Origin of the sequence: Paenibacillus sp. BC26, assembly GCF_900116125.1 — a bacterium.
GTDB lineage: Bacteria > Bacillota > Bacilli > Paenibacillales > Paenibacillaceae > Paenibacillus_Z > Paenibacillus_Z lignilyticus.
This window is the reverse complement of sequence record NZ_FPAD01000001.1, coordinates 1,326,443-1,384,113: the sequence shown is the minus strand read 5'-3', so window position 1 is coordinate 1,384,113 and position 57,671 is coordinate 1,326,443. Positions and strand designations below refer to the sequence as shown.

The following is a 57,671-nucleotide window of genomic DNA, read 5'->3' as shown; positions in this document are numbered from 1 at the left end:
ATCGCCATCGATGATGTATTTGCCGCTCTGCGCGAGCACAGACAGTTCTCGCTTCATTTCCTCTTCCATTTTGCCGGAGAAACCGTCGTAGATGGAATTAGAAAGCAGCACCATTGATACCGTAACCAAAGGGACAAACACGACCATTTGCTTGAGGAAAAACGAAATGCGCCGGCGCATGATATGGATGTACACAAGACGCGCCGATGCAGTCAGTACCAGCAAACCAGCTGCGGCAGCACTCCAGACAAGCCATTGCTGCGTTCGTTCTTGATTGCTGAAATGCAGCTGTGCAAAAGACGGCGTTACTGCCCCGTTGCTGCTCTGTTTCATCAATCGGTCAGCCAGCAGCAGCTCAATGCTCCCATCCGCATGCAGGGAATAGTCCGCAAGTTCCAAGCTTTCCGCTTCCGGGACAGCCGCTGACAGTGCAGGTTCTTCCAGCAGCAAAGTAATCGGGTTCGCTGTATTAGGCGAGAGTTTCGTTAATGCGTTTATGGATCGATCGATGAACATGATATTTCCGTTGCCGTCCAGCTTCAGACGCTCCGGGAAGTTTTTGCGCGTTTTCTCCATGCCTGCAACCGGATAGAGCGACTTGCTCGTCCCGTCAGCGGCCACTTCGTAAATCGCGCCTCGCTTCGTTGTGAAGTAAATGGAGCCCGGCTCTGTTCCATACACCTCAGAGAGGTATCGGTTCGGCGGGAGCTTAAATGCGAAGGGCTGTGTCCACTTCCCGTTGTCCAGAGAAAGCTGCTTTTGCTGAACTTCATTTGCTTTGCTTATGTAGAAGGTTAATAAATTATCTTTGATTTGGAGCGCTCTTAGCTGGCCGATTCGTTTGCTCGTCTGGTCGCCTTTCCACATGAAGAGCTGTTTATCGAACTTGCCCTCTTCGGTATAGCGTACAATTTCCTCAGACTCTACATACAAGCCGTATTGATCGAGTACCGTATTGATGGTATAAACCCGGCCCTGCTCGTCCACGGCCAGCTCGCTGAAATTGCCGCGATTATTACTCGATTGTTTGATCCTGTACTTAAGTTTGCCATCGCTGTCAATGGCTTGAATTTGCTGCTTCGCATCGCTAATTACGTAGACATCGCCATTGTTTCCGGGTGCAATAGCCGACAAATTCGAAAGTGCGGTCGCATCCTTCGTCGGATTCCGGGTGAGCTCGTTTCGATGCAGAAACAAGTATACCGACAGTCCTAGTAAACCGCATAAAAGTATAGTCAACCATAGACGGGGATAGCTGCTTCTGTTCGAGGATTTAATAGGCTTTTGCTGATTCATCTGCAGGACGCTCCCTTTCAGAGAGAAAAATAGCGATTTACTACCATACTACTACAAAGTGCGCCAAGAGACATCAAAAAACTGCATAATTTCGCCAAAAACCGACATCTCTTATTGAAGCCGGGAAATGCTTTATAGTACTATTAACTAAAGAGAATATAGTTCGGAAGACATCATTGAAAGTCTATCAGACAAAGGGGAACGATTATGGGTCAGCTTGTTTGTCAAGGCGCAATGCTGCAGTGCTCATTTGGTGTAGCACCGAGTGCGCTCAACGTCTTGCCCGCGAATCGGGTCATGACTGCGATGCCGATTGCCAACATTATGGACAATAAGCCAATGGTCAATATTATGCCCTTCGGTATGTGCAGCTCGCTCGCGAATCCCCAGGTTGCGGCAGCTACTGCTGCGGCGCTCGGCGCATTGACGCCAATGCCTTGCATCCCGGTTACGGCGGCCCCTTGGGCGCCCGGTTCTCCGACTGTCTTAGTCGCTAATATGCCGGCTTTAAACAATTCTTCCAAATGTCTGTGCAACTGGGGCGGCATGATTCAAATTACTGTGCCCGGCCAGTTCACGATCCAGGTGCCCTGATGAAGATGCTGGAGCAATTCCTCAAACCGTTTATTAAACCATTCAAGAAACTCTTCATGATCCCCATGAAGTATGCGAAGCAGCTGCCCAAGTTTCTGCTCGTGTTCCTTGGCAAATGGGTCAAATCGATTCTTAATCCGGCGGAACAATCGGTCAAAAACTATATTCCGTTCGGCCGCTTCTTCATTGCGAAGAAGCTTGTAGTCATCATTGTGCTAGTCGGACTGGTCATCTTCTATTTCGGCTTTATCAAGCCGCCGAAGATACTGAATAAGCTGCTTGCGCGCACCCCTAAGATTGAAGCAACCGCAGCAAGCTTAGCCTCCTTCACGGGCACAGCCAAGATCGTTAATGCGGATGGTTCGCTGCTCTACCAGGGCGGAATTGCTGCCGGATTATTCGAAGGTACCGGCAAGTTGTATAGCAAGGATGGCAAACTGTTATACCAAGGCGACTTTGCCAAAGGGCTCAAGAACGGCATGGGCGAGCTGTTCGATCAAGACGGCAAGCTGCTCTACCGCGGAACGTTCACTCTTGATCAATACGGCGGTCCCGGAACCTTGTTCTTCAGCGATGGGAAGACGCATTATGAAGGTGACTTTGTCGGAGGTAAATTCGAAGGCAATGGCACGCTCTACAACGAGCTTGGCGGGATGCTGTATGCAGGTGGTTTCCTGCAAGGCGCTTACGGCGGCGTTGGCAAGTCATACGATACCGACGGTGCTGTCGTCTATGACGGCAACTGGGCTAACAATGCGTACGAAGGCGCCGGGAAGCTGATGAGGCCGGACCAGACGGTGCAGGTCGAAGGCGAATTCAAGAACGGAGCGCTCTCCGGTGAAGGCACCGAATATTATCCCAATGGGGTCGTGAAATACAAAGGCGCCTTCCAGCTTGGTTTATACAATGGTCTCGGCTCCTTCTTCACTGAGAAAGGAACCATTGCTTACACCGGCGGCTTCAGCAGCGGCGTGAAGCACGGAGACGGACAATCCTTCGATATTGCTACGGGAACCGTGCTTTATGCCGGCAAATATAAGAACGGTCGTTATGACGGCGTCGGCGCGCTCAACGACGCGGATGGCAATACCGTGTACAAAGGATTTTTCCAAGGCGGCAAGATCAACCTAGCCGGCTTCATCAGCCTCACACGCAAGAAGCTGCAAGATGTGCTCGGCGAAGCGGATGCCCCGGCTGAAGCATCAGCCACGGAAGGCACTGAAGAAGTAGGTGCAGCGGTTGATCCTCCTGTTGAAGATTTGGCCCCTGCAGAGGGCGGTGCCGATGCGGTTCAAGATCAAGCAAATGGAAGCACAGCAGGTAATGGTACTGATACTGGAGCTGGATCAGGCACGGGAGCTGAAGCTGATGGAGAAACAGGCGGAGATGCCGGTGGGAAAGCAAGCGCTAGTAATGAAGCAACCAGCCCCCCTCCTGTAAGTGATGATAAAGCTGCAGAGGGCGATAAATCAAAGCCGGTGAAGACGGCATCTGCCGAGAAGTCGACAACAACGGAACAAGCTGCGACTCCTAACGAGGCTTCCACTTTAGAGACTTCTACTACTGAGCAGCCTACCGCCTCTGAAGAGCTTCCTGCCGGCGATGCTGCGGCGACATTACCAGCCGGTCCATCGTTAATGACCTATGCCGCTTATCAGCTGTCTTTTATGCTGGAGCCGGACGAAGCGAATCCCGAAGAGGCCTACGTAGCCGAGGTTAACCTCTGGAACAAATTCATTATTGCCGAACTCCTGAAACAAGTCCAAGCGTTGAAGATAGAAGGCAAGAAAGAAATCATCGATGCCGACAAATCCATCATGGTTTATAAGCTTGGCGACTTCTATCTCACCTTTACTTATTATAAAGCGGAGAAAGTACCGGTCCGACTCAGCGTGACGAAATCGATGCTGCAAACCGAGTAATAGCTCCATGGCAAAAAGGCGGTGCAGAGTTCAACCTCTGCACCGTTTTTTTTATTGTCATTATTTGAAAGGCTTAAATGCTGCATGAAATGCAACAAAAGCAATTATTTACGGTTGAGAAATTAGATATGCTGCGTAATATGCAACATTTAGGCTCTGTATGGCATTTGGGGGCTCGTATTCTAAGAGAATGTTGCCTTTTCGGCAACATTAGTAGTGTATTGCTGTTGAGTAGGTGAATATGTTGCAGATTGTGCAGCATTTGGAGCACACTGTCCCATGCCAAACAAAAGCTGTCTCAAAAGTCACTACTACACTTTTGAGACAGCTCTTCACTTTGCATTCCATATCTATTTATCCGTTGATGCCGCTGCTTCCTTCATCCCCGCTTGGATCACCTTCGCAGCAGTCGTTGCTGCCGATTCGACCACCACAGCCGTTTCCGTTCCCGGCAGTTTCTTGAACGCCCACCAGCGCAGCTTGATCGCCGACGCTTCTGTCGCTTGTCCGAGTTTCATCCCGATGCGGAACGTCCCTTTGCTTGGATAAACCACCGTGCCGAACGTAACGTTAGGCAGCTGGGACTCGAATTCGCTTCCTTTGAACACATCCGAAGATCCATAATACACCTGATCGCTTGCTTGCAGCAGATCGGATGTAATATTCACATCTTTATCTTCGAGACCGACCATTACGTAAAGTTGACCTTCGCCAAGCCCGCTCTCAATTTCGCCTGTCACATAATTCTTCTGCCCGCGAGAGAAGAAATAAAGACCGCTCTTGGCATTCGGCTCCAACTCTACCGTTACCGTACCGGTAGCCATCTCGTCTTGCAAATGCTGCGGCTGCGGAACGCCGAGCTTGAAGGAGAATTCGCTTCGCTCCGGATTGTAATCCACATCCAGTCGAGGTTCTTCGCCGAACGGCACGGTAAAAGCTTCCGATGATGTGAAGAACTTAGACAGCTGTTCATTTGTTCCGAAAGCGCCTACTCGCTGCAACAGCGATGGATTGTACACATATTCGCCGAAAGGCACACGCTCAACGCCTTCGATCATATAAGTCGGTCCCATCTGAAGCAAGCTAATCTTCGCGAGACAGATGCTTTGCTCAGCAACGCCATCGACGGCTTGATCCAGCGTCCGATCAAAATAATCCCGCATGATGCGTTCAACCGCCGACTCGCTAATGATCTCCACTTCATGTGTCGGATTACTATCGATCGGAACGCGCAGGTCGCCGATATTTAGGACGAAACTCTGACTGTCGATGCGCAGCGATGCTTTCCGCCCATTCGTCCAATTGGCCGCTTTCACGGAATACGTATAGGTATATTCGGTTTCTTGTCCGTCACCGGGCTCTGAGAACGAAACCAAACCATCCGTCAGCCCTACCGGTGTCAGACCGTCCGCTTCCACTTGATACTCTAGCGAAATGCGCGGTGTTTGCAGCGTTTTCTCTACAACAAGCGTGACATCGACTACCGCTTCCTGCCCTGCATACTTCGGCATACGCTGATAGATGCGAACTTGTCCATCCTGATAGATCGGCGCAATGACCTCAGATAGACGAACATGCTCGAAGGAGGCCGGATCCGGCGCCTCCTCCTTGATAAATAAACGGTAGCTCTCCAGAACGCGATTATATTCGCTGACATCCTCGGAACGAACCGCGGAATTCGCAATCGCATGGACCGGCTCTTTGCCTTTCTCATCATAAGCCGCGTAGAGATAAACGTTCTTCTTATACTCGTTGTTCGTGAAACCCTCGATCATCGACAGCTTCAGCGTCGTCGGAGATGGAATTACGATCTCGCGGCCGGCATAATCGATTGCCACGCCCATCTCGACCGTAATGGATTTGTCGTCGACCGCCACGACATGCATGCCGGACACGACCCCGCTTCCAACAAGAAGCCGATTCAGCAGACGGCGCTTATCGCCGACATATTTTTGCTCGGATTCGAAATCCCGAACCGTTAGCAGCTTCCCATAGAAATAACGATTCCGTTCAAACGGGTAATACCTGCTTTTCTTCACTCCATCAGCTCCTAATCAATTAGTCCAGGATCATACGTCTGTTCATGCTCTATTCCATCTCTGAATCCAAGCCTAAGCGGGTATGCAGATCCAGCCGTCTGTCGCGGTCGACGTCGACGATGATCGTGTCGCTCGGCATCGAACGGTTCGGATCGATTCGCAGCAGCGACGGCTCCGATAACAGGGTGTTGACCTCCAGATACGTATGCATGTCGAGGTACATCCACGGCTGAAGCACAATCAGATGCGCATCCGTAAACGCCGGTTTATGCTCATTGAGCATACGTTCAAGCATGAGCCTCTGCTTCTCTGTATTCGCCTGCTCTGTCGTGACTAGTACGGAGAAGCTGCAAGGATGCATTCCGTATAATAAATCGGTCAGCTCGCGAAGCTCTGAGGATTCCCGCATCATTTTATATTGAAAATATTCCACGATAAACGGTTTGCTGCCCGTGTAAATCTCGACCATCTTCTCAATTCCCCGACGGGTACCTCTGTATCGATACAACTGCGGCGCCTCTCGGATGAACCGGCGAATTTGCTCATCGCTCCAATGCTCGTCCACCTCGATGCCAAGCCAGCTGCCCAGCCACTTCAAATACGGTCCTTCCGTCAGATCGCTGTCCAAGTGGCGCGGAATATCTTGAACCTGCGTCTCGATACTATCGAACATCGTGCCGAACAGGGCAAGGAATCGTTCTGTGAAACCCGTCGAATCTTCCTGATAAACGGCAGGCAGATGACTCAAATACGTACTGCGCGGAAACACAACCCGAAGCTTGGAAAGGCAAGGTGTTTTCCGCTCGCTGCCGATCCATTCGATCTTAAGCCACATGTACCGGCCTTTGGCATCGAAGAACAGCGCGTCCTTCGGGTTGGTAACCGGCGCCGACCAGAACGGTTCCAGCGTTCGCGATTTCTCCAGCATGTCACGGCTCGGATCCCGCAAGAAATCATCCATCGCCATGAATCTGCCGCCGATGATCATCTGCTTCTGATCGGAGCAGAAGTACGAGATACGCAGCTGCGTTTCGTCCGGGATATCCGCTTCCAGCACCATCTTGTGCCACACCGTCTCTGCTTCCGTGCTGTCTAATGCCGTTGTCAGGCAAATGCCTTCGAGAGCGCCTGTTTCCATCCGCTCCATCGTCCTTGGCTGAAGCTCGAGCACCGTGACCGTGCCTTCTTCGGCATTCAGAATATACATGCGGTCGCGTGCGTCGAACATCAGCTTATCCGCTTTGCCTCTGGAACCCGGTACCTTCGTAATGAATTCCCCGGTTTCGCCGAGGTTCAATACGAACCGATCGTCTTCCCCCTCATCAGCGATATGTCTGGAGTCGCCAATGTAGAGCTGATTCATCGAATCGACTGCCAGTCCGGCAAATTTCAAGGATGGCAGAAACATTCGCGAGAGCATCTCCCCTTCATAAGAGAAGCCGCGCAGCGTATGCGCCTCACTATCAAACACATACACGCTTCGTTCCTTAGAGACAGCAACGTAGAAGCGCTTATATAAGTAATGCAGCTTCACGGCTGTAGGCAGAACCCACTTTTCCTCCGAAACGATGCCTGCACAATGTCCGTTCCGATCGATCTTCACTATCCCAATTCCGGTGCCTGCCGGAACGATTAGGTCGCCATCCGGATTCCGCTCGACTGCCAGCGGCGTTACCACATAGAAATAATGATCATCGGAAGCCGCCGCGATGGGATAGAGCCCGACTCCATTACATTCGCTTAAGCTCCAATACGTCTGGGAGTTCCCGATGGCATAAGCCGAGCATTGCTGCCTCTCCGGATCCGCCACCAGAAGCGTGTCGCCGATGACTGCAAGCAACGATCGGATGCCAAACAGTCCATGGCCGCTCGGAAACAGCTTCTCGTGATGATGGTACTCCGAATCATATAGCCACACGTCACTGGCTGCATCCAGGACATATAGTCTGCCGTAAGGCCCGATGACGAACTCGTGCACTTCGCGTATGCCGTCTAATTCGTTCAGATGCAGTGTGCTGCGTATGCCGTATTTTTGCGTTTGAGTAATGCGAAGTCCGGCCTCTGTCCATTCCAAGTTGGCCTTACTGCTCGCAGCCCAGTCACTTTCCTTATTCAGTGAGAAAAACAGCGTCCCCTGCTCCAGCCCGTCTCCCCCCTTATGCTTTCTTATGTCCTACTCTGCTCCAATGCAAGGTTTCATTCTCACAGGTTCGTTCTGCTGATTAGTTCGATCTCATGACCGGCTGAGTACACCAATCCGTATGGAGGAAGCTCGATATCGCCACCGGACGTTTTGGTCCAGCCATGCCCTTCAGCATCCAGCCACAGTTCCTGAATATAGGCGACGCCTTTCATTTCATTCATGAGCCCGAACAAATCTCCTTTGTATACCGTTCTGCCAAATGGCCAGCCCGTCGACCCGTCACGGCCATCAAGCGGCCTCAGCAGCCGATTGAGCGCCATGACGATCTGTTTGCTTTCATCGACAAAATGAGGCTCGACGACGATAATTGCATGCACCGTAATCCCGATATATTCAGGTGCAATGACATGAACCTCAGTCGTAATCAATCTTCGTTCATCCAGATGTCGCTTCACGCTCTCCAGAAACCCCATGCTCGGAGTCGGTGTAACTGCAGGACTGTAAGGAACAACCGCTACCGTTAATTGTCCCGGCGCTTGGTTGCGAGGATAGTCCTTTAACCCTTTCATATAGAGCGGCAGCGCCTTGACTCTTGCTACCCGCAGTCCCGGCGTATGTCGAACGATATGCTCGACATCTTCTGCCGTAACCGCGCGAAACGGCTCATGGAGTTCTCTGCGGACACGCTCGATACACGCTTCAAGCGATTCCGCTTCAGTTCCGCCTACAGCAAACTGATAGTTCGTTACGGTTAGCTGTCCGAGCAGTTGTTCGCTTGCCTCATTAAGCGAGGTGATTTCTGTAATCAGATGGGGCTTTACGTTACCGCGGGTTCCGCCGCCCAGTAAGCAGGCAATAACCCAAATATTGGGCTCATCGCAGGCTTGAGGCACACTTCCTCGCTCATTATCGCCAAATTTAATCTCATGCTCCGCTGCGTCGAACAAGAAGTGCCGATCCGTGGAGGTCGAGTTGTCGAAGTTATCCACTTCGGTCCAATCCTCCCACAACCAACTTCCGTCTTGAAGCCTACGACCGATCTGGAGTGTAAATCGATCATTCTGCAACGGATAATCATAGACAACCAGCTTCTGCCCCGGTAAACCGTTGCTCTGTCCGATGATACACTGCTCACGGAAAGTCTCGGTCTGGGCGATCACCCGCAAGACCGTCTTCCTTTGCTCTGGAAGTGACGCCCGACTTGGGCTTCCATCTCCGGTTCTCAAAGTGACAACCGCTTCACCCGTTTCAATATTCTGTTGCAGCTCGTAGTCTGACGCTTCCAACAGATCGATCCAGCCGCCTGACTCGTGCATGGATTGCACGCGTATGAAGCCGTTAGCGGCAAGGTAGGACGAAGCAATCATTTCATCCTTGTCCCCGCCTGTCAGATCGGCGTGGAACAATTCACTGAATGTATACTGTTGGACGGCTTTCACCGTATTAAACGCAATATGTTCGATGCGCGGCGGATTCTCATAGCCCGATTGCTCAACCGTGCAGCAGAACCAGTAGCGCCCTCTGTCATTAGCCGGATGGACCATGACCGGTCTCATTCCATGAGGGACGCGGAATGTGATCATTCCGCTATACATCAGCTGAACGGTATCATCATGGACAAGCTCGAGCGGCATCCACGCGGAAGGTCCGCTGCCGGCAGCGCCGATCTCCCTTGCTTGTTGACCGTTCTCTGCACCTGTTAGTTCAGACGGTGAACCGTTATTTCCATAAAATTTCCACGATACCTTGGCAGAAGGTACGATTGCCTTGCTTGCGTCATCTACGGGGATAAGCGGAACCAGCCCATCGTCGAATAACGAGATCGCCATGGTCAGCTCATCCCCGGGCATCAGCTCAAGGTCAAAAGCGATGTACAGTCTGCTGCCTTGACGAGCTTCAGGGCCGAATGCGTAGAAGGAAACACCGACATGGTCGTTAGTGGAAGTGTAATCATTGGCCTCTTTATCCGTTCGAACGATAATCCGGTCGATTCGGGCCGGATGCAGCCGGATCGGTTCCGTCGTTTCGAATGGTTGATCCTGGGCCTGCAGCTTCGTGCCCTTCGGCAGCATAAGCGGCCGATTCGCGCCTTGGAAGCTGACCTTCGTGTGCGCGCGATGGGCAAGCTGCGGCTTAGCGCCAAGCAGCTTTAGAAACTTAAGCTGGTTGCGCTCCGGCACTCGATTGATATAGAACTGCTGCATTTCGCTTAACCATGCGAACAGTTCAATCATCGTAATACCGGGATCATGCGCATTCTCATCCGTCCACTCCGGCATAAACTTCGGAATCGCTTTACGCGCTTCTTCCACGATTTGCTGAAATCGACGATCGTCTAAATTGGGGACCGGCAGCAAGACGTGCACCTCCTTTCTTGTTCGGTGCCTGAAGGCACGCTCGTATCAGCTCGTTGTCACTTTCACGGTATGCGTGCCGCTGCAGAGCAAAGCATGCGGATACATAGATTGTTTGGACGGATCAATTTCGATCGAAGTGCCGTCCTCCACCTTTAACATGGAGATATAAAGCTTATCTATATTTTTGATCGTACGAACGGATTTGAGCAGGGAATAGAAGAGCGATTCGTGCAAGGTTTCGCCAATCTCCCAGCCATGTCCGTCCAGCTTGCCGCGAATCGGATCCAGAAATTGCGCAAGTCTTGTTTGGCATGCAGACTCCGTAGGCAGCACATCCTCAAGAGACTCAACTGTAACTGAAACCGTAACCGATACATACAGAAATGCCGGAGCAATGACTTGAACCGAAGGTTGATGAGAAACCGTGTTTGCCGCACGTTCAATCAAATAAGCTTCAATTTGACGTTTCAACGCGGGAAACAAGGCATACCCGGAATCGCCCGGCTCCGATAAGGCTACGAGCGTAATCGAGCCTAAGCTGCGTTCCAGATGCACGTTTCGATTAGGCAGACATTTTACTTTGGCCAGTCCGGGATATGCCTCTCTTGCGAGCCATTCGAAATCCTCTGCCGTTACCGCGCGGCCTTGATGCTTCAGTCGCTGCGGCCCGCGCAGCAAAGCTGCATCGAGGTTCTCTGTATGACAGCCGCCGCCGGCTGCGCTTGGGTTCGTTGCACCAGCGATGAACGCGATGGATTGCAGCAGTCCTGTAATCTCCCCGGCCCCAACATTACCTTCTGCTCCTGCCGTTACTTTGTAATTCACGCGAATGCTATCCGGACCGCCGCCTGGTACGGCGCGACCTCTTATTCCTTCACCAAAGGTAACGGTTCCTGCAGAACCATCAAGTACATAATGACGATCAAGCGCCGATGAAGTAAGGAAAGACTCTACCCCGCTCCATTTGACCCACACGCGCTGCACTTGCCCTTCGCTGTCATACAAAACCTCGATATCGGCGGGAGCTTGCAGCAACTGCTCGTCCAACTCATGCTTCGGTATCGTTTCGGTCTCATCGACCCAAACTTCCTCCGCAATGACCGGCGACCTGGATAGTCGATACACGCCGCGTGTGCGCTCCGGCGTCTCTCCGGTAATGGTTCGCTGCTGCAGCACTTGCACGGCGTTCATATCCAGCCGTTTGGCAGCAGGTTTTGATTGGTCTGCTAAGTCATAACAGCCATCACGATTGACCGCACGTAACCAATAACGTTCTCTGCCATAGAGCAGCGTCTCATGAAGCTCCGGCGGACCAGCAAATTGGACTAGGCCGCTTTCGGTAAACCCGTTCGTTTCATCTATGACAGATAGAGGCTTCCAATGCACCGTGGTACCTTCGCGGACGAGTGCCTCCCACTCGATCCATGGCCGCTTCGATGCATCCCGCTTCGAAGGCTGGAGCGTAACTTGCATCGTAATCGGCCCTTTGAGCGGAGGTGAATCAAAGCCAAATATAACGGCGGGATAGCTGCAATCAATAGGCTCAAACGGACGAAACGGCTTGCCGCCGCCGCTTGCCTCTCTCGTCACTTCCTTCATCGCTGCATTGTTGAACACGATGGCGGAAGCTGCCGGGAAAGTTCGGTCCTCGTAATGATATTGAAGCTTCAATTCGTCCAACCAGGGCGTGACATAGATCATTTCCGGCGCGTACATGTTATCCATCGCCACGACACGGACACGAATCCAATAGTCAAACTGTGCATTGACGAAGGTTTGCTCTAAATCCTGAGGGCAATGCAGGGAAACATTGCAGCGTAGATCTTCATGCTCGGGCAGCTCGCTAAACAAGGTTTCATAACGTTCGCTTCCGGGAATTCGCACCCATCCGCTGCCGTTCCAATATTCCCACAGGACGCGCTGAATCCGAATTTTCGGCGGATCCTTCTTCTCCAGCTCTGAACGGCGCATAATCATCCGCCAGCGGATTTCCGGATCCGGTGCCGTGCGCAGAGCACTCGGCAATGTTTTCATCCTGAAGCTCACATCAAGTCTGCCTTCTCTCTTGCAGAATGCTTCTTCGCTGCTGATATAAAACGTAGAATAAGGCGCAAAATGCTCACCGAACGGATAAAATCCGTCGCTGCTCAGCTCCATATCGTTGTGAATAAGCATCGTTGGCGGAATGCCGTCAACGCCCTGGTTCGGGTCGAACGCAGACGTTAACGATAGCTGATCCAATTCTATATCTTGAGCCAGCAGCGGATTGGCGCTTGCCTCCGCCACTTTGAGCCTGCACCGAATATAGCGGCCTCCGATGCCGCCGACTTCCACCGAATCGATCGGTCGAACTTTTGTTTTATGTAAGAAAACCGTGTTCCCGGTGCGCGTAATCTCGTCGAAAGGCACCCATTCGCCTTCGGAATGATACGTCCATTCGAGCAGCTCCGTATCTGCCATAGCAGCAGCTAACTGCGGCTGCTTGTATCGTTTGGCGGAATGGAATAGATTTACGCGGATGATCGCGGGATGTGTCGCTAAGAAGAGATCATCCTCGCGCAAGTAGATGGCGTGCTCCTGCAGGTTAAGGCCATAAGCTGCTTGGAAGAGCGGTACATCCCCTTTTCCTTCGGCAAGCTTCTCGTGATAGGATTCAGCAGCTAACGTAATCGCATCAAGTGCCGGACTAACGCTAATGACATCCGTCAGTTTGGCCGGCGTTACGAGCATCGCGCGTTCACTTTCGAAGAGCAGCTCTTCGCCGCCGCTGGGCGACGGAGCCGTTAATTGCGTGCCTCGCGGAATCCATACCGGCTCGGTGGCACCTTCATTGATGCGAAATACGACATGGGTACGTGCAGGACGTGCCGACTGAAGCTTCGTTTCCAGCATGTTTAGGAATGCGATAAAGTTCTTCTCAGGCGTCCGGTTAAGCCGTTTCGCATTCTCTTGCAGCATGTTCGCCGCCAAATAGAACAGCGCTGTACCGGGGTCCGGGTCTTCAGGCGAGAAACGCCACTCCGGGGTATAAAAGGGGGCCGTTTCCTTCATCCAGCGGGCAAGAGCAGCCAGATCGCGCTTATCAATTGCCTGCGGCGCGCCTGCCCCGCTTCGGGTATTGTTCATCATGGTCTCCTGCTCCACCCTTTGTCATCTACTTCGTGCCTTCCTCCAAATAGAAAGGATAGACCTGATTGAACAGATTGTTCGTGCTCCGGACGACATACGAAATATGGAGCAGCAGCTTGCCGGCCCCAGCACCGTCCTGCTCCGCGTGAACCTCGACCTCATGCACGCGAGGCTCCCAGATTCGGATCGCCTCTTGAATGTTGGTCTCCAATAATCGCAGCGTCGTTTCGTCCGTCGTCTCGAACACGAACTCGTGAATGCCGCAGCCGAAATCAGGGCGCATGACACGCTCCCCTTTATTCGTCCACAGAATAATGCGAATGGCCTCCGCGATGTCGTCTTCTTTCTCCGCCGTCTTGATTCGTCCCGTGGTGGAGTCGACTTCTATGGGGAATTTCCAGCCTCTACCCAGAAATGATGCCATAACCGCCATCCCCCTTCTGCCTGTCGCAGCCTAATTGATTTTGACCATCGCGCCTTTGATGTTGACGATGCCGTCCGATTTGATATCGACGGTTCCGCCGCCTTTAAGGTTAAGTGCCGCGCTGGCTTCAATCTTAATCTGCGTCGATTTAATCGTGACTTCCTTCGAACTCGAGATCGTCACATCACCGCCGCCGGTAATTTCGATCTTGGTGGATGAACTTGTTAACGTCAGCTTCCCTGTTCCGCTTCCCACGATGGTAAGATTGTTCTTACCGCTCTTGTCGGTCAGCTTGATTTCCTCGATGCTGTCGGTGAATTCGATCTTGCTGCCCTTCTTCGTCTGCAGCGTGACTTTCTCTTTGGAGGACGTATCGTCGAAAATAAACTCATGTCCCGCTTTGGATTTGATTTTGCGGATATTGTTGTTCTCATCGCCGGCCGGCGCCGGATTGCTCTTGTTCCACAAAGAACCGATGACATACGGCTGATTGAAATCGCCCATATGAAACGCAACCAACACCTCGTCGTTCACTTCGGGAACAAACAAGCTTCCTCGATCTTTGCCGCCCATAAAAGTAATGCAGCGCACCCAGTCCGTCTCTTGCGTGATTTCGCGATGCGGAAACTTCAGCTTCACGCGGCCGATTTTGTCAGGGTCCTTATTATTCGTGACGACTGCGAGCATAACCCCTTCTATACCGCCTGAACCGCCGGAGCCGCCGCCGTACATGCCGTTACTCATATTGCATTTCCCCCTACCTCAAAGCTTGTCGTATATCCGGATGCGGAGATGGAGTGGCTGACTTCAGTGAGATACATCGGTTGATTGAATTTCGCGCCAAGTCCATCCAGTTTGATATAGCGTCCGGCACGGATTTCCGGAATCCCGATGCTTTCGCCTGAGCCTGTGACCAGATCCATGGCCCGTTCATTCATCATCGCGTCTGCCAGATCCTGCGCTTCCTGCATCGTCGTCGCATTCGTGTAGACATATTCTTTGGTGTAATCCGCCAGCGAGCGCATAATGTCCTTCCCTGTGCGGGAATTCGAACCGATAATATCGACTTGACCGGATGTAGCTTCGATAGCCGTGGACGTTTTCGGATCAAACCCTCTGACGATAACTTGGCTCACCTGATTGGAGATATCAACGCTGGTGGAGTAGCTGCGCAGGTTTTTACCGTACATCAGCGTGATGACCGGAGTCTTGGCATTCTTCGATTCGCGAAAATATAGCGTCTTGCCGACGACGAAAAAATCATAATCGTTCGACTTGGCCAGCTGTTTCAGAAACTGATAGTCCGTCATCCGAATTTGCTCGATGATCGGCCTCATCACCGTCGTTGTATCGACGGAAAGCTTCGCACCGTATTTCGCTCCGATAACCTTGACCACGTCGCTGTCCTTCTTTTCCTTCCATGAATTCGAATGGGAGCCCTTCATCATGAGGAAAGAAATATCCATGCCCGATACGCTGACTGTCGGATTGCCGTCAGACGGATATTCCAGATCCACCGACGTAATGATGCCGTAGAACACGGTCTCGAGCTTATCGGTGTAGCCCATCTTAATTTCCACGTATTTGCCGACAGCAAGAAAGCTGTTGATCCATTGAAACTCACGGCGAACCGGGTCAAATGCGTTCTGTACCGTAAAATGAAAGGAATCCGCCTTCTGATTCACCGTCGTATTCACCTTTACCGACGAAATCGCGACACTTTGCCGAATCATGCTGTTGCCATCAATGACGATTTCAAAAGCCGGCGCAAAGAAATTGCGATACTTCTGCTCCAGCGAATCAAATTGATAGGTGCTGTTATCGAACTTTACGTCTGCCATAAGCTAGTCCAACCTCGGTACGATAATTTTGCGGCCTGTCCGCAGCTGTCTTGGATTGTCGATCCCATTCGCTTCCGCGATCGCCCGCCATTCCCCCGGATCCTCGTACTCCTCGGCAGCAATCATCCAGAGCTGGTCTCCTTGCTTCAGCGTCTTCTGCTTCGTCCGGTCAGCGGACTGGCGCGGAATGTTCTGGTACTGCTCCTTCATGCTTTGCAAGGCACGGAAGGTAACGTTTAATGTAGCTCGAACCGGAAGTCCCGAATCGAGAAACATCGTGAATTTCTGCGAAACGCGTTCCACTACGCCTTTAAAATCCAACGAACCCCATACGAAGCGGCAGCTCGGCGGTGCATGCAAATCCTTATCCACATCGAGCAGTCTGGATACCTTAGCCGTAAGTAATCGTACATCCGTTGCTTTCTCGTACGTGTCGAAGAACAGGTCCATACTGAGCGTAGTCGCTTCACCGCTAATAAATTGGGCAATCGGAGTTTGTAGCCCCGGTATGGTCTGCCAAGCAAAAGTATTCGCTGATTCCAGCGAATACTCGCTGGGATTGAACAGCACTTCAAGCTGCTCTTGACCTGTACCCTTGGTGACGATGATTTTCGCTTTCTTCAGTGCCATACCGTAATCGCTCCTCCTATCCCGTTATTGCTAGTAACCGCTTCTTCGCTGCTCGAATTTCATTTTCTTCTCGAATACTTTAAACACTTTATCCGCGATCGCATCCGGCTGGAGCTGCGGCATATTCATTAGCATCTGCTGCACTTGCTTCACATCGATGGTTGGCGCAGCCGGCGGCTTCATTGCGGCAAAACTCTGCCTCACCGTTTCGGCAGCAGCGGCCGCCGCAGCTGCCTTAGAAGCATGATGCTGCATTGCCGGCGAAGCGATGCTTCGCGTGAAATCGGGCTCTGCCTGATTCGAAGGCTTTGCAGCGTAATGAAGCGTAGGCTGAGCCGGTAGATTCATAGACTTGCTCAGTGGTTGTGAGTCCGCTTGTCGCTGGACGAACGGGGCTTGTGTCGATGCCATCGATTGCTGCGACGATGATTGATTCTTTACCAGCACACTAGCAGGCTTGAACGACATCGACGCTGCCTGCGGACGTGCAGCAATTTGTCGCTGGATCAAATTCCCGGCTTGTTGAGCTGCAATTGCCGGTGCAGGAATTGCCGGTATCGAAGCAACCGCCGGCAAGTTCGACGAAGCTGCGTTCCGCTGTGCAGCAGAAATTCGTGACGTCGCGGCTGCCCCCACTCCGATCGAACCGGGAGCTTGTGCAATTGCTCGATGCTGAAGCATTCTCCCCGGTAGCGCTAATACTGAACGCTGCGACGATACGTTAGGTGCAGCAGCTTGGTTAGACGATCTTTGTTGTCCAGCTTGGCTGGAGCCGGCAGTCGATAGAGCTTGTCCACGGACCATGGTGTCTCTAATTACGTCTGATTGCGCAACCGCACGTCGCTGTATTAGCTGACCGCTTGGCTGAAAACCACTTTGCGTTATCCCCGTTTTCGATTGATGGATAACCTGTGGAGCCAGACTCCCGTTGATTGCTTCCGTTGGAGCCGATTCTCTCGAAACTGGCATTGCTTGGCGTCGCTGTACAAGAATTGATCGAGACGTATCACCTGATTGTGGGTCGAAATTCCTCTGTCGACGCTGTACAAGTCTACCTGTGAATTTAGGTGCAGCGGATTGATTAGTATCGTTATGCTGCTGCGTAATGATAGATTGCATAAGCTTACCGGATCTATAGATGATTCTGCCTGAAGCTACAGAATCAATGTCAGTTCCACTTGCTGCATTTGCACGCCGTTGAACTAGTGTCACAGCCGGGTCCGAAGCCGATGGAATTGAAGCTGAGTCGGGCTTTAATTGTGCATTCGTTCGAACATCGCTGTTTTGCTGTCCCTGAACTCGATGCTCCAATCCTGATGCCTTGTTCGCTTCACTTGGTTGAACGATTCGTTGAATTTGCTGAATAGAATCGCCAGGTGAAGAAGCTATATTTCGTTGCTTCGTCGCAAGGACCGGTGTGATCGCATTTGCCTGCGTGGACAGACGGCGCTGTATCAAAGCCAGCGCTTTATCCCTCACGCTACGAGCGCGATTAACGAATGAGCCTCGCACAGATGCTGCTTTTATCTCCATACCATCATGGAACTTCTGTTTACTAGCAGAAGCAACCCGAGCCTGCAATTGCTTCAATTCCGAAATAGCTGTGCTATTCCTTGTTTGATTCCTCGCTGCTCGCTGACTAGATACACCTGCAGGCGGTGGAGCTTGGAGGCCGGAGCTCATAGCTGGTGCTTGCTCATTAGACGATGCGGCAGAACTCCGCCGTTGTACCAGGATTAAACCCTGATCACCAGCTTGTCTCACTCTTTCCGCAAGCGTACCGCGAGCGCGATCCAACACGATCTCCGGTTCTCTATGTTCCTGCTGTCCTTCAGCTTCCGAATCATTGGGTAGCATTCTACTTTGCTTCTTACCTGTGATAGCTAAGGGTGGAGCTTCCACGATCTGCTGTTTGTCTCTACGATCGAAATCTATTGTTTTGTTCTGCATCTTCTCATCATCTGAGCGTGCTGAATCTATATGTGTTGATTTCGGTGTCGTATTGTTGCCCGCTAATCGACGATTGACAATCCGTTCCGTACGAACGCCCCCCGGCGTTGTTGGAGTTGTCACTGTTAGTAAGCGAAGGCGATTGACAAACAGGATCGTGCCCCATTTTGCTCCGCCCGTTAATGCCCCTTTTGCCGAAGGCCCTGCGTTTATTTGTTTTGCAGCTGTCTCATCGGCAGCAAGAGTGCTGGTAATTTGATGTTTCGTGTTGTTCGGCAGAATGAATCTTTGTATAGCACCGGATCGGCTCGATTTTGCTCTAATTACTTGATTAGAAACACTAGATTCAGAACCGCTTGCCGAAGTATTATTCGCTGGTTGTTCAACTGGATCTGAATTCACAGCAGGCAACTTCGGGTTTTCGCGATTTACCGAAAAGGAACGGCTCCCCATAGGGCGATCACGATGAAGGATATGCGTTGGAGCGATTCTTCTCATTTCTGAAATGATCAGCTTGCCGTGAACCGTCCGTAGCTCGCGACGAACAGCTTCGTGAAGTACGGATACCGTAAGTAACGAATCCGTTCGAGCCGAAGCAGCCTGAAGAACTCGGATGTGCTTTCCGGACGCAGGCAGTATAACAGGACTGTCTAATCTAATTGCGGTTCTGCGCTGAATAAATTCAGATGCAGGATGAATTCTTCGTTCAGCAGTTCTATTGGTATTCGCTTGCTGAAAAGGAGAACGGTTTTGATTGGCTGCATTTGGAAGCATTGGGGCAGCGGCGCGATCAGCGCGATTAGCCTGGCCTTCATGAAGCTGTTTCAAAGACCTGCGAACCATCGACAGCCTCTCAGCCGCCAAATCGCGGTTGGTAGAGTCAGACTCCCCCAATCTTCTGCGGAGTGTCATCGTTACCGGTTTGCGATTTAGTCTTTGTTCACGCTTAGCAGTATTAAATGGCTGCAATTGCATCGCATCGGGAGGTGCTGTTCCATCAATTGGCACCACCTTGGATGTATCCGCTGCTGCTTGTCTATTGCCCGCCACTAAAACAGCATTACTAATCTCTCTTGTTTGCGGTTCTAAAGTTTGTTGAGCAGCTATAGGTATAGCGGCTGTTCGAGTAGTTCCGGAGGCAGCTTGTTGTCTATCTCGAACCAAAGGCCGTGCTTGCTTCGCTTTCTCGTCGCGCGCGGCCAGCGCTGCAGCTAAAGGCAATCCTGCATCTCCGATGCGCCCCAGCAATACGCGTACCGCGCCTTCCATCCAATTCGGCTGTTGATGTTGTTCGCCGATAGAAGACATCCGCCAAACCATGCCACCGGCATCACGCTGCCATAACGGCTTCTGCGTCTGCCAGTTCAGTTCTCCGCGAACTCTACCAACTTCAGCCTCTGATTGGTCATCGGATTTCAAGACTGGACTACGACTACCACTTATTCGGTTAAGAGGTGAGAGAGACGTTCCCGTTCCGCTGTATCGGTTAAGCAGAGCCCCGATTTGAAGCAAAAGTACAGCTGCTTTCCCTTCATCCTTCTGCGCCGATCGTTGACCGGTTACCGGAGAAGCTGCTAGTGCTCGGAGTCTGCCTGCCATCCTCTTCGTTTCCGTCCAGTCCAGCACATCACCGAACAAATCCGCTACGCGATGGTCCTGTCCAAACTCCGCTTGCTCATTCAACGTGCGACCGCGAACATCATCCCTGGCTCGATCAGAACCTCGAAGCTCAGTCCTCGCTGATCCAGCACGCTCTTTACTAGCAGCTTCGGTCCGCATTTCCTCAGCCAAATTCGTATCTGACCTCGCCTGTTCTGTTCGCGCTGCTTCCGTCCGCGCATGCTCAGTTCGCGCCTGTTCCGACTTTACCGCTTCTGACTTCGTCTGCTCAGCCCGCGACGCGTCCGGCCTCACTTGCTCCGCCCGTGCCGCTTCCTCCTTAGACAAATCGCTCCGCGACTGCGATGCATTAGCGCTGTTCGCACCTGTCCGTTCCGCTCGATCCCGTTCAGTCCTCGCACTAGCATCAGCACCGAAACCGGCACCACGAACTTCCGCACGCCTACGCTCAGATCTACGATCCTGATTGCGAGGATCCAATCTCGTCCCATCGGAACCTGCAATCTGCCGTTCACTCGCTTCATGATTGGCAATAGCCTTCCGCTCAGACTCCTGCCTAACTTGCACGGCAGCTTGACGAATGATCTTCTGCGCCAGCGTCAGCCATTCGCGCTCTTTGGCCTCCCACTGTACATGGAGGGGCATGAGCAGCTGCAGCTTCAAAGCAATTTGCTGCAGGATCGTCGGCGGCAATTGTGGGACGAAATCCCCGCCGAAATCAGGCTCGCGCAGCGTTAACGGTAATCGTCCCCACTGGTCTCGGCGCACGAAACGATACTTATCGCGGATCGATGCTCCGAAAGCCTGATGTGCTTCCGCACCATCTTGTCGCAATGGGAGTGGATTCCCTATTCCTCCGCGCTGTTCTCGTCTCATTCGCTCGCCTCCTTCCAGCCTGCACGCGCTGACTATCTTCTATCACGATTTACTTCTTATAAATGGTTTTCAACCCGTTATGTACGAGCTCTAAGGTTTCGATCGCGACATCGCTCTGCGACGCGTTCAATGTTGGCCCGCTCCATTTGACCGGATAGGCATCAAAGAAATTCCATCGGCATAGCTCTTCGCCCGACAAATGCTGCAATATAATTGAACCGCTCTTGCGCACCACTTTGCCGGCCATAACGCCCGCATACCAATCCCATAAACTGCTGGAGCTTGTAATGCCGCGTCTGAGCATGATAGGCGAGAATCGGGTCGACTTTGGCAGCTTATGTACGAAACTGTTCTGCCCGCCTTCGCGAAATTCTTCGATTTCGACCTCAGCCTCCAAGCCGCTAACTTCGGTGAAACCGCCTGCAAGAATTCCGTCCAGCTCTACCCAGAAGCGAAATACGCCTCCGACGACATTAACTCCATGCGCTGCAGCACTCAACCGTTATCGTCACCTCTTCTTAAACACATCAAATACGTTCGGTTTCTCGGAATCGTCATTAAGCTTCCGGTTAATCCGCGAAATTTCTTCACACCATCTGCGCCGCTCCCGATGTTCCATATTCATGATGTCATCATGCGGCCAATGGAAGTAATACGCGATAAAGCCGGATTCCTCATACAATTTCTCAATCGGATAGCCCGTTAAAGGCTTTCCGTTACGGACAAAAAATCCACATCCACCTCGAAATCATGCTCGCATTTCGGGCAAGCGGTATGCACCTTCGGTGCTTCCATATCATTGATTTGACGGTACACATGCTGTAGGTAAGCGAGATCGGCCGTGAACAGCCGCTCGATAATTTTCGTATCAATATGCTTCAAATCACCTAATCGCGTAATGACGCGGGCAAGCAAAATCACAGTCAAATAACCCGGGTTTTGCTGAACGCGCGGGTCGCGCATCGGTAAAATTTCATCAGCTGCTGTAGCAAGCCGAATGACGCCGCGCTTATGCAGCGTGCCATTATCATCTACATAGCCCCGAGGGAGCTCAAATTCATATTCCGTTTGAAACGCCATGCTTGGTTCCCTCCGTTATCCTTCATCAAAATACAAATTACCAAGATACACCATGAACGAGGCAGAAGCGGAAAACAAGAGATGCGCGGAGCTTCGATACGCCCGCAACCATCCCTTGTTCTCGTCAAAAAGCTTCTGTATTATCGTTGCTGTTACGCTGTGCGTGTCATGCCTTCATGCGCCAATTCCACGAATTCAATCGCAACTTCAGCGCCGGTACCGTTAAAGCTAGGAGCCGAATATTTGACCGGCCATGCTTCAATAACCTGCCATGTAGCAACGTCGCCGCCTTCTTCATCAATGGCGATAATCGTTACGGTTTTGCGCTCGATCGTGCCTTCGATGCACTCCTGCATCCAATCGTACAGATCCATCGAATCTGTTGCGCCCCATTTAAGCGAAATGTTTCCGTATTTCGCTAGGCCCGGAAGTTTGCGCGGAGTGATGACTTCATTGCCTTCACGGTATTCGATGACGTCAAGTGACGCCTCAAATCCGGATACTTCGCTGAAGCCGGCTTGTTGAATGCCTTCAATTTCAATTCGGAATCTAAAATTGCGGTATGGATCATTACGTTCGCCTGGCATGGTTATCCCCTTCCATCAAAATGAACTGAACTGCGCCAATTGTCTATTCGGAGCCGGTTTTCTGCGTGATGCGGAAAATAACGAACTCTGCCGGTTTCACGGGAGCGACGCCGATCACGCAAACAAGTCGGCCGTTGTCGATATCATCCTGTGTCATCGTTTCGCGGCCAATGTTGATGTAGAACGCTTCCGAAGCACTGTTACCCAGCAAAGCGCCGTCACGCCAAACGCGTGTCAAGAAAGCGTCGATCGTCCGTTGTACGCGTGCCCACAGCTGATCATTGTTCGGTTCGAAGACCACCCAGTTCGTGCCGTTCTTGATGGATTCCTCCAAGAAAATAAACAAGCGGCGTACGTTGACATATTTCCATAAGCCATTGGACGAACAAGTACGTGCACCCCATACGCGCGTGCCTTGACCGGTAAAGTGACGAATCAAGTTAACGCCGGCCGGGTTCAGAATATCCTGTTCCCCTTTGTTGTACTGCACTTCCAAGCCCACTACGCCGCGAAGCACTTCGTTGGCCGGAGCTTTCTGAACGCCGCGCGTCTGATCGGAACGGGAGTAAATCCCGGCAACCGTACCGGATGGCGGAATGAAGATATTGCGCTTGTCCAGCGGATCGAACACTTGCAGCCAAGGGTTGTACATCGCGCAATAGCTGGAATCGAAAATATTCCGGTGCGTCATGACGTCCGCTACTTTTGTCTTCTCGCGCGGGATATCAAGAATCGCAAAGCGGCTGCCAAGATTCTCGCAATGGGCAACAAGTGCCAACTGTACGTTCGGATCGGTTACACCCGGTACAGCCATGATGCTGACAACGTCGTTATCGATGAACGCCTGAATACCCGTTCTCTTACCCGGACCACGGTCTTCACCCATAAAGTCGCCTGCGCTGAGGTTAGCAAGGGAGCCGTCGCTGCCACCGCCGAAGATCACATCGTATTTGCCCGATTCTTCAGGCAAGCCGCTGATGACGGTGAAAGGAGCAATTGCTTCTCCTGCCGTACCTTGGCTCAAATCTTGCGCCGTGACGATTCCGGAACGAGCCAGGATTTTGTCTACATGGTTAGCGGCGGATACGTTCAGCGACAACTTCTCGAAGGTCTCGATCTCGTCGCCGGAGAAAATATGAATCGTAAACTCGCTTGTCGTCAGCACTTTGCTCGGAAGCAGCTGGTTGTCAACAACGTCTGCTTCGCCGGCAAGCGGCGACTCAAGCTCGATTAGGTTGTCTTGTGAGGAGAGGATGCGATTGTATTGCTTGCCTATGCCGTCATCGAATGCAACAACATCGCCGGGGTTAAAGCCAGCATTGTTCTTGACGCGGTAACGCTTCGACTCGCCCGGCGTACCGAGCACTTCATAAATTTGTGTCTTTGCTTTGCTTGACGGAACGATTCCGACGCGTATCTGATTGCCCCACGCACCCGGGTTCTTAGCCGTAAATGCAAGAACTGCCGATTCCGGTGTCGTGTTGCTGGCTGGCTTAGCATCCGAAGGTGCTACGCGCATGACATAACAACGTGAGCCCCCGTTCGTAAAGAACTGATCAACTGCGTAAGCTAGAAAACGATACGATCCGAAAGCATTCTCGGACAAGTAAGAGCCGAACACACGCTGGAATTCAGCGATACTTGTTACGAGCTGCGGCAAGCCTTCCACGGCACCGCGTTGCGCAAGACCAATAAATCCGGCCGTGCTTGTGCTTGCCCCTTCAAGCGGCTGAGCACCACTCTCAAACTCTTCGACATACACTCCAGGCGACAAATATTCTGCCATATGCCCCTCCCGCTTACTGTACTTTATTTAAGATAAACTGATACCCCGCACCCACGGGCACTGGACGGCATCAATGAACCTACACACATGTCAGATGCTGCTCTATGTAAGAATGAATGGATCTAGAACTTGATTTCGCCTTGCTTGAAGAATGTGCACGCTCTCATGTTTGAGCTGTTGACTGCTGGCGCGAACTTCAACCTTGAATGCGGAGCTGGCTATAGGAGGTCGAAAGACGATATGGAACTCTCCTGCAGCATCGCTGATCGCGGTTATTACCGGCAGCAGCACGCTTCCTCTGGGAACGGCAAATTGCAGCGGATTGGATAACTTCAACTTCCGTCTGTCCGTACCGAAGCCTACAATCTTGCATTCTTCTATCCATTGCCCGTCTCTGCTGCGAATCTCGTAACGATCCCCTTCGGCAACTTTCCCGAGTATAGGGGCTGTTTCAATTTCGGCTGAACCGGGTAATGCATCAGTAGTAAGTCTGGCCTTCGCGCCACGCTCGTCACAGAGAGCGGCCTGCACCGTAACGCCATCAAGGGGCTTTCCTGCTGCGCTAATTAAAATCCCTGATAACACAACGGCATCCGACGGCAGCGGATACGAACGTCCGGGAATTAGTGAGACCGTAACGGTTGGATCAAGCGGGTTAAGCTCTGCCAGATTAATCGTGAGCACTTGCTTGCTATAGATCGGCGAGTTAATTGTGATGATTGCCGGATCTTGCACCAAATCGGCAAATACCCATATTCCCTCTGCCATCTTCACAATCGGTTTGGCGGAATAAGCACCCTCCACTTGAAGAGAAACAGAAGATGGAGCAGGCTTCAAGCCTGTGTATGCATCCCGCAGCAGAAGCACTACAGAGCAGCGCGTCTTGTGTATTCCCAACGAAACGCCCTCCTTACCCTTTCTCTTCGAGCTTGATATGACGTTCCACGACACGTGTAGTCGATTTCAATCGGGTAGAATCAACGTTCACCGGTCCTACTCGTATAGGCAGTGACATCTTGTATGGCATATCGCCGAAGTTCCAAAGCCCTGTCAGAATATCTACGGGAAGCGATTCCACGACGACCCTCAATTCTTCATTGCTTTCGGCGAGCGACCCTTGCAAGTAGCCCCCGCGAACGATTGCATGATCATGCAGCACCTGCATGGCACGTCCGATTATGACATGCTCGTCAAGCGTTCTGGAATGTAAATCTGCGCTGGAGTAGGGAGTCAAGATATAGTGCAAATCTACTGCCATTGGCGGGAATTGCAGCATACCGCTTCCCCGGGCTTGCATCTCATTGCGCCTTGCCTCGCTGTTCTCCGTAATTCGGTAGAGATAAAGCGATAGAACAAGATCGCCTTTATCGGCAGGCGATGCCATTCCGATCAGTTCGGATTGCGCGACCGGCTCCGGTGTCATATTCTCTCGCAGCAGCTTAAGCAGCGATGCACCGGCATCTGCGATTGCGGAATAAGTCCCGATAACGATCCCTCCGTAGCAGACAATATGTAATTCGTCATAATTCAACAAAGTTCAGCAAAATATACCAAACTATTTTCCTATTATATCGCTTAAAATGTCGGATGACCACGGAAATTTACTAGATTGCTGGCAATTATTAAAAAAAGCTGTCCCATTCGCTGTTCACAAGAATTTTTCCTGTTTTTTTCAGTTCTTGGCGTGCGGAAGCGACCAATTCCCGCATACCGACGGGGCGACCAGCGGCTGCAGCCATGAAGGCTGCCGTAAGCACAATATTTTTGATATTACCGCCCGCAACCTCAATTCTGGCAGCTAAAGCAGCGAAATCCACATCGCTCGCAAGCGGCGTCGCTGCCGGGAACATCGTACGCCACAGCTTCTCCCGGTGCTCGGCGTCCGGAAACGGAAACTTAACGACAATGTTGATTCTTCGCAGGAAAGCGTCATCTATATTTTGTTGAAAATTCGTTGCCAGAATGGACACGCCCTCGTATTCTTCCATCTTTTGAAGCAGGTACGCGGTCTCCACATTGGCATATTTGTCATGTGCGTCTTTTACCTCGGATCGTTTGCCGAACAGGGCGTCAGACTCATCGAAGAATAGGATCGCATTCGTTCGCTGGGCCTCCTTGAAGATGTCATGCAGATTCTTCTCGGTCTCCCCGATATATTTGCTAATCACCTGCGAGAGATCGATTTTGTATGCTTCAAGTCCCAGTTCGTTGGCTGCAACTTCAGCAGCCATCGTTTTACCTGTTCCGGGCGGTCCGGCGAACATCATGCTGAGGCCTTTGCCATAGGACAGCTTCCGATCAAATCCCCAAGTCCCATACACATCGCGCCGGTACTTCATCATATTACAAGCCTGCCGCAGCAAATCGAGATGCTCATGCGGGAGAATGAGATCCTCGAACGTATAGCGCGGATTCAGCTTCTTCGCTTTCTTCTCGAGCTCGTGGTTCAACTGCACGGCAGCCCCCCGCTCGAAATGCACCTCTTCCGTATATTCGGCGCCTTCATGCTCGGCAAGCCGCTTCGCCTCAAGAACAGCACGCTTGATTTGACCCGGGGAGAGTCGAAACTTATCGGCCATCGCTTCCGCCGATTCGGATGCTGCCGCGCTTTCCTCTCCCCAGATCCGCCAGAGCATGCGCTGCTCTTCGATGGTCGGCGGCGTAAGCTCTACCTGGTAGATAACGGACCGGCTCGGCACGGGCAGCTCGCTGTAATGAGCCCGTTCCCTCGAAAGCCACAACAACAGCCCGCCGCTTCTACGGATCCACTGCTCGATTACGGTCCGGTACATCGTCAGCTTGCCGTCCGGTGCCATGAAGTGATCGCCTCCGGCAATGCCGACTATGGCATCCGTCAGCTTCGCTTCCCGGAATATTTGATGCAATACCGTAACCGACTTCATACGCTCGGCTTCCAGGCTATCCCCTTGCAGCAGAAGCAACGGACGGTTTAATGACGCGGCCAAATGCTTCGCATGCAATTGCTTCCCTGATCCGCCGGCACCATACAGATGAAGCACGGCAGCTTTGCCTGCTTCAAGATGCAGCTCCGCAAAGCGGCGCATTTCACCTTGCTTGGAAGCACCGATTAGAAGCGGCTGAAGCTCCTCTTCTTTGCCGCCATCTTCGCTTTCGTCGTCACCGTTGACTCCGCCTTCGAAGCGACTGACCCACCCTTCCAGGCGGCCATCGCTGCGCTCCGCCTCGAGCAAGAAGGAAACGATCCGTCCATCCAACCGCAGCGGCCGGGCTAGCGTCGATGCTCCATCTCCCTCGTCAGCTGCGAGAAGCCAGCGCTGCAGCGGCTGCTCCGCTTGGAAAGATGTCCGTGCCGCATATCGCTCCGATTCGTTATCGCATAACAGCCGCAGCGCCAAATCAACCGTCGGAAGCTTGCTTGTCACATCATCCTGCAAATAGCCGTACAGCTTCTCATATTTGCGGCTGTACTCCGGCGCAAGCGCCAATACAATAACTTCCCGTTCGAACCGATTGAGCTTAAACCGCTTCACAAGCCGCATTAATGCAGGCTGCCAGGCGCTCGTTGATTCTTCGGCTAAACTTAACCGCTCCACTATGACTTCGTTAAGCGCTGTAATTTCGTCTTGCATCCCGGCTAGTGTCGGCGGAAGCTCCCCTTTGCTCCCCGCTTCATCTTTGCCATTGGTCCGAAGCAGACGCATCACTTCATCGTCCGTAATGAGCAGTCCTCGCATGGGATCGAGCGGATTGTCATCGCCTTCCAGCTCTATCTTGCATTGCAGCTTAAAGGCAATCATGAGATCGAGCTTACGAAGCTCGTCACTCCAATGCTCAAAGCCGCTCGTATAAGGTTGTAGCTTCATCGCTCTTCTTCGACTCCATTCATATCCTTTGTCGCATTCCAACTCTAACGATTGTGACGGTGGTTATTGGGCATAAAATTACCCTTTTTATATTCTAACGGTTGCGAGTGGGCTTATTTGAACCTTTACCACCGGGAATCGGCCAATTTGGTGCAAATAACTTCTGTCACAACCGTTAGAAATTCAAAAAGACTTATCTTCAACAAATAGCCAGGGTGACAACCGATAACGCTCATGAAGCATAGAAAAAAAGGCTGTCGAGACGATCTCGGGCAGCCTGAGCGCACGCACTCTTAGTCATTGAAATTGACTCCGTTCATTCCCAGCCATCAGCTCAGCTTAAATCCGTTTAGAACGGCATGCAGATCATCAGCCAGCTTCGTCAGCTCCAGCGAAGCCGATGAAATCTCCTGCATCGTAGCCAGCTGCTCTTCGGTTGCCGCCGAATTGTTCTGACAAGATGCAGCTACTTCATTGCTTGCCGCGGCAACGGTCTCCGCCATCCGAACGATGCTGCGGCTCGATTCGGCCAGCTCGCCGGTCGTATCCGACGTATTCTGAACCCGGGTTGATACGGCTTCAATGCTTGTCTCGATGGATTGGAACAATCGGTCTACCTGCGTCGTTTTCACAAGTCCGCTGCCCGCTTTCTTCGAAACATTGTTCATGCTGGCAACAGCCTGATTCACGCGGCTTAATATCTCTTGAATCAGCTCTGTAATTTGCTGCGCCGACACTTTCGACTGCTCGGCCAGCTTCCGAATTTCAAGCGCAACTACCGCAAACCCTTTGCCATGCTCGCCGGCGCGCGAAGCCTCGATCGATGCATTAAGCGCAAGCAGATTCGTCCGGTTAGCGACTTCGGAGATCATGCTCGTTATGCCGCCAATCTCTTGGGACTGCTTCTCTAACGATAGAATAACACCGGAAGCATCCTGTACACGGTCATGGATTTCTTTCATCTCATGCAGCACTTCTTTGATCGAATGGGTCCCCTGCGTAGAAGATTCGGATGCGGCTGAGGCTAGCTTGGCTACTTCCTCATTCGCTTCCGATACTCGGCTAATGCCTTCGGACATTTGGGCAATTGCGCTAATAGCAGACGCCAGCTGCTCCTGCTCACGTTCCGCGCGGATCGCAATAAACTGCGTCGCCTCTACAATATTCTCCGTTGCCCGCGACGTCTGTTCCGCGCTCTCACTGAGCTGCTCGGAGGAGAATGACACTTGCTTGGCCGTCCCCATCGCCCGGGAAAGTATCGTCCTTAGATTGGCTATCATTAGATTGAAGGATATCGCCAGCTCCGCCAGCTCTCCTTGTGTGCGAATTTCGATATCCCGGCTTAAATCGCCGCGACCGTCGGCAATTTCACGGAGTTGCGTATTTATTAATTTAAGCGGTCTTGTAATGGAACGAGTGAGCAATAAGCCGAGAATAATTGCAGAGAGCAAAGCAGCTGCGAATAAACTCATGATCCATCCATTTTGTGTTTTCGCCTCGTGATCGCGGTCTACAACATCGGCTGTCATCTCGGAATCGAGGCTCGCGAGCAGCTCATCGTTGATCTTCTCGATTTCATTGCGTGTCGACCGTTCCTCGCCAAGATGAAGCGCCAGTGCCTCCTTGCTCTTACCCGCATTTATTAGCTCCAGCGTCTGAGTACTGGAATGTCCCAATTTCTCAAACGTCACTTTAATTTGTTCAATGACTTGCCTATTCTCATCATCTAAAGTCGGATTCGCGAGGATCTTCGCAAGCAAATCTTCTACTGCTTTGTTCTTATCCGCGATTTGGCTTTCAAACTGCTTATCCTGTGACAGTAAATAAGCCCGTTCATCGTTGGACATGCCGGTAATCGTATTTTGCAATGATTTAAGCTGATACCGAACTTCCCCATCCTGCAGCATCTCCGTATAAGCCGACTTCGTGTGAGTCATGTGCGTATAAGCAAGAAGACCCAGCGCAACCATCAGAACAATTACAATCGCAAAAGACCCAAGCAGCTTCGTACGAATATTCATACCCAATTACCCCCTAGTGTTGACTGACTGGTTTAGCCTTGTATTTCCTCGGGAATGGAATCTATGGTCTGCCGCAATACGCGTTGAACCTCCAGCAATTGCGTTTTGCAGCCGGCTGGGTTCTCGATCAATACCTCCTCGAAGAGCACAGCGGCTTGCGCGAGCTCATCCGCCATTAAGTTACGGGCAACCCCGATTAATGTATGTACATCGCGTTTCACTTTCGTTATGTTTCCTTCTTCCAAATCAACAAGTGCATGTCCGGTAAAATGTTCGTATTCCTTCTTAAACAGCTTCAGCACATGAACCATGATCGCTGTGTTGCCATCCAATCGCTCTCGCAATTTATCCAGTGGAATTCCCGCAGGAGCACTCTTCATCGGAAGCCATTTCTGAATTGCGGACAGCAGCTGGTTAATATCAAGCGGCTTAAGTATTACTTCATTCATCCCTGACGCGATGTACAGATCATGATCTTCTTTGAGCACATTAGCTGTCAGAGCCACGATCGGAATCTGTTTAAAGGCATCCTTGCAGCGAATTCGCGCGGTTGTCTCCACGCCATCCATGTCGGGCATGAAAATATCCATCAGAACCAGATCCACCTTGGTCGTATCCAGCAGCTCGATCGCTTCTTGCCCGGAACTGGCCACGGTTACTTGAAAACCATGCATAAGCAGTGTCTCGCGCGCTACCTGCTGATTAATATAGTTGTCTTCAACGAGCAGCAAATGGATCGACTTGCTCTTTACGATGAATGAATCGCTATGCTCTGAACGATGCTTCAGCGATGGATACAGCAGCGAGTTTAAAGTGCGGAACAGCTCCTTGCGGCTAATCGGCTTGATCAGCATATCGTCGGGGTAATCATCCTTCATCATGGACAGCAATTCTTCACGCGCATAGGCTGTCGATAACGTAATGATATGTATCCCTCGTTTTCGGGTGATGCGTATCAGCTCTTCCCAAGAATAATGGCCGTACATATCATCGATTTCCATATCCAGTACGATACATGAGACCGGTCCAAGCACCTCGTTCTTCTCTTCCAGCTTCTTGAACATGCTGCTCCAATTGCTTGCCGCGGTGACCAGACAAGAGAAGGACTCCAGCATCTGACTTAAACTCTCCTGCGCGACCTCATGGTCCTCGACTACAAGGACATGAAGTGGTCCGCCGATCAAGGTTAGATCCCAGCTGTCCGGGTTGCAATTTTGCACAATCGGGAACTCCAGCGTAAACGCAAACTTGCTCCCGACTCCCCACATACTTTCTACTTGCAGCTCACCGCCCATCAAGCTGACCAGCTGATAAGCAATCGACAAGCCAAGTCCTGTCCCGCTATGTTGATTCAAATAGTTACCCTGCCAGAAGGGTTCGAACAGTCTGCTGATCTGCACTTCCGATAAGCCGATTCCGGTATCCTCCACTAGGAAACGCAGTGACAGCGCACTGTCAGTCTGCTTCACAAGCTCCACTCGAATGCGAACATAACCATGCTCCGTAAACTTAATCGCATTGCTGCATAAGTTCAGCAGCGTTTGCTTCATTCGAAGCGGATCCCCCAGTACAAGGTCGGGAAGCTCCGCAGGGGTGTCCAAAATAATTTCGATATGCTTTTTGTCCATTAATACACTGAGCGTATTCGTAATTTCACTTAGCATGTCATCCATATTGAACGAGATCTGCTCCAGCATCATCTTGTTCGCTTCGAGCTTGGAAAGGTCCAAAATATCGTTAATCAATCCGAGCAGCAAATGCGAGGAAGTAATGATTTTATCCGTGTAATCCTTCTGTACAAAAGACAACTCCGTATTGAGCAGCAATCGTGATAGTCCGATAATGCCATTCAGCGGCGTGCGAATCTCATGGCTCACTTTGGCCATGATTTGGCTTTTGGCCTTATTGGCTTGATCGGCTTCCTGTCTTCGCTTTAACGCCGATAGGTCGTGCAGCGTCGCCGTAAGGCCGACAACAGCCAGATCAGCACCCAGAATCGGCGAGAGCGTGACATAGTAATCGATGGTTTGCCCGGTTTTCACGCTAAATTTTGTTTCAAACACTTCTACTTGTAAGTTGGAAAGCGCACTTGTAAATTTCGCGTTCCATCCCGCCCAATCCTCAATGTCGAGCACCTCATGCAGATTGCTGAACGGCGGCATTTCATCGCATTCGAACACGCTCATGCCTTTCGCATTAATGGAGATAATCTCTCCTTGCGGAGTTAAGCTTACGATGCAATCCTGGGAGCTCTCTACAATGACTTTGTAACGCTCCTCACTCTCTTTGATTCGATCTTGCGCTTCTTTCAGTTCCGTAATATCAGTTACAGAGCCTATCACGCTGGTAACGACTCCATTGGTATAGACAGGGCACAATCGTGTCATGAAAATGCCGCCTTGAATACTCAATTCATAGCTTTGCATGCTTCCATTCCAGGCATCGACATAACGCTCTTCGAGGAATCGGTTCGTTTCTTGAGAAAGGGCGGTTACTTCTTCTATCGATTTACCCAGAAAGTCGGACGGCTTTAATGCGATATGCGGCAGCAGCTGTCCCCCCATAACGGAGAAAACGAAGCTGTTTTGACTGCGGATCAACTTAAAGGAGAAGCCCGGCTGATTGTTCAGCATTTCGGATAAATCGGTTTTGACCCCTTGAAGCTCCGCTCGATAAGCATCTGAACGCAGCAGATAATGCAAGAACGACGCAACAAGAGCGCCTCCAAACAACACATAAAAAGCCCAAAACAACAAGCCGGATTCTGTCGTGATCGCATCAAAGAGCAAATCATAAATGAGAATAATCAGTAGTGGGGAAATAATCATCAGACACCAGCGCGTCCAATAATGTACAACATAGCGGAGGAGAAGAATACTGCTTAATAGGATGAAGAAACCGACGCTTACGATGTGGTAGAAGTAATTGGCGTTATTCACGGCTCGATACACCATCATCGAGGCGAAAGTGAGAATAGCCGCATACGGCCCGCCAAGCTCTGCGGCTGTGAAGACGGCAATCGTCTTCATGTCGACGGAAATGCCGCGTCCAATTTCATAACCGAATTGGCTTAACAATATACCAGCGAAGCCGTTGGCAATTCCCATGACGATGATGAGCCGTAAACGTGAGCCGGCCTTTAGTTTTACATATAACCTCGTAATGAGAAATACACATAGCCCCATTAAGGTAAAATTAAACAATAAATCCTGATACATGTAATTCCCTCCTCTTATTCGACGCGAAAGGAGATAGACTGACACGATTCGACATTATATAATAATACATACAACGATACTTAACCTGTCCGAAAAATACAAGACTATGTTTATGTGCAAGGGGATGTTATTGTTTGACGAATTTGTTGATTGTTGAAGACGATATCATTTTCGGCGATATGCTCTCTCTTTATTTAAGAGAAGAAGGCTATAACGTGACGCGGGTACCGACTGCCGCGAGTGGAATTGCTTCCCTACAGTCTGAGCCGCCGGATCTCATTGTGCTTGATTTGATTTTGCCGGACACCCAGGATGCGAATCCTTGTATTTTGTTTAGACAATTTACGCCAATCCCCATTATCGTCATATCCAGCGAAACGAAAGTTTCCATGAAGATCCATTCATTGACCGAAGGGGCTGACGATTTCATATGCAAGCCTTTCAGTTTGCAAGAATTGAAAGCTCGTATAGAAACCGTGCTGCGCCGGACTTCACCTAAGCCCGTTGAAGCCGACAATGAACGTCTGGCTAACGATGCCACCCAACGTATTAACTTGGATATGGACAGCAGACATATTCTCATCCATGGCGATATGATCGAAACCACCTTCTCCGAATTCGAAATCATGCGTCTGATGTTCCATTCACCCGGGAAAGTCTTCAGCAGAGAGGCCCTCGTGAACAGCCTGCGCGGATATGATTCCTTCATAAATGAACGCTCCATTGATTTCCATGTGACGAACCTGCGTAAGAAGATTGAAGAGAATCCGAAGCAACCCGCCATCATTAAGACGGTTTGGGGCGTCGGTTATAAACTAATCATGTAACAAGATGACCAACATTGCTGCTCTTATAAACAAAGAATCCAGTAACATACCGTTACTGGATTCTCGTGTACTACCGATTTCAAGCTTCACTGCTAGACCAGCTGTTCCAGAGCCAGCAGCTCCGATACAGCTCCGGACTCCATCGGATGGCCGAACATATAGCCTTGCATGGTCATGCAGCCGTATTGGAGCAGCAGCCCGCACTCTTCTTCCGTTTCGACCCCTTCGGCAATAACCTGCAGATTCAAGTTCTCCGCCATAGTAATAATGGTATTGACGATGGAAGCATTTACGTTATGCAGGTCCATCCCCTTCACGAACGACTGATCTATTTTCAGCTTGTCGATCGGCAATTCGCTAAGATAGCTCAGTGAGCTGTAGCCGGTTCCGAAATCGTCGATGGCAATCGACACGCCCAGCTTCTTTAAATTTCGCAAGAGCGTCAGGGCATGATGTTTATTCATCGTCATGCTCTCCGTGATTTCGATGACCAAATACTCCGCCGCCAAACCTGTCTCATTCAATATATTCTCGATGCGTTCGATGATTTTTCCGTCGTTAAATTGCTGTGTCGATAAGTTGACCGCGATCGGAATTTTCGGCAACCCTTCATTCTGCCACCGTTTGTTTTGCCGGCAAGCTTCCAGCAGCACCCATTCCCCAATCGAATGAATCAATCCCGTTTCTTCCGCAATCGGAATGAATTCAGCCGGCGATACCCTTCCGAGCTCCGGGCTTTGCCAGCGAATTAAACATTCGAGTCCCGTAATAATACGATCTCTGCCATTGAGGATCGGTTGAAAATGCAACAGAAATTCCTTGCGTTCTATCGCTTTGCGAAGCCGGTTTTCAATATCCATTTTACGATGGATTTGTTCATGGAAACGCGGCTCATAGAATTGCAGACGGTTGCCGCCATCGCCTTTCGCAATATTCATCGCCATATGGGCATACCGAATGAGCATCTCTTTGTCTCTGTGATCGCCCGGATATTGGCTGATCCCAATACTTGCCGTCATATGAATCTCTTGACCGTCAAGCATGACCGGCGTACGAATCGTATCCAATAAATTCTGTGCCTTCTGATAGGTAATTTCCGCGGAAGCGTCGGCTATAATGCAAATAAATTCGTCGGTGCCCGCCCGAATGATCATTGTTTTATCATCCGTAATCCGCTTCAGGCGTCTGGAGAACAGCTGCAACAACGAATCGCTCTTCAGATGTCCGATCGAATCATTGATCAGCTTAAAGTGATCGAAATTGAAATACATGACAGCAAAGCGATCATACAGCGTAATGACGCGATCCATTTCGTCATGAAGCTGATTCCGGTTAGGCAGACCCGTGAGCTGGTCGTGATTGAGCAGAAAATGAACCTTCTCTTCCATTCGCTTCTGATCCGTCACTTCGAAACAAACGCCGATAAGCTCCTTCACGACCCCATTCACCCGCAAGGGCCGCAACACGAGCAGAAAGCAGGCTTTCTTCCATTCCATCTCAAAGCTGATACACCGGTCGCTCTCCCATGCCCGTTGAAACTGCTCATTCAATAAGGAAGCATTCTCAGGCTGAAACACACGATCGATCGGTTGTCCGACGAAACTTTGACTGGATTTGCCAAAGCGGTACAACAATTCCCCTTTGAAGTCCATGAACGTAAATTGGCCATTCACTTTAATCACCGAAGCATAGATACCATTCAACAATCTCATCGTACGGTTTAATTCTTCATGAACCGTATTCTCACCCACCAGACAGCCCGTCATAAACTCCAGCAGCAGCTTAAATTCGCGATTGGTCAGTTCATCCTGCTCAAGTTTCTTCCAGAACGGTTTCGCCTCGATTGCCGCATGGCAGCGAAGCAGAAACTCTTCTTCTACCTGCTCGTTGTGAGGGAATTGAAACAGCGTATCTTTATGAAAAAAATCTGCGGCACCTTTCGAAAGTGCCGTGAGCGCAGGTGATGACCCTTCATCCGTATAGCTGCTAAGCATGATGACGGGGATCGGATAATGGATCATCAACTGGCTTAAGGTTGTAAGCCCATCTAGCACAGGCATTTCGATATCCATCGTCACGAGGTCAGGCTGGAGCTCAACCAATTGGTCGAGCGCCTCCTATCCGTTTGCCGCCGTACCCATGACCCACAATTTCGGATCTTTCTCGATTAACATCGTGATCATGCGCCGCATAACGGCGGAATCATCAACGACCAATACACCGTATTTCTCCGGTCGTTCCATCAGACCCAAAAATTTACGCATGGATTAGATCCCAGCCCCTCGACCTCAGCATTCTATCGAGTTTCAAGATGATAACAAGTTGGTCATCGGTTTTGCATATGCCACCAATATATTGTTCCGATATCATCGCGAAATCCTTCGGTGCTGATTCTATCTGGTTTTGCCTCACGTGCAGCACTTCCTTCACGCGATCAACCAAAATACCGATATCCCGCCCATCCTCGTTTAAGATAATAATGCGAGAATGCTGGTCGGGTTCGGTCGGATACATACCCAGGCAAGTTTTGATGTCTATAACCGGTAACAGCTCACCGCGTAAATTCATCAAGCCGAGCACTTCGGCAGGCGCATTAGCCATTCTTAGAATCGACGGTACCTTGATGATCTCTTTCGCGCGGTTAATATCAAGCGCATAATGCTCTTTCTCCAAATCGAAGGTAACCAGTTTAACTTTGCGGCCGGAAGCCTGCTGTTCACTGCTATCGCTCTTCCTGATCGTTGCGCCGGAATCGCGAATAACGGCATTTACATCCAGAATTAATGCAATTCGGCCGTCACCGAGAATCGTTGCACCTGAAACATAAGCGACTTGTCCCAAATATGAACCGAGCGATTTCATGACGATTTCTTGATTGGCGATCAGCTTATCCACATAGAGACATACTCGCTTCTCAGCCAGCCCGATCATAACGGCATACCCTTTGGCATTGCTGTCATTCTCCGTGGTGCCTAAGCGACGATGCATGCGAACGAGCGGCAATATTTCACCGCGAACGACGCAGACTTCCTCCCCATTCACAATCTGCACGTCATTTGGCGTTAAACGGAAGGTTTCCACTACGTTCGTTAGCGGAATCGCCAGCGTATGCTTGCCCATCTGCACAAGCAGGGAACGAGAGATGGCTAAGGTTAGCGGCAGCTTGATCGTAAATACGGTACCTTCACCGGGCGTTGTCTCGATATTGATAATCCCGTTCAGCTTCTCGATATGGGAACGAACGATATCCATACCGACTCCGCGTCCTGACAGCTCTGTTACTTGTTCCGCCGTCGACATGCCCGAGTGGAAAATCAGACTGATCGTTTCTTTATCCGACAGCCGCGCTGCTTCCTCTTCGGTAATAAATCCCTTCTGAATCGCTTTCTGCTTGATCCGATTCAGGTCGATTCCTCGTCCGTCATCCGCCAGCGTGATTACGATGGCATTCTCTTGATGACTGGCGCGAAGCAAGAGATTCCCTTTGCGGTTCTTGCCAAGCTTCTCGCGTATATCAGGCGTTTCCAAGCCGTGATCGATCGCATTGCGAATGATGTGAATGAGGGGATCGCCGATTTCTTCGATAAGCGTACGATCCAGCTCGGTTTCTTTTCCTTCCAGGACAAACGAAACTTCTTTGCCGGATTGATCGGCTACGTCACGTACCAGACGTGGGAATCGATTGAACAGCTGTTCAATCGGCATCATTCTTGTCTTCATCGTACCTTCTTGCAGCTCAGCGATCACGCGGCCCAGATGATCCGTAATTTCGCCTAATAACACCGTCTCCGGCTCTTGTTTGAACCGTTCCTCGAACCGTCTGCGCACTTCCCTGATGCGAGTGTTGTCGATAATCAGCTCTCCGACCAAATTGAGCAGATGCTCCAAACGATTGACATCTACACGTACCGTATGCTGAATTTGCACTTTGGCATCTGATTGCACAGCTCCGGCCGCTGACTGATCACCTAAAGAGGATACGCCTGGTGCTGCTGCAAATTGCTCCACGCTCAAAATAGGCTGATTCACAATCTTCGTTGGGCTTGCAGCCTGCGCACCTTCTACCATCATCGACTTGACGCTAAATTCAGAGATTTGCGATGCTTCTTCAACTTTACGAATAATGTCCGATTCCGAGGATACCGTGGCAAGCAGGAAATATATCGGTTCCGCGCGCAGCAGATCCTCTTGCTCCCACATGCCGATTGGCGGAGTAGTTCCTATCACTTCCCCAAGCTCGCCGAGATTTCGCAGAATAACCATAGCTTTCACCGTCGGCATGTCCACATGCTCCGCCAACGTAATACTTACCTCGTAAGATGGAATACCTTCACTCTGCTTCTCGTTACGAAGTGCGATCTCCGAGTCGCTCCACCCTTGAAAGAGCTTCACTTCGGTTCCGGTGTTGGTATTGCCGGCAGACACATGAACCGTTTCGGGCTGGTCGTTCATAATGCCGTCCAGCAGCTCGACAAGTGTTTCAATCGGTTCATCGTTGAAATCGCCTTTACGAAGCGTTTCTTTCTTTGCCTTCAAATAATCGATGCATTGGAATAACACATTGATTAACGGTTTGCTGACCAGAAGGCGATTCTGGCGCAGCAATTCGAACACACTTTCAACCTTGTGCGTCACTTCTTTCATGGAGTGGAAGCCCATCGCAGCGGATGAACCTTTCAATGTATGTGCTGCCCGGAAGATCGTTTGAATCGTCTCGGGTGAATTACCGCCATTCTCAAGCTCAAGGATCGACTCGTCCAGCACCTGCAGCTGTTCTTCCAATTCATCCAGGAATACACCAAGATAGGTCATTGCGAAAGTTTCGTTCATCCCAGTCCACCTCCGGTGTTAAGAATGGCCGGCAAGTGAAGGATGCTGACCAATTGATCGTTAATTTTTCCAATCCCGGACAAATAGCCGGCGTTAGCACCGCCTATACCGTCCGGCGTAGGCAATATTTCCGAGAAGAAAGCGACTTGCTCGACACGATCAACATAAAGTCCAACCGGTTCCCCATCCGGTGTCTGCACGATAACGATTCTCGAAGCAGCGGAAGGAGCGCTCTCCATCATACGGAATTTGGATCGAAGTCCGATGACCGGCACTATCGTCCCTCGCAGGTTAATGACCCCTCTGACATGCGCCCTCGCAGCCGGAATCTCAGTAACTGGCATATCCTTAATGATTTCTTGAATAGCTGTGATCGGAAGCGCAAACTTCTCTTCATTCAACCCTACTACGATATAATTCGACACCGTCTGGACCTCCTACTGGTTATAATGGAAGATTTATGGCATGTATCTCTCGGAATCTTTCATATGAGCAACGTCAACTGTCAATATTGCACAATCGAATATATTCATGATCTCGCTTCTGGCACGATGCACATAACCCAATATGGAATGCTCCATCTTACTGGTGCATAACGAGGCATTGACCCATATTTTCTGGTTCATGATCACGATCGACATCTCATTGTGAGTCGGATAGCGATATACCTCATCAAACACATTCGTTTCGGCGTACATATCGGGCAAAGCAACCGAGAACATGAGAATCGGAGGTTCGTCCCCCATATCCGTTATGCGAAACTGCTCATGAATCGGGTAATTTTCTTTGGTCCATCTGAACCCATGCGTATAATCTTCGTCGACTTGCCAAACAGGTTCAAATCGACTCGTAGCTTCATCAAACAGGTCTTTATAGAAATCAAGCAGCTTCATGACTGTTCACCTATACGCATGCTCTTTTGAGTCAACATTGCGTACCTCCTTCGAATGACCGCTACACTGATTATAGAACCTAAATATTTGGTAAGTTCTTAATCGTCGTTTGAATTGTGTGATATTCCGACGATTTTATTTGGAAAGTGTTAGTGTAAGGTCCGCAAATCAAAAAAAGCCCGAGCCTCTTCCGCGAGGTTCGGACTTACTCATTGAAAACGTTACATCTAGCCTAGCCTATCGTTGAAAACCTAGGTACCGGGTACCTTGAAATGTGAGCTTTCCGAAGTCGCCTTCAGCCAGCAGGCCGGATTCCTGGCCGCTCACTTCGAATTCCATGCGATCGCCGCTCTCGACTTGGAAAGTGATGTAATAGTCCGTGCTCGTGCGGGAAGAATGGTTGTGAATCCCATCGTTGTCGTGGTGATGATGCGTAGTGCTTCTCACATTCGTCCGCTTATTCACGATGTTCGCCTGAACAGTTAAGATCGGCTGCTTGTTATTGCGCTGCGACTGACGAATCGAAGCAATGATGCCGTAGATGATCAAACCAAACACAAGTAGAAACATCAGAGGAAAAACAATGCTCATGAAGCTGAACATGCGATCTCCCGCTGTAAAAGGATCCATCGAACCCATTTGATCACCTCTCCCTCATTTGTAAGAATATACCTCTATTACGAGCGATTCCCGCAGAAGGTTACAACTTCATCGTAAGACAAATTGCCGCCAAAAATATCGAGCGCACTGCCAATGGTAATATCAAGCTTACCCGACGTTAACGAACGGAACAGTTCCAAATCCTCAAACGACCTGGCCCCACCGGCATACGTCGTAGGAATCGTCACCCAGTCGGCAAGCTGCTGCGCCAAGTCTGCCAAAATACCGGTCCGTTTACCTTCGACATCCACGGCATGAACCAAGTACTCGTCGCAATATTGAGCCAGCTCGCGAAGATGCGCTTCATTGACGCGGAACTCGCTGAACGTTTTCCATTGATTGGTTACCACGAACCATTCGTCATCCCGCTTCTTGCAGCTTAAATCGATAACCAGCCGTTCTTTGCCTACTTCGGAGACGATCTTCTGCAAATGATTCATATCGAGCTCACCGTCTCGGAATATATACGAGGTTACGATGACGTGAGTAGCTCCTGCTTCCAAGTATTGCGCCGCATTCTCAGCGTGAATGCCGCCGCCAATCTGCAACCCGCCGGGATACGCGCGCAATGCGGATAAAGCCGCTTCCTCGTTGCCGCCGCCCAGCATGATGACATGACCGCCGGTCAGCTTATCGCGTTTAAACATCGATGCGTAATAGTCCGAATCATACTCCGATACAAAGTTCTCGACCACCTGCTTATTGCCCGCTCCAAGCGTTTCTCCGACAATTTGTTTTACTTTGCCGTGATGCAAATCAATACAAGGTCTGAATTTCATGGATGTCCTCTTCCTCTCTCTACTGCTCGTTCTTCTTCATCGCTAATAATGCATTCAACTCAGATAAGGAATGAATGATGAAAGTCGGTTGGATCGTCGGATCAACTGATCCTCTTTCGGGATTAAAGTAGCAGAAATCGATTCCCGCGTTCCGCGCGCCAGCGTAATCATCGGTTAAAGAATCCCCGACAAACAGCACCTGCCGCCGATTCACGCCAAGCGCTTGTATGGCCAGATCGAATATTTGCCGCTCCGGCTTCCGGCAGTCTACTTCATCCGAAATAAACAGATGATCAAAGTAATGCGACAGACCTCCCGCAAGAAGCCGTCTTCGCTGCGCCTCCCCAACTCCGTTAGAAATGACGCCAAGCGGATATCGGCCGTGCAGCGCGGAGAGCAGATCCTGCGTTCCATCCATAAGGTGGCAGTTGGAACAGAAGAATTCCCAATACGTCTCTGCTAAATCGATCGACAGGGTATCGTCATGCCCCATTTGTACGAGTGTATCACGAAAGGAGTAGTTCAGCACTTGCGAGATATGAAGCTTTCTCTCCGTTCGCTCGCTCCAATAGGTCCAATTAATCGGTGCATACAAGGAGCGAAATCGTTCTTCTTCAAAGCCGGCAAGTTCGATGAGCCGATGATGCATGATCGTGTTTTGCATCGACTCGAACTCGCTTGTATTATAGTCCAGCAGCGTTTGGTCCAAATCAAACAGAATCGCTTTATACATCGCTAGCTCACCCGCCTCCGAATCAAGCTGTAGAGTCCCGCTCCGACAAGCACTCCCACCGTGTTCAACAGAATATCATCAATATCGAAGCTGCCTCGGTGAAGAAGCAGCTGCAGCAGCTCGAGCATGAACAAAGCTGCGATGCTAAGCAGCGTTAGTCGTACGATTCGAATACGGTATAAATAAGGAATTGAAAGTCCGAATGGGACAAACACCGCCACGTTGCCTACGATATTAACGAGCCAGTGGGTAGGCGTAAAGCTGTCCGCATGATCGAAATACAGTCTGATCGTCCGCATCGGAACGAGATTATAGCGGTAGCCGGACCACTGCGTTCCCGAGCGGCCAAAGCCGATAAACATCCAATATAAAAGCAGCATTAAGTAGAGTATTGTAATAAGGCCGACCAGTTTCTTCGCCATAAAATCCGTCCTATTAATCGACATCGACAATTTTCCAGCCGGTATGATTCACATTCGAAAGAGCATAGGCATGCACCTGGTCATCCGCCTTATATGCAAAGACTCGCATAATTTGATTCGAAATACCAGGCTTCTTATAGGTTGTTTCTCCTTGATAGGTTAGCTTGGCATACGAGAGTTCCGGTTGTGAAAGGATGGTATCGATAAACCATTTCATTTGCTCATTATCGGCAAAATAGTCGTCCCATATTGGGGCTGAAGCTTCTGGTTTTGATTGAACCGTATGTAAATAATTAAAAAAGAACGCAATGACATCACCGGGAATTTCCTTATCAATGAGCGCCGCTTGCTCACTTTCCTTGGTAAGCTGCTCTTTCTCTGCCGTTAATGCCGCAACCTTACCTTCCGATTCCATCAGCCGGGCGGCGAGCTTGTCGCTTGCTGCCTGCAAATCCGTTAGCTGCTTCTGCTGAGAAATGAGCTGCTGTTCCAGCTGTTCCGACTTGTCGGTGCAGCCGGCAGCTGCTATCAGAATTACGGCTGCAATTACAAAGCTACTTGCGATGCTTTTTGGATTGCCTCGATTCATGCAGCATCCCGCCCATACAAGTCATTTTCGAATGCGCGTTACCTCAATAGCTTCTGAAAGGACGCCAAGTCAAGCCAGCGGTCGAATTTGTACGCAATTTCTTTATAGCATGCAACTTGTTCGTAGCCGAGCTTCTTGAACAACGCCATACTGCTGTCGTTCTCCGTGCAAATTAGGGCTACCAAGGAATGAAACTTCAATTCCCTCGCAACACCTTCAATAAACTCCATGGCTTCACGGCCAATTCCTTTACCGGTAAATTCCGGATTCAGATAGATGGTTACATCTGCCGTCACATTAAACGCCGGGCGCTTCTTATGCTGCGTCAGCAGTGCATACCCCGCATATTCCCCATTCAGCTTCACAATATAGGAACGATAGATATCGGCCGTCGGCTCGATTAACTGCTTCATCTGTTCCGAAGAATACGGAAACATATCGAACGAAACGGTCGTATTTTCCACAAAATAATTGTAGGTCCCGCGCACTTGTTCCAAATATTGGTCCGTATAGTTCTCAAACGCTAGTTCTCTCATGATAGTTGCACCTCGTAATTCGAATCTAATTTAGTTGCAAGGAAGGCAGGCAGACCGCTCCGTTGGAGCTGCCACCTGCCCGCCTATGTTTTATTCATTCTATTCCCAACGTTCAATGCTGTAAACCTTGAACGACTTATTGCTCGTATTCTCGGTAACCGTATAGATCCAATTGTACTCATTGATAGAGGAGCGGCCATCCGCATAATAGATGCCTATTTTTTCGATGATATAAAACTTGTATTCACCGTTGATTTTCTGGATGTTCATAATTTGATAGCGAATGAGCTTTTCTTTAATATTCTTATCGCTTAGCCGTCTAACCAGGCTTTCTTGCTGCTTGTAGAGGGGGCCGGCCGGATCCAGCAGTCCTTCCACCAGAGAGAATCGTTTCTTATTGATAGCCTCAACCATCGATTCTTCATAAGCGTTCATGACGCGATTGGCGCCCGTCTCTTGATAGTCGATTGGGTCCCCGGTAACCGGCCCTTGATCATTATCAGGTTTTTCTTTCGCTGTACAGGCGCTAAGCAGAAGAAGTAAGCTTAGCAGCAAGCAAAGCGTCGCCGTTCTGTACATGTCATGTATGCTCCCGTCTTCTAATTTCGTTGTCATCCATCTAAATCGACGGTTCGTTCATAAATCATAATGTCTTTACCATCAGGCAGCACGGCAGGTTTAACGGGTACACAGCCATTACGCTGCCAGAAAGCGTGAGCTGCCGCATTCGAAGCCAGTACACCGAGCCTGTGGGAGATTATGCCTCGTTCTCGCATTATGGTATCGTATAGTTCCAGCGCAGCTTTTCCGTAACCGCGGCCTTTGTAGGCCCCATGAATAACAAGCAGCCCAATCCACGGACAGGAGTCATTGGGGTTAATCATAACAAACTCGAGAATACCGACAGCGTTCCCTTGCTCGCGGATGATATATCGTTCAGCTCCGACATGCTCCGCATCTTTCAAATCAGCGGCAATGTCTTCTTCGTTCAGCTGCTCTTTATCTTTGGAAATGAAATTAAAATACGGATTGGAGTTCAGTACCTCAAGTTCACTTGCTATATGTTCATGCGTTGATTTCATCAGTGAGAGCATGTCAACATTACCTTCGCTTCCTGGTTATCAAACTAAGACACGTGATCTATTTTAACACGAAATTGGCTGCAACAGGAATGCCCTTAAGATGTATTCTCTCGCTCCATCGATCGTTATTACTCTTCCCAATAAGGATTCAGCAGCACCATATGTATATGGTCCTCCCATACTCCGTTTATTCGGAGGTAATCGCGCGCCAGCCCTTCTTGCTTGAAACCAAGCTTCTCCACCGCTCTGAGAGAAGCGGTATTTCGCGGCATAATATTCGCCTCGATGCGGTGCAAATTCAACTCTTCCCATGCATAAGCAATCGTATGGGCCAACGCTTCTTGCATATACCCTTTGCTGCGCTCCGCAATATCCATCCGATACCCCAGGTGACAGGATTGGAACGCCCCTCTGACGATATTGTTAAGGGTGATCGTCCCTATGAGATCCCCTCGCGGCTGATCGTTTTTGCAGATCCAGAACTTTACGCTTTGCCCGCTGTGAATGCTTTGCATATCGCTTTGTACAAGCTGTTTCTGAAACTCCATCGTATAATATTCGTCGCTTCTGGCCGGTTCCCATGGAATAAGCGCTTCTTTGTTCCGCATGACAAATTCATGCGCTTTCGAAATGTCGGATTCGTCAATCATCCGCAGCGTCAGATGTTTCGTTCGCAGCATGACATTTAATTTGTTCATTGGTCCATCATCCTTCATGTTGCTTTGTTGATTACATAGGGTGTCGTGATATTACGACGAGAATACCTGATAGAGTGAATATACCCCGAACGCCAGTAAGACGGACGCCGAGATTTGATTGATGACGCGCATGGCGCTGGCATTCAAGGTTTGCCTGATAGCTCCGATGATCACGCTCAAGAACAACCACCATATCATAGAGCCTATAAACACTCCGAGTACAAGTGATACCGACTCCGCGGTTGAAGACTGCATGATGTTAAGCCCTGCAAAAATACCAAGGAACGACAAGATCGTCATCGGATTTGTAATGGTCAGCAAGAAGGTCGTAATATAAGCCGCTGCAGCATTGCGACTCATTCGCGGTTCTGCGCTGGCATCTGCCGCGCTGGATCGGAAGGATTGATAGCCCAAATAACAGAGGAATAACCCGCCGATCAATCGAATCCACAGCTGCTGTGCGACTAACCCGCTCGTAATCGCATCGAATCCGAAAGCAGCAATCAGCCCATAGATGCCATCGGCTGTCGCTGCTCCCATACCGGCAATCGCGCCATACAGGCGGCCTTGATTAATCGTTCTCTTCATGCACAAAATGCCGATCGGTCCCACCGGTGCCGCAATCGATAATCCGATTATCATTCCTTTTATAACCATGCTCATTTCGTAAGACCCCTGTATCTATCTGGATGTATATATTTTTAAACTTATTCTTATTGTAACCGAAAATCATACCCATGAGCATCTACTTCCCATATATCTCATTCCACGACGATTAACTTCGGCCAGAGCGTGCGCCAAGCTTTCCGCCCAATACGCTCCAAATAATAGGCTTTATCTTCAAAATAGCGGCTTTGCCTCACCTGCATCCGGAATAGATCGGATAATCCATTCGGGCAGCACAGCTCCAATTGACCGAGGTTATCCAGGCGGGCACCGATTGAAGTGACCGTCTCCGGCCAGCGCATGAGTGCATCCTCCGTTGAGAGATACGGTAAACTGCCGTTACGAATATGCATTCTGGCTTGATTCTTGACTGACCATTTCACATTTCCGGTGCCGCTCACTAATTGATGCTCTATTTCCCGGTCCTTCTCTTCATCGAGATGCTCCGGATCAAAGTAAACGACATCAATATCATCATGCGTCGCCCGGTAAGGATAACCATGCAGATGATCCCAAACCATATTACGGATGTAACCCGCTGCAATGTAACATTGCGGAAGCCGTAAGCCGGATACGATCTGAAGATCATGCATGATGGATTCATTTTCCCGCAATATCCGCTTTAACTGTTCCGCGAGCTCAGCTTCATTGTCCAAGTCGAGTTCTTTATGCAGCTGAATATCACTGCTTGGGATGCTCCTACTATCACTCTTCATCTGTTGCCAGCTCCGCCCCTATTGGTGTCAGGTAGCCGTCCATGCTGGTGCTGTTCTTGTTAGCGCGATATTGCACCAGCTTCTCTTCTCCTTGGTTAGCCGCCCATTTGAGAAGCAAATCGCGTTCACCCTCATACGAATAATACGGGATACTGAAGCCGCAAGAAGTTTTCACAATATCGATATCAGCCACGATAATTTGCCTGTAACCGGGGTACAATTGGAACGGCGCCGCTGTCTCCTCCCACTCCGGGGAGCTTGGAAGCACAACGCGACCTGTGCCATACAGCCTTAGAATGAGCGGCTTCCCTTCAAAGGCTACGAACATAAACGTAATCCGGCCGGTAGCCGTCAGATGAGCGCTCGTCTCGTTCCCGCTTCCGGTCAAATCCAGGTAAGCCACTTGATTAGGAGACAAAATGCGGAAGGCATCATGGCCTTTCGGAGACAGATTGACATGACCTTCAGCAGCGGCCGTACCGACAAAGAACATTTTCTGATTCGAAACAAACTCGGCATGCTCTGGCAGAATGGATGAATAGGCAGTTCCCACATGATCACCTCTATGAATTAGTCGTCCTCTTGCGCTTGTTCTTGCTTGCGCCTTGCTCGCAGATCCCGCTTCAAGGCCTCTTTGCCCGCGTCACGTCTCGGTGGTTTCGGCAATTTGTTGTTTATTTCAATTAATAAGATAACTATGAAAATGAGTAAAATGACAATTACAACGTTCATATTACCGCCCCCATGCTCCTACAAACGTTAGCTCTCCTTCATACAACATTTACGGAATCCCGAGCATTCAAAAAAGCGCGGATCGCCTCGTAACAACCCTCTCTCTCCGTCCCCATTAGGTCATGGCCAGAGCGATGAAATTCCTCCACTTTCAGAAGCCTGAACTTGTTTCGATATCGCTGCATGTCTAAATCCTTAATTAACGATCCTTCCAGTGTTCCCCGCAGAATGAGTGCCGGCAACGGAGACGGAGAATCGAGCGCAACAAGCCGGGATTCGCGCTGAATGCCCCACACGGCCTCTGTTCGGATATTCGAGGTCCGCTGATACGGAATCAAATAATCATGGATGTATTCATCTGCCCAGCCGCTTGGCATTTGACGATGCTCCGGCGGATAATCGCCTAACAGGAGAGAGCGAATATGTAGTTCGTTAGGAGCGGCGGCGCAGCCAAGCGCATAAGAGGCGCCTCTCGAATGACCGAACAGATGAAACTGCTGTAGTCCGAGCGTACGAATGACGGCTTCAATATCACTCCTATGCTCATCCAAATCATAGCCGCGTTCCGGCGTGTCACTATTCCCCCTGCCTCTGAACGAGAGGACTATGCAACGTCTGGGCAGCAGAAATTCGAGTAAATCGATATATTCTTCCGCCGTTTCCGATAAGCCGGGACATATAAGAAGGGGAGCTACGTCTGAATCTGCGAGGTTGTTTGAATCAAAATAATGAATGCGAACTCCGTCGTTATCAGCAAATCCACCTATGAATCTCACGCGCATCTCCTCCTCACAACCCAATTTCATTCCCTTCCTTGCGCTCTTCCGCGATGCGTTTCACTTGTAAATTCCGATCCTCAAGGAATCGACGCATATATCGTTTCAATACAAGCCGTTCCACAGCCCAACCGAGCGGGCCAAGCGGGGCGGCAAAGGTTAATCGATCTTTCATAAGCGTCTTGCCTTCTACCGTTTCGAGCCTATGTTCATGGCGCAAATACTTGAAAGCGCCTCGCTGCGTCTCGTCCACAAAGAAATACGGGGCGCGAAATTCCGTAATTTTCGAAGTCAGCCTCTGTCTCACGAAGAAGTGGGTAGCTTCGAAGGTGACCGTCTCGTTTAGTCCGATCGGACCGCTTGTTACCCCGGCGACTGCTTTCTCCTTCGTATGCTGCCATACGGTGCGGGTATGCACATCGATATCTCTGGCTAAGTCAAAACACACCTCAATAGGTGCGTCGATCAGTACTTCCGTTTCTACAGTTACCATTGCGAAGTCACCTCGTTCATGATTGCCGGAACGTTTCTATTGCTTCTAGCTGCTAAAGAAAGCATCAGGGTATCTCAATTCTCCACCCTGCAAAGCCAGTAATGCACCATCGGTCAATTCTATTGCCATGAATACTTCATCCGACACTTCAAACTGTTTGAGTACAAGTCCGAATGTACGTGCTTGCCGAAAACCGAATCGAGGATAATAGTCCGGATGCCCAATAAGCAGCACGCCGAGGTATCCAAGCTCGCGGCTGCGCGATAACCCCTCTTCAATCAACTGTTTGCCTGCACCTTGCTTCTGAAACGCGGGAAGAACCGCAATCGGGGCGAGCACGATGACTTCATGGACCGTATCCCCTGCTACGATGCTCGCTTTACTGAATAATGCATGGCCGACTATGCCCCCCTCCGATTCGGCAACCAGAGATAAAGACTCGATAAATGAATCCGACTTCCGAATGCGCTCCACCAGCTTGGCTTCATCTTCCCGGTTGCCGAAGGCTTCCACATTCACCTGCCACACCGCTCCATGATCGGCTGACGTTTCCGTACGTAACGTGTTCAATCCGTAGGTTCACTCCTCATCTTTTAAAAGACTAATCATTCCCACTAATTACCTGTTTTCCTAGCATACTTGACCACTCCGCAAACGTCTATAGGCATTGTAACGCCATCATCTGTCTCGGGTACTACTGTCTCAAACCAAAGACATTCTCCCTAAGGCAAATGCCCAATTGTGAGCGAACGAGGGCATCTGTCCAATCGTTGTACCTCAGTTTTCATACAATACTGTATACCGAGTGCCAAGAAAACCAACCACGAGTTGCACAATCTGGCGCCGGAAATTACCTTTAAGGGAGGAATTTGCATGTCCGGTATGCACGGAGGCTTTACTTCTGCTGGCGTGATCCTGGTACTTTTCATACTGCTGGTCATCGTATCCCGCGGGTTTATGTACTAATCCTGTAGGAATATAGCCACGATCTGATATGCAAAAACCGTCGAGGGACGTAAGCCCTTCGACGGTTTTTCATGTTATACGAACGCATACGCTTGTAAAGCAGCTGCAACGCCATCTTCTTCGTTTGAACGTGTAACGACATCCGCCGATTCCTTCACACCGTCCGGTGAGTTGGCAACCGCAACGCCGAGCCCCGCAAACTTCAGCATACCCACATCGTTGAAATAGTTGCCGATTGCCATGACCCGGCTTGGATCGACACCTCGCACTTCGGCCAGCTTACGCAGCGCCGTTCCTTTGCTTGCTTCCTTGTGCTGTACATCGATGAAATAGTCGCCGCTGCGGATATGCTGCAGCCCATGCTCCCAGCCATTCCACTCCGCCTCAATGAGATTGAGATCTTCAATGCTGCCGAACAACGTAAACTTCACAAGGCCATCCGGCAACGGATCCTTCGGATCACGCATGACCGGCTTAGCTTCGTACTTCCTGTACATTTCCGCCGCTTCCGGGCTTATCCCTTCCACCAACATGTCAAATGCGGTATTAATGTCAAAATGATGGCCGCCTTGCAAGCTGTAATCACGGAAACGAGCGACTTCAGACGCGTCAATGCTATATTGGTGCAGCACTTTACGCTGCGCCGCATCAATGGTTGCAGCACCATTGTGAGTAATCATCGTGCCCGATAACCCGAGTGCATCCAGTACAGGAAGCGCATTAGCCGGCCCCCTGCCTGTGCATAAGACGATTTCCGCGCCTCGCGCGTGAGCTTCTCTGACGGCCTCTCTCACGGCAGGCGTCAGTACATGATTGTCCGTTAGCAGCGTTCCATCAACATCCAGTGCGATAATATCATAGTTTATCTTTCCCATCCTGATGTCAGCCTCTCTTTGTCTCAGTTAATCTTCCGATGCATCTGCCTTCTTATGGACGGATTGCAGCTGCAATAATTCTTCTTCTGTGAGCGGACGATAGGAGCCAAGCGGCAATTCCGGATCGAGCTGCAGCGGTCCCATGGCATTGCGGCGAAGATAGATAACCTTCTTGCCGACGGCTTCGAACATCCGCTTGACCTGATGAAATTTGCCTTCGTGAATGGTCAGGGTGATCCGGCTATATACGCCGTCTTCCTTGGTTTCCTTCTCGCCGATGACAAGCTCTGCCGGCATCGTCTCATAACCGTCATCCAGTGTTACGCCGGCAGCGAATGCCTCTTGATCGCGCGCATCCACGTCACCGTGTACGATTGCCTCATACAGCTTCGGAACATGCTTCTTCGGGGATAACAGATCATGTGCGAGCTTCCCATCGTTGGTCAGCAGCAGCAATCCCTCCGTATCCTTATCCAGCCGGCCGACCGGAAACGGCTGCAGCACCCGATCCTCAGGATCCAATAAGTCAATTACCGTGCGGTCCCGCGTATCCTCCGTCGCGGAAACAACACCTTGCGGTTTATGCAGCATGACATAGATCGTTTCGCGGTAGATTACTTCCTCTTCATCGAAGCGTACTGCCGCTGCCTCCGGATCCAGCTGCAAACCAAAATCTTTGACCACCGCACCATCCACGGTCACTCTTCCCAGCTTCACGGCTCGTCTGATTTCACTGCGCGTTCCAAATCCCATATTTGCCAGCAGCTTATCCAGCCGCATACGTTTCGCCATTCCCTTTACGCCTCCAACATCCTTCATCTTCAACCATTGTATAATAAAGCCGCTATCTTGACCAACACCTGCCCTATTTCTCCCCATCCAAACAAAACAGCCCCCGTCTGCAAACTACCGCAAACGGGGACTATCCTTTTTAACTGCTTGCGCTCGTATAAGCCCGCAATGCCCGCTTCCATAACAATCGAGCGGCCAATAGAAACAGCATAGCCAGCAGCAGCGCGCCAATTGCGTGCGAAGCGTCGAAGCGGCCGATCAACGCCTCAGCCGGAACCGTCGTCACGAGTCCGATTGGCAAGACATATAAGAGTGCGAGGCGCAGAGCTCCCTTATAGACGCTTACCGGATAACGCGAGGTCTCGAATAACGAACCGAACAAGAACGCCAAATTGTCGACCTTCACCGCCCAGAAGGACATCACCATCATGCCTGTCCATAATGCATAGATAATGACGAGCGATGCCATAAACAGCAAACCGAACATCACAACACCGCCAAAGCTTGGCAGTCCCATTAACCGCCATACGGCATAACCGGTCAACCCAAGTCCTAAACCAATATCGGCGAAACGCCATAGCACGATATGCCGGAAGCTGACGAAAAACTGGCTGTCCACCGGTTTCAACAGGACGAAATCGAGCGTCCCTTGCCGGATATGCGCAACCAGCCGCGACATATTCGGCTGCAGAAACAGCTCCACGAAACCATGAAGCGCATTGAATACGCCAAGAAGGGCAAGCACCTCATCAAAGGACCAGCCGCCGAGCGAAGGAGAACGATAGAAAAACAATACGACCGTCAATATCGACATCGCCAGCGAAAACAAGGTAGAGCCCAAGTTTGCCGCGAAGTTAGCCCGATACTCAAATTCTTCTGCCAGGCACGCATGGAAGAATGTCCGAAACAATCGATAAGCCCGCCTCATGTCCGCATCATCCTCCCGACGCTCCGTATCGTTTAAGTCCTTGCCGCCACATGACACGGAATAAGAGCAGCAATGCGAGGAGCCACCCCAGCTGCTGTGCAAAGCCAACTATGATTTGCTGCGGCTCTCCCTGCAATCGACCTGTAAGCAAATCGACAGGGAACGCAACCGTTACATAGAAAGGCAAATACTTCGCCGCATAGGTAACCCAATCCGGAAACATCGACAGAGGCGCGATCCGCCCGGATAGAAACAGATGAACGCCTTCATATAAGGCATAAATCGCAGTCGCCCGATTACTCCAGAACGCCAGCAGGCCGAACATGTATCCGATCATAAACCGCAACGCCGACGAAAGCGCAACAGCGAGCAGCACCAGACCAAACGTGCCAAGACCAACCGACGTGCGCATGGAAGGAACGAATAAGGCAAGGACAAGCCACGACGGAATCATCAGCGCGGCGAAAAATACTTTGTAGACGAGATTTCCGTTAATGCTCCAATGAATCGGATGAAAAGGCCGAAGCAGCTTACCGGAGAAGGTGCCCTGCCGGATATCATTATCCAGCTCGTAGACATCCCACGAACGCGTGAGCCGGTCTACGACCAGCACCGCGCAGAAATAGAGCACATAATCCGACGCTCGATACCCGGCAATGGAACCGCTGCCGCTGAGCGATGTCCATACGGCCAAGCTGACAAGCGGCTGTACAAACGCACCGAACATCCAGATCAGACTCTCGCTGCGATAGGCCATCATGATCGCCCAATCCGCTTTGAATACGACCGCATACTTACGCCAGAATGCCCCTGCCGCAAGCATCATACCCCAATCTCCTTCGGCAGCCGAGCCTGCTCCTGCTGCGGTTCTTCTACATTCGCATAGGCCATTCCGATGACCGATTCCAACGAAGGATCTTCGATCGTCAAATCGACGACCGGCAGCGAAGTGAGCAGCTTCGCCGATAAGCCGGTCACATCCTCGCGCGGCGCTTCCACTTCGAGCTGCGGATAGGCATAGGATACAAGTCTTCCGCCGCCGCTGCGTACCGCGGCCTCAACGGTTTCAGCCGCAACCGGGTCACCTAATACCAAGGCAATCCGCTTGTAAGGCGAGAAGCGATCAATGAGCTTGCTAATCGCACCGTCATAGAGGAGCTTGCCATGATTGATGACCAGCACCCGCTCGCATAACGCGGACACGTCTGCCATATAGTGGCTTGTCAGTAGAATCGTCGCTTTATAATCTCGGTTATAGGAAGAAATAAACCTGCGCATCGCTTCCTGCATATTCACATCGAGTCCGATCGTCGGCTCGTCGAGAAATACCAGATCGGGCCGGTGCAGCAGAGCGGCTACCAGCTCGCATTTCATTCTTTCCCCCAGTGACAGCTGCCGTACCGGCTTATCAATCACTGCCGAGAGATCAAGCATTTCCGTAAAATAATCAATCCGCTGCCGGTAATCGGCCGGTGCGATATCATACACTTCCTTATGAATCAGAAATGTCTCTGAAGCCGGAATGTCCCAGATCAGCTGGCTTTTCTGCCCCATTACGAGGCTCACGCGTTTCTTGAACGCATTTTGTTGCTGAAACGGAATAAAGCCGCCTACTTTGATCTGTCCCGAAGTCGGATGCAGAAGACCTGTTAGCAGCTTCATTGTCGTTGTTTTACCCGCCCCGTTCGGCCCAAGAAATCCAACAATCTGTCCCTCCGGAATATGAAAATCGATACCGTCTACCGCACGCACTTCGCGATATTCGCGATGCCATAAGCTTCGAAGGGAAGCGGCAAAGCCGGGCTTCCTGACATGAACGCGGTACACCTTCGTTAACCCCTGCACATCAATCATCGGTTAATCCTCTCCATGAAGACGAATTTCAAACGGAATTTCCGCAAGCGCTTTCGCAAGTTCGCGCAGCCGGACATCGAGCACAACAAGGCGGAAAGGAGCAAAAGCAGGCGGCGCCTCACCAGAGGACGCAGCCCCTCGCTCCTGCCACGCTCGAAGCGGTGCCAAGCTTTGGCCGATGTCAGCCCGAAGCTGCTTTAAGTCCAGTCCCATCAGCTCGTCCGGATAATGGACAAGCTTGTTCTCCGCCTGCGTGAACAGCTTTACCGCTCCGGAGAAATTGTCATTGCGGAAGTGGTGCAGACCGACTGCCGCCTGCAGAAGCCCTTGATAGAGGACGTTGCGGCCCTCCTCGAGCCACAGTTCCTCCATCACTTCATGGCATTCGAAATAATCTTCATCTACATTAAACAGCACTACAAAGTGAACGAACCTCTCATCATACGCATGATCCGTTCCCACTTAGGTCGTGCCGCCTTTCTTCGCCCGATTGATCGCTGTACGAACTTCATCGGACAGCATCCGGATCCCATAAGCGTCTTCCTGCTCCCATAGCTCGTTAAACCGCAGCTGGAACTGAACGGCTTCGCGAACGCGATGGAAGAAATACAGCTCCTGAATATCGCTAAGTACACTGGATACCATATTCGACTTCTCTTCGAATTCCCGCTGCGCGTTAAGAATTTCTTTGTGAATGCTCGACATTTCCGTATCCAGCACCGATGCCGCTTCAGCTGCTTTCTTCAGTCGATCGCGCACCTCATCCGGTAAGCTCTCTTTATATTTATAATTGAGCGAGTGTTCGATCGTCGCCCAAAAATTCATAGCCAGCGTACGAATTTGAATTTCAGCCAATACTTGCTTGAGCCCGATTGCCGTTTGAACCGGGTACTCGATAATCATATGGTAGCTTCGATAACCGCTGTCTTTGAAATTCGTAATATAATCCTTCTCGTAGACAAGCTTCAAATCTTTGCGCAACCGAATAAATGACGCTACGCGATGAATATCATCGACGAATTGACACATGATGCGGATGCCCGCTATATCTTCAATGCCCGTATCGATATTCTCCATCGGCACCGACAACCGCTTCGCCTTCTCCAATATACTGGAGATCCGCTTCACCCGGCCGGTTACGAACTCAATCGGCGAATAAGCTTCCCTGTTCTTGAGTTCCGTGCGAAGCGTCTTCAGCTTCACCTTTAATTCTTCTACCGCTTGCTCGTAAGGCTGCAAAAAAAGTCCCCAGTCTCTACCGTCCATCCGGCCGCCTCCTGTCTAAGACCGATGATCTGCTCCTACTGCTTCAATAATCGACTTAAATCCATCTCTGCGCAAGGCATCTTTCAGCCCGTCCGCAAGTTCGCGCAGCAATTCCGGCCCTCGATAGATGAGTGCCGTGTAGATTTCAACAAGACTTGCACCTGCGCGAATTTTATCGTATGCATCTGCCGCGGTAAAGATGCCGCCTGATCCAATAATAGGCAGTTTGCCGCCTGTTTGTCGATATACCTCGCGAATGACCTCCGTTGATCGGTCCTTCAGCGGCTTTCCGCTTAAGCCGCCCGTTTCTTTAGCATTCGCATGCTGCAGGCCATCTCGGCTGATTGTCGTATTAGTAGCTATAATACCGTTAACGCCGCTCGCTTTAATCGTATCGACTGTATAGCCGAGCTGCTCGTCCGTCATATCCGGTGCGATTTTGACCAAAACCGCCTTGCGGGTACCGCCGTTCTTCTTCGCTTGAACAGCCATTTCTTCCATTACGGTCGACAATAGAAGTCTCAATTCATCACCATGCTGCAGCGCGCGTAAATCCGGGGTGTTCGGCGAACTGATGTTGACGACAAAGAAGTCGCCGTATGTATATAAGGCTTGCAAGCAAGCACGGTAATCCTCGTGAGCGAGTTCGTTCGGTGTTGTTTTGTTTTTTCCTATGTTGACGGCTATCGGTATACGTCTGTTCGTATCCTGTGCCAGTCTTGCTGCCATCGCAGCCGCACCTTCATTATTAAAGCCCATTCGGTTAATGAGCGCTTCATCGGAAGGTAACCGGAACAATCGCGGGAGATCATTGCCGATCTGCCCTTTAGGTGTAACTGTACCTACCTCTGCAAATCCGAAGCCGATATTGGCAAACATATCGACAGCCTTTGCATTCTTATCCAGTCCTGCCGCAAGTCCGATCGGATGGGCAAAATGGAGGCCAAACAGATCGACTTCAAGCTCCTTCGCTTCCGGCACACCGTACATCGCACGCATCAGAGCCGGTATTCCAGGTACTCGGCTTGCGGAATGCAGGCCATCGATGACCATATGATGGGCTTTCTCGGGGTCCATTCGGAAGAAATAAGGCTTGGCCAATTTTGAATACAACAACGTAACTCACTCCGTTCTTCGTGTTAGCTCTACCGAACAGTTTAACGTGTTGGAAGGGAAAAAGAAAGAGCCTGCCGCGGCTTTCCTGCGTGCAAGCCCCCTATTTACATGCGGCAGAGTAGTTGTATCCAAGCAAGAAAACGATTACAATAAGGGTACAAACCCACTTATAGTAAAAGAAAGGTTGATCCACGTGAGCCAAGCCAAGAAGAGACCCCCAATTATGAAGAGCAAGCCCAAGGAACAAATCAATAAGAAGGCGCTCATTTGGATTGGATCAATTTTCAGCGTTGTCGTCATCGTGATGGCTGTGCTGCTAATTCTTGATAATAAATAGCATCTCGCATTAGGTTAACCAACGATAAACAACAGCGGTGTTCGTCTCGTCCTGCACCGGCTTCAAGCGGAAACGCTCAGCAGCCGGAGTCGCAGCGCCGGGGAGGACATCGTTTTTTATTTCTACCTTTGTTCCGAGCGGCACCAGATCATACAACTCCTCCAAATCCTTCTTGTTCATCCGCACGCACCCATGTGACTCATCCTTCCCGATGCTATCCGGTTCATCCGTACCATGAATCGCGTATAGGGTATTGGAGAGCGTCATGCCGCGGCTTCCGAATTCGCCGTCATCCCGGCCGTTCGGATTTTTCACCTTCTCGCTGATGAAGAACTGACCTGACGGTGTTTTCTTACCGCCAAGGCCTACCGTATAGCTGCGAACAATAACATCACCGGAGACGACGGCTAGCTGATGGCTGTCCTTATCTACAATAATCGATAAAGGTTCTTCGGAGAGCTTCGACTCCGACGTATTCGCTGCGGTGGATTGGGAGGCAGAAGTGGAATCGGAGCTTTCGCCTTCTGCTTTGCCTGCATGCGAATCATCATCTCCACTTGAGGGTTTGCCGGCTCTTCGTTCCTTCGCTGCCTGCAGCAACTCAGGAAACAGCTTCTTCATCTGCGGGGATGTTCCTGACAGGACATTATTCGGGTACGAACGCGTCAGATCATCCATGCCGGTAGGCCAAGACTTCGTTCGATCGTGATAGTGTGCAATCGCACTTGCCAGCGTCCAGCGCATTTC

At 50.6% G+C, this 57,671-nt stretch carries 53 protein-coding genes and 1 pseudogene (2 of these 54 running past the window's edge); 4 read left to right on the top strand and 50 right to left on the bottom strand.

What is annotated here, in order from left to right; genetic code table 11:
• On the bottom strand, positions 1-1,296 hold the 5' portion of the coding sequence (locus BM412_RS05815; protein ID WP_091215110.1) for an adenylate/guanylate cyclase domain-containing protein. Its footprint begins 1,485 nt before the window's first position; the window shows 1,296 of its 2,781 coding nt (coding positions 1-1,296); it begins with the start codon at positions 1,294-1,296; the stop codon falls past the left edge of the window.
• 207 nt (positions 1,297-1,503) lie between these two features.
• On the opposite strand from BM412_RS05815, the gene BM412_RS05810 reads away from it, so the two are divergent.
• Both BM412_RS05810 and BM412_RS05805 read left to right on the top strand, forming a co-directional pair.
• The gene (locus BM412_RS05810) at positions 1,504-1,890 is read left to right on the top strand and encodes a DUF4280 domain-containing protein (protein WP_091215108.1); all 387 of its coding nucleotides are present in this window, start codon (positions 1,504-1,506) and stop codon (positions 1,888-1,890) included.
• Between the two features lie 5 nt (positions 1,891-1,895).
• Positions 1,896-3,812 (top strand): hypothetical protein, encoded by a 1,917-nt coding sequence (locus BM412_RS05805; protein WP_177245675.1) that lies wholly within the window; start codon positions 1,896-1,898, stop codon positions 3,810-3,812.
• A gap of 350 nt (positions 3,813-4,162) precedes the next feature.
• Here the strand turns inward: BM412_RS05805 and BM412_RS05800 are convergent, their stop codons facing one another.
• The 19 genes from BM412_RS05800 to BM412_RS05710 all read right to left on the bottom strand — a co-directional run bounded on the left by BM412_RS05800 (position 4,163) and on the right by BM412_RS05710 (position 33,358).
• Complete coding sequence (locus BM412_RS05800; RefSeq protein WP_091215104.1) at positions 4,163-5,851, bottom strand: hypothetical protein; 1,689 nt, start codon at positions 5,849-5,851, stop codon at positions 4,163-4,165.
• A gap of 49 nt (positions 5,852-5,900) precedes the next feature.
• Complete coding sequence (locus BM412_RS05795) at positions 5,901-7,925, bottom strand: phage tail protein (RefSeq protein WP_091215102.1); 2,025 nt, start codon at positions 7,923-7,925, stop codon at positions 5,901-5,903.
• Between the two features lie 128 nt (positions 7,926-8,053).
• Positions 8,054-10,351: a putative baseplate assembly protein gene (locus BM412_RS05790; RefSeq protein WP_091215100.1), complete on the bottom strand. Its 2,298-nt coding sequence runs from the start codon at positions 10,349-10,351 to the stop codon at positions 8,054-8,056.
• 45 nt (positions 10,352-10,396) lie between these two features.
• Positions 10,397-13,480, bottom strand: a complete 3,084-nt coding sequence (locus BM412_RS05785) for a baseplate J/gp47 family protein (protein ID WP_091215098.1) — start codon at positions 13,478-13,480, stop codon at positions 10,397-10,399.
• A gap of 25 nt (positions 13,481-13,505) precedes the next feature.
• Complete coding sequence (locus tag BM412_RS05780; protein WP_091215096.1) at positions 13,506-13,904, bottom strand: GPW/gp25 family protein; 399 nt, start codon at positions 13,902-13,904, stop codon at positions 13,506-13,508.
• A 30-nt stretch (positions 13,905-13,934) separates the two neighbouring features.
• Complete coding sequence (locus BM412_RS05775) at positions 13,935-14,648, bottom strand: phage baseplate assembly protein V (protein WP_091215094.1); 714 nt, start codon at positions 14,646-14,648, stop codon at positions 13,935-13,937.
• The gene (locus BM412_RS05770; RefSeq protein ID WP_091215092.1) at positions 14,645-15,745 is read right to left on the bottom strand and encodes a phage late control D family protein; all 1,101 of its coding nucleotides are present in this window, start codon (positions 15,743-15,745) and stop codon (positions 14,645-14,647) included. Before BM412_RS05770 ends, BM412_RS05775 begins: the two co-directional genes overlap by 4 nt.
• Positions 15,746-15,748: 3 nt before the next feature.
• Positions 15,749-16,375 carry a CIS tube protein gene (locus BM412_RS05765; RefSeq protein WP_091215090.1) on the bottom strand — a complete coding sequence of 209 codons (627 nt, stop codon included), beginning with the start codon at positions 16,373-16,375 and terminating at the stop codon, positions 15,749-15,751.
• Between the two features lie 30 nt (positions 16,376-16,405).
• Complete coding sequence (locus BM412_RS05760) at positions 16,406-20,821, bottom strand: hypothetical protein (protein ID WP_091215088.1); 4,416 nt, start codon at positions 20,819-20,821, stop codon at positions 16,406-16,408.
• Positions 20,822-20,870: 49 nt separating this feature from the next.
• The gene (locus tag BM412_RS05755; RefSeq protein WP_091215086.1) at positions 20,871-21,320 is read right to left on the bottom strand and encodes a phage tail protein; all 450 of its coding nucleotides are present in this window, start codon (positions 21,318-21,320) and stop codon (positions 20,871-20,873) included.
• A 9-nt stretch (positions 21,321-21,329) separates the two neighbouring features.
• The gene (locus tag BM412_RS05750; protein ID WP_256256138.1) at positions 21,330-21,503 is read right to left on the bottom strand and encodes a DUF6760 family protein; all 174 of its coding nucleotides are present in this window, start codon (positions 21,501-21,503) and stop codon (positions 21,330-21,332) included.
• Positions 21,504-21,523: 20 nt separating this feature from the next.
• Positions 21,524-21,901: a hypothetical protein gene (locus BM412_RS05745; protein WP_090977939.1), complete on the bottom strand. Its 378-nt coding sequence runs from the start codon at positions 21,899-21,901 to the stop codon at positions 21,524-21,526.
• Positions 21,902-22,053: 152 nt separating this feature from the next.
• Positions 22,054-22,488: a phage tail protein gene (locus BM412_RS05740; RefSeq protein WP_091215083.1), complete on the bottom strand. Its 435-nt coding sequence runs from the start codon at positions 22,486-22,488 to the stop codon at positions 22,054-22,056.
• 43 nt (positions 22,489-22,531) lie between these two features.
• Positions 22,532-24,274, bottom strand: coding sequence for a phage tail sheath family protein (locus BM412_RS05735; RefSeq protein ID WP_091215081.1), 1,743 nt, complete (start codon positions 24,272-24,274; stop codon positions 22,532-22,534).
• A 102-nt stretch (positions 24,275-24,376) separates the two neighbouring features.
• Complete coding sequence (locus BM412_RS05730) at positions 24,377-25,171, bottom strand: hypothetical protein (RefSeq protein ID WP_091215079.1); 795 nt, start codon at positions 25,169-25,171, stop codon at positions 24,377-24,379.
• 13 nt (positions 25,172-25,184) lie between these two features.
• A complete protein-coding gene (locus BM412_RS05725; RefSeq protein WP_256256137.1) occupies positions 25,185-25,805 on the bottom strand; it encodes a Pvc16 family protein in 621 nt (206 codons plus the stop codon).
• A 91-nt stretch (positions 25,806-25,896) separates the two neighbouring features.
• A complete protein-coding gene (locus BM412_RS05720; protein WP_091215077.1) occupies positions 25,897-28,119 on the bottom strand; it encodes an AAA family ATPase in 2,223 nt (740 codons plus the stop codon).
• 329 nt (positions 28,120-28,448) lie between these two features.
• Complete coding sequence (locus BM412_RS05715) at positions 28,449-30,140, bottom strand: methyl-accepting chemotaxis protein (protein ID WP_091215075.1); 1,692 nt, start codon at positions 30,138-30,140, stop codon at positions 28,449-28,451.
• Positions 30,141-30,172: 32 nt separating this feature from the next.
• Positions 30,173-33,358, bottom strand: a complete 3,186-nt coding sequence (locus BM412_RS05710; RefSeq protein ID WP_091215073.1) for a response regulator — start codon at positions 33,356-33,358, stop codon at positions 30,173-30,175.
• A gap of 134 nt (positions 33,359-33,492) precedes the next feature.
• Between BM412_RS05710 and BM412_RS05705 the strand changes: the two genes are divergently transcribed.
• Positions 33,493-34,185: a response regulator transcription factor gene (locus BM412_RS05705; protein ID WP_091215071.1), complete on the top strand. Its 693-nt coding sequence runs from the start codon at positions 33,493-33,495 to the stop codon at positions 34,183-34,185.
• Between the two features lie 92 nt (positions 34,186-34,277).
• Here the strand turns inward: BM412_RS05705 and BM412_RS32845 are convergent, their stop codons facing one another.
• The 21 genes and pseudogenes from BM412_RS32845 to BM412_RS05610 all read right to left on the bottom strand — a co-directional run bounded on the left by BM412_RS32845 (position 34,278) and on the right by BM412_RS05610 (position 49,360).
• Positions 34,278-35,681 (bottom strand): putative bifunctional diguanylate cyclase/phosphodiesterase, encoded by a 1,404-nt coding sequence (locus tag BM412_RS32845; protein WP_371264801.1) that lies wholly within the window; start codon positions 35,679-35,681, stop codon positions 34,278-34,280.
• A 426-nt stretch (positions 35,682-36,107) separates the two neighbouring features.
• Positions 36,108-36,290, bottom strand: a pseudogene (locus BM412_RS32840) (response regulator); the annotation flags it as partial.
• A 12-nt stretch (positions 36,291-36,302) separates the two neighbouring features.
• The gene (locus BM412_RS32040; protein WP_177245674.1) at positions 36,303-36,449 is read right to left on the bottom strand and encodes a hypothetical protein; all 147 of its coding nucleotides are present in this window, start codon (positions 36,447-36,449) and stop codon (positions 36,303-36,305) included.
• Positions 36,442-39,015: a chemotaxis protein CheW gene (locus tag BM412_RS05695; RefSeq protein WP_091215067.1), complete on the bottom strand. Its 2,574-nt coding sequence runs from the start codon at positions 39,013-39,015 to the stop codon at positions 36,442-36,444. The genes BM412_RS32040 and BM412_RS05695 overlap by 8 nt, the downstream gene beginning before the upstream one ends.
• A complete protein-coding gene (locus BM412_RS05690) occupies positions 39,012-39,440 on the bottom strand; it encodes a chemotaxis protein CheW (RefSeq protein WP_091215065.1) in 429 nt (142 codons plus the stop codon). Before BM412_RS05690 ends, BM412_RS05695 begins: the two co-directional genes overlap by 4 nt.
• A gap of 33 nt (positions 39,441-39,473) precedes the next feature.
• Positions 39,474-39,908 carry a hypothetical protein gene (locus BM412_RS05685; RefSeq protein ID WP_091215062.1) on the bottom strand — a complete coding sequence of 145 codons (435 nt, stop codon included), beginning with the start codon at positions 39,906-39,908 and terminating at the stop codon, positions 39,474-39,476.
• Between the two features lie 237 nt (positions 39,909-40,145).
• Positions 40,146-40,547, bottom strand: coding sequence for a DUF2500 domain-containing protein (locus BM412_RS05680; protein ID WP_091215060.1), 402 nt, complete (start codon positions 40,545-40,547; stop codon positions 40,146-40,148).
• 38 nt (positions 40,548-40,585) lie between these two features.
• Complete coding sequence (hisA, locus tag BM412_RS05675) at positions 40,586-41,347, bottom strand: phosphoribosylformimino-5-aminoimidazole carboxamide ribotide isomerase (protein WP_091215059.1); 762 nt, start codon at positions 41,345-41,347, stop codon at positions 40,586-40,588.
• A 19-nt stretch (positions 41,348-41,366) separates the two neighbouring features.
• Entirely contained in the window at positions 41,367-42,080 is a 714-nt protein-coding gene (locus BM412_RS05670; RefSeq protein WP_091215056.1) for a YjjG family noncanonical pyrimidine nucleotidase, read from the bottom strand.
• Positions 42,081-42,082: 2 nt separating this feature from the next.
• Entirely contained in the window at positions 42,083-42,502 is a 420-nt protein-coding gene (locus tag BM412_RS05665; RefSeq protein ID WP_177245673.1) for a VanZ family protein, read from the bottom strand.
• A gap of 13 nt (positions 42,503-42,515) precedes the next feature.
• Positions 42,516-43,091: a hypothetical protein gene (locus BM412_RS05660; protein WP_091215053.1), complete on the bottom strand. Its 576-nt coding sequence runs from the start codon at positions 43,089-43,091 to the stop codon at positions 42,516-42,518.
• A 38-nt stretch (positions 43,092-43,129) separates the two neighbouring features.
• A complete protein-coding gene (locus BM412_RS05655) occupies positions 43,130-43,627 on the bottom strand; it encodes a GNAT family N-acetyltransferase (RefSeq protein ID WP_091215052.1) in 498 nt (165 codons plus the stop codon).
• Positions 43,628-43,726: 99 nt separating this feature from the next.
• Positions 43,727-44,206 (bottom strand): TcaA NTF2-like domain-containing protein, encoded by a 480-nt coding sequence (locus tag BM412_RS05650; protein WP_091215050.1) that lies wholly within the window; start codon positions 44,204-44,206, stop codon positions 43,727-43,729.
• Positions 44,207-44,238: 32 nt separating this feature from the next.
• Complete coding sequence (locus tag BM412_RS05645) at positions 44,239-44,709, bottom strand: GNAT family N-acetyltransferase (protein WP_177245672.1); 471 nt, start codon at positions 44,707-44,709, stop codon at positions 44,239-44,241.
• Between the two features lie 128 nt (positions 44,710-44,837).
• On the bottom strand, positions 44,838-45,407 hold the full coding sequence (locus tag BM412_RS05640; RefSeq protein ID WP_177245671.1) for a GNAT family N-acetyltransferase: 570 nt from the start codon (positions 45,405-45,407) through the stop codon (positions 44,838-44,840).
• Between the two features lie 51 nt (positions 45,408-45,458).
• Entirely contained in the window at positions 45,459-46,070 is a 612-nt protein-coding gene (locus tag BM412_RS05635) for a LysE family translocator (RefSeq protein ID WP_091215047.1), read from the bottom strand.
• Positions 46,071-46,168: 98 nt separating this feature from the next.
• Positions 46,169-46,789, bottom strand: coding sequence for a nucleotidyltransferase family protein (locus BM412_RS05630; protein WP_091215046.1), 621 nt, complete (start codon positions 46,787-46,789; stop codon positions 46,169-46,171).
• Positions 46,779-47,342 carry a pyridoxamine 5'-phosphate oxidase family protein gene (locus BM412_RS05625; RefSeq protein ID WP_091215044.1) on the bottom strand — a complete coding sequence of 188 codons (564 nt, stop codon included), beginning with the start codon at positions 47,340-47,342 and terminating at the stop codon, positions 46,779-46,781. The genes BM412_RS05630 and BM412_RS05625 overlap by 11 nt, the downstream gene beginning before the upstream one ends.
• Positions 47,343-47,559: 217 nt before the next feature.
• Positions 47,560-48,297, bottom strand: coding sequence for an alpha/beta fold hydrolase (locus tag BM412_RS05620; RefSeq protein WP_177245670.1), 738 nt, complete (start codon positions 48,295-48,297; stop codon positions 47,560-47,562).
• Positions 48,298-48,310: 13 nt separating this feature from the next.
• Entirely contained in the window at positions 48,311-48,790 is a 480-nt protein-coding gene (locus tag BM412_RS05615) for an SRPBCC family protein (protein WP_091215041.1), read from the bottom strand.
• Positions 48,791-48,835: 45 nt separating this feature from the next.
• A complete protein-coding gene (locus BM412_RS05610; RefSeq protein ID WP_091215040.1) occupies positions 48,836-49,360 on the bottom strand; it encodes a GNAT family N-acetyltransferase in 525 nt (174 codons plus the stop codon).
• 303 nt (positions 49,361-49,663) lie between these two features.
• Here BM412_RS05610 and BM412_RS05605 point away from each other — a divergent pair, with 303 nt between their 5' ends.
• Positions 49,664-49,756 (top strand): sporulation protein YjcZ, encoded by a 93-nt coding sequence (locus BM412_RS05605; protein ID WP_090977881.1) that lies wholly within the window; start codon positions 49,664-49,666, stop codon positions 49,754-49,756.
• A gap of 74 nt (positions 49,757-49,830) precedes the next feature.
• Here the strand turns inward: BM412_RS05605 and BM412_RS05600 are convergent, their stop codons facing one another.
• From BM412_RS05600 to BM412_RS05555, 9 genes are all read right to left on the bottom strand, one after another.
• Entirely contained in the window at positions 49,831-50,631 is an 801-nt protein-coding gene (locus BM412_RS05600) for a Cof-type HAD-IIB family hydrolase (RefSeq protein ID WP_091215038.1), read from the bottom strand.
• 27 nt (positions 50,632-50,658) lie between these two features.
• A complete protein-coding gene (locus BM412_RS05595; protein ID WP_091215037.1) occupies positions 50,659-51,423 on the bottom strand; it encodes a pseudouridine synthase in 765 nt (254 codons plus the stop codon).
• A gap of 139 nt (positions 51,424-51,562) precedes the next feature.
• Entirely contained in the window at positions 51,563-52,351 is a 789-nt protein-coding gene (locus tag BM412_RS05590; protein ID WP_091215035.1) for an ABC transporter permease, read from the bottom strand.
• Positions 52,352-52,358: 7 nt separating this feature from the next.
• The gene (locus BM412_RS05585) at positions 52,359-53,177 is read right to left on the bottom strand and encodes an ABC transporter permease (protein WP_091215034.1); all 819 of its coding nucleotides are present in this window, start codon (positions 53,175-53,177) and stop codon (positions 52,359-52,361) included.
• On the bottom strand, positions 53,174-54,205 hold the full coding sequence (locus BM412_RS05580; RefSeq protein ID WP_091215031.1) for an ABC transporter ATP-binding protein: 1,032 nt from the start codon (positions 54,203-54,205) through the stop codon (positions 53,174-53,176). Before BM412_RS05580 ends, BM412_RS05585 begins: the two co-directional genes overlap by 4 nt.
• 3 nt (positions 54,206-54,208) lie before the next feature.
• Entirely contained in the window at positions 54,209-54,667 is a 459-nt protein-coding gene (locus tag BM412_RS05575; RefSeq protein WP_091215030.1) for a DUF309 domain-containing protein, read from the bottom strand.
• Positions 54,668-55,471: a GTP diphosphokinase gene (locus BM412_RS05570; protein WP_091215027.1), complete on the bottom strand. Its 804-nt coding sequence runs from the start codon at positions 55,469-55,471 to the stop codon at positions 54,668-54,670.
• A gap of 15 nt (positions 55,472-55,486) precedes the next feature.
• Complete coding sequence (locus BM412_RS05565; RefSeq protein WP_091215025.1) at positions 55,487-56,587, bottom strand: quinone-dependent dihydroorotate dehydrogenase; 1,101 nt, start codon at positions 56,585-56,587, stop codon at positions 55,487-55,489.
• 346 nt (positions 56,588-56,933) lie between these two features.
• On the bottom strand, positions 56,934-57,671 hold the 3' portion of the coding sequence (locus tag BM412_RS05555) for a L,D-transpeptidase (protein ID WP_091215019.1). 675 nt of this gene lie beyond the right edge of the window; 738 of the gene's 1,413 nt are visible here — the last part of the coding sequence; its start codon lies off the right edge, out of view; the stop codon is at positions 56,934-56,936.

Bases quoted from the DNA above. Each gene is read 5' to 3' on its own strand.
- BM412_RS05600 (WP_091215038.1), bottom strand. From the start codon at position 50,631: ATGGGAAAGATAAACTATGATATTATCGCACTGGATGTTGATGGAACG.
- BM412_RS05785 (WP_091215098.1), bottom strand. From the start codon at position 13,480: ATGATGAACAATACCCGAAGCGGGGCAGGCGCGCCGCAGGCAATTGAT.
- BM412_RS05775 (WP_091215094.1), bottom strand. From the start codon at position 14,648: ATGAGTAACGGCATGTACGGCGGCGGCTCCGGCGGTTCAGGCGGTATA.
- BM412_RS05580 (WP_091215031.1), bottom strand. From the start codon at position 54,205: ATGATTGATGTGCAGGGGTTAACGAAGGTGTACCGCGTTCATGTCAGG.
- BM412_RS05680 (WP_091215060.1), bottom strand. From the start codon at position 40,547: ATGGGTTCGATGGATCCTTTTACAGCGGGAGATCGCATGTTCAGCTTC.
- BM412_RS05735 (WP_091215081.1), bottom strand. From the start codon at position 24,274: ATGGCAGAATATTTGTCGCCTGGAGTGTATGTCGAAGAGTTTGAGAGT.
- BM412_RS05590 (WP_091215035.1), bottom strand. From the start codon at position 52,351: ATGAGGCGGGCTTATCGATTGTTTCGGACATTCTTCCATGCGTGCCTG.
- BM412_RS05740 (WP_091215083.1), bottom strand. From the start codon at position 22,488: ATGCCAGGCGAACGTAATGATCCATACCGCAATTTTAGATTCCGAATT.
- BM412_RS05805 (WP_177245675.1), top strand. From the start codon at position 1,896: ATGCTGGAGCAATTCCTCAAACCGTTTATTAAACCATTCAAGAAACTC.
- BM412_RS05630 (WP_091215046.1), bottom strand. From the start codon at position 46,789: ATGAAGAGTGATAGTAGGAGCATCCCAAGCAGTGATATTCAGCTGCAT.
- BM412_RS05765 (WP_091215090.1), bottom strand. From the start codon at position 16,375: ATGGCACTGAAGAAAGCGAAAATCATCGTCACCAAGGGTACAGGTCAA.
- BM412_RS05665 (WP_177245673.1), bottom strand. From the start codon at position 42,502: ATGGCGAAGAAACTGGTCGGCCTTATTACAATACTCTACTTAATGCTG.
- BM412_RS05745 (WP_090977939.1), bottom strand. From the start codon at position 21,901: ATGGCGTTTCAAACGGAATATGAATTTGAGCTCCCTCGGGGCTATGTA.
- BM412_RS32040 (WP_177245674.1), bottom strand. From the start codon at position 36,449: ATGCGTAAATTTTTGGGTCTGATGGAACGACCGGAGAAATACGGTGTA.
- BM412_RS05660 (WP_091215053.1), bottom strand. From the start codon at position 43,091: ATGAATCGAGGCAATCCAAAAAGCATCGCAAGTAGCTTTGTAATTGCA.
- BM412_RS05760 (WP_091215088.1), bottom strand. From the start codon at position 20,821: ATGAGACGAGAACAGCGCGGAGGAATAGGGAATCCACTCCCATTGCGA.
- BM412_RS05605 (WP_090977881.1), top strand. From the start codon at position 49,664: ATGTCCGGTATGCACGGAGGCTTTACTTCTGCTGGCGTGATCCTGGTA.
- BM412_RS05655 (WP_091215052.1), bottom strand. From the start codon at position 43,627: ATGAGAGAACTAGCGTTTGAGAACTATACGGACCAATATTTGGAACAA.
- BM412_RS05670 (WP_091215056.1), bottom strand. From the start codon at position 42,080: ATGTATAAAGCGATTCTGTTTGATTTGGACCAAACGCTGCTGGACTAT.
- BM412_RS32845 (WP_371264801.1), bottom strand. From the start codon at position 35,681: ATGGAATGGAAGAAAGCCTGCTTTCTGCTCGTGTTGCGGCCCTTGCGG.
- BM412_RS05715 (WP_091215075.1), bottom strand. From the start codon at position 30,140: ATGAATATTCGTACGAAGCTGCTTGGGTCTTTTGCGATTGTAATTGTT.
- BM412_RS05595 (WP_091215037.1), bottom strand. From the start codon at position 51,423: ATGGCGAAACGTATGCGGCTGGATAAGCTGCTGGCAAATATGGGATTT.
- BM412_RS05645 (WP_177245672.1), bottom strand. From the start codon at position 44,709: ATGAAATCAACGCATGAACATATAGCAAGTGAACTTGAGGTACTGAAC.
- hisA (WP_091215059.1), bottom strand. From the start codon at position 41,347: ATGAAATTCAGACCTTGTATTGATTTGCATCACGGCAAAGTAAAACAA.
- BM412_RS05695 (WP_091215067.1), bottom strand. From the start codon at position 39,015: ATGAACGAAACTTTCGCAATGACCTATCTTGGTGTATTCCTGGATGAA.
- BM412_RS05650 (WP_091215050.1), bottom strand. From the start codon at position 44,206: ATGTACAGAACGGCGACGCTTTGCTTGCTGCTAAGCTTACTTCTTCTG.
- BM412_RS05640 (WP_177245671.1), bottom strand. From the start codon at position 45,407: ATGAACAAATTAAATGTCATGCTGCGAACGAAACATCTGACGCTGCGG.
- BM412_RS05615 (WP_091215041.1), bottom strand. From the start codon at position 48,790: ATGGTAACTGTAGAAACGGAAGTACTGATCGACGCACCTATTGAGGTG.
- BM412_RS05685 (WP_091215062.1), bottom strand. From the start codon at position 39,908: ATGAAGCTGCTTGATTTCTATAAAGACCTGTTTGATGAAGCTACGAGT.
- BM412_RS05585 (WP_091215034.1), bottom strand. From the start codon at position 53,177: ATGATGCTTGCGGCAGGGGCATTCTGGCGTAAGTATGCGGTCGTATTC.
- BM412_RS05720 (WP_091215077.1), bottom strand. From the start codon at position 28,119: ATGAAGCTACAACCTTATACGAGCGGCTTTGAGCATTGGAGTGACGAG.
- BM412_RS05710 (WP_091215073.1), bottom strand. From the start codon at position 33,358: ATGTATCAGGATTTATTGTTTAATTTTACCTTAATGGGGCTATGTGTA.
- BM412_RS05635 (WP_091215047.1), bottom strand. From the start codon at position 46,070: ATGAGCATGGTTATAAAAGGAATGATAATCGGATTATCGATTGCGGCA.
- BM412_RS05780 (WP_091215096.1), bottom strand. From the start codon at position 13,904: ATGGCATCATTTCTGGGTAGAGGCTGGAAATTCCCCATAGAAGTCGAC.
- BM412_RS05570 (WP_091215027.1), bottom strand. From the start codon at position 55,471: ATGGACGGTAGAGACTGGGGACTTTTTTTGCAGCCTTACGAGCAAGCG.
- BM412_RS05810 (WP_091215108.1), top strand. From the start codon at position 1,504: ATGGGTCAGCTTGTTTGTCAAGGCGCAATGCTGCAGTGCTCATTTGGT.
- BM412_RS05770 (WP_091215092.1), bottom strand. From the start codon at position 15,745: ATGGCAGACGTAAAGTTCGATAACAGCACCTATCAATTTGATTCGCTG.